The sequence below is a fragment of the Streptomyces speibonae genome (assembly GCF_984686075.1).
The window spans coordinates 395,020-452,690 of the sequence record NZ_OZ480260.1; the positions used below are offsets into that span (position 1 = coordinate 395,020).

Genomic DNA, 57,671 nt, shown 5'->3' on the forward strand with positions numbered 1-57,671 from the left:
TCGCCGACGATCCACACGTTGTTGTCGACGTCCCAGGTGCCGCCGTCGAGGCGGAACTGTCCGGAGGTGACGAGCCGTTCGATGCGGGCGGTCATCACAGCACCACCACCGAACGCAGCACGTCGCCGCGGTGCATGCGGTCGAATGCCTTCTCCACCTCGTCGAGCCCGATGGTCTCGGTGACGAACGCGGCCAGGTCCAGCCGTCCCTGCAGATGCAGGTCGATCAGCATCGGGAAGTCGCGGGAGGGCAGACAGTCGCCGTACCAGGAGGACTTCAGGGAGCCGCCGCGGCCGAAGACGTCGAGGAGCGGCAGTTCCAGCTTCATCTCCGGTGTGGGCACGCCGACCAGGACGACCGTGCCGGCCAGGTCGCGCGCGTAGAAGGCCTGTTTGTACGTCTCGGGGCGGCCGACGGCCTCGATGACGACGTCGGCGCCGAAGCCGCCGGTCAGTTCGCGGATCGCCTCGACGGGGTCGGTCCCGCTCGAGTCGACCGTGTGGGTGGCGCCCATGGAGCGCGCGGTCTCCAGCTTGCGGGTGTCGATGTCGACGGCGATGATCTTCGCCGCGCCGGCCAGCCGGGAGCCGGCGATCGCCGCGTCCCCGACACCGCCGCAGCCGATGACGGCGACCGAGTCGCCGCGGCCCACGTTGCCGGTGTTGATCGCGGCACCGATGCCGGCCATCACTCCGCAGCCGAGCAGCCCGGCGACCTGCGCCGACACGGCGGGATCGACCTTGGTGCACTGTCCGGCGGCCACCAGGGTCTTCTCGGCGAAGGCACCGATGCCCAGGGCCGGGGACAGCTCCTGTCCGGTGGCGGCCAGCGTCATCTTCTGTTGCGCGTTGTGGGTGTCGAAGCAGTACCAGGGGCGGCCGCGCAGACAGGCGCGGCACTTCCCGCACACCGCACGCCAGTTGAGGATCACGAAGTCGCCCGGCTCGACATCGGTGACGCCGTCGCCGACCGACTCGACGACGCCGGCGGCCTCGTGGCCGAGCAGGAAGGGGAAGTCGTCGCTGATGCCGCCCTGCTTGTAGTGGAGGTCGGTGTGGCACACCCCGCAGGCCTGTACCCGCACGACCGCCTCGCCGGGTCCCGGGTCGGGTACGACGACCGTCTCGATCCGCACCGGCTCGTCCTTGCCGGGTGCGATCACGCCGCGTACTTCCTGGGCCATGGTGCTGACTCCTTCGTCCGCCGGTGTCCGTCCCCCGACCCTACGCGGTGGCGGTCGGTCATGCCGCCCGTCGTACGGAGGGCGGGCGTGCCCGGCGTAGCCTGGGTCTCCTTGATCCATCACTCGGGAGCACATGTGAGCGACATAGCCGGGGAATCCGCACCGCCCGCGTGGCGGCTGCTGCTCGGATACGTACGACCGCACCGGTGGGCCCTGCTGGGCGGCGCCGTTCTCTCGCTGATGACCGGCGCCACCGGGCTGATGCTGCCGCTGGTGGCCCGGGAACTGATGGACGACCTCTCGGCCGGCCGTGCCATCACCGGCGCGGTGCTGCTGATGGCGGCCCTGATGGTCGCCAACGCCGCGCTGGGCGCGCTGGGTTCGTATGTGCTGCGGCGCACCGCGGAGTCGGTGGTGCTCGGCGCGCGGCGCACCCTGTCGTCGTATCTGCTCCGGTTGCGGATCGCCGCGGTGGACCGCACCGAGCCGGGTGATCTGATGGCCCGCATCACCTCCGACAGCACCCTGCTGCGCGAGGTGACCACCGATTCCCTGGTCGGTCTGGGCACGGGCGGCCTGACGCTCGTCGCGACCGTGGCGCTGATGGGCTACGTGGATCTGGTGCTGCTGGGGGTCACCCTGACGGTGATCGCCGTCGCCGGGACCGTGCTCGGGGTGATCGTGCCCAGGATCAACCGGGCCTCCCGGCGCGCCCAGGACGCGGTCGGGGTGATGGGCGCGTCGCTGGAGCGGGTGCTCGGGGCGCTGCGCACGGTGAAGGCGTCGGGTGCCGAGCACCGGGAGGAGCGCACGCTGCACGAGGCCGCGCACGAGTCGTGGCGGCAGAGCGTGCGGGCCGCCAAGTGGTCGGCCATGGCGGGGAACACGGCCGGTCTCGCGATTCAGCTCGCGTTCATCACGGTGCTCGCGGTGGGCGGCGCGCGGGTGGCGACGGGCGCGATCGACATCGGCACGCTGGTGGCGTTCCTGTTGTTCGTCTTCTCCCTCATGGCGCCGATCCAGGCGGTCGTCGGCGCGATCACGCAGTACCAGACGGGCAGCGCCGCCCTGGCCCGGATCCAGGAGGCGCTGCGGCTGCCCGCCGAACCGGCGGACGGCCCCGCGGAGCTGCCCGGTCCGGGCGCGCGGCCCGCCTCCCTCGCCTTCGACGACGTGCGCTTCCGGTACGCCGGGGATCTGCCGTACGTCCATCACGGGGTGACCTTCGCCGTGCCGGCGCAGGGCCTGACCGCGTTCGTCGGCCCGTCCGGCGCGGGCAAGACCACGGTCTTCTCCCTCATCGAGCGGTTCTACGAGCCCGAGTCCGGTGTGATCACGTTCGACGGCCGCGACCTGGGGGACTGGGAGCTGTCGCGGCTGCGGGCCTCGATCGGTTACGTGGAACAGGACGCGCCGGTGCTGTCCGGGTCCCTGCGGGACAACCTGCTGCTGGGCAACCCCGAGGCGGACGAGGGCACGGTGACACGGGTGCTGAAGACGACCCGGCTCGACGGTCTGGTGTCCCGGCTGCCGGACGGTCTGGACACCCTCGTCGGGCATCGCGGCACCAAGCTGTCCGGCGGGGAGCGCCAGCGGGTCGCCATCGCCCGTGCCCTGCTGCGCCGGCCCCGGCTGCTGCTGCTCGACGAGGCGACGTCGCAGCTCGACGCGGTGAACGAGGCGGCGCTGCGCGACACCGTGGCCGACGTGGCGCGTACGACGACGGTCCTGGTGGTCGCGCACCGGCTGTCCACGGTGACGATGGCCGACCGGATCGTGGTGATGGACGCGGGGCGGGTGCGCGCCGTCGGCACCCACCGCGAGCTGGTGACCGGCGACCCGCTGTACGCGGAACTGGCGGCGACGCAGTTCCTGGCGTCGGAGGGGTGACTCGGGGGTGCCGTTCGGGTCGAGCCGGCTCCGGTGAGCGGTGCCTCTCAGCCGTGCCGAGCGGGTTCGGTGCCGGGCGAGGTGCGGTGCCGGACCTCGCGACAGCGCGGGATCCCAACGACACCCCAGGCGGAGGCCGTCTCGCTTGCCGTGGCCGCGGGTCCGGAGGAGGCTCGTAGGTGAGGCCGTTGTGGCCCGCCGGAGGTCCGGGCCGCGGCCTCGGAGGAGGTGGGTCATCATGACAACCGCGGCACAGCCCGTCTTCGGCGCCGACACCCTGCGCCGGGGCATCGAGGCGGGCACCTCGGCACCCCTGGTGTCGCTCTACGCGGACGACGCGGAACTGCGCATCGTGGACCGCGACACCCAGCCCAGCCACCCCAAGGTCCTGCACGGCCGGGACGAGATCGCCGCCATGCTCGACGATGTCTACAGCCGCGACATGACGCACACGCTGGAGGCGTGCGTGGTCCAGGGCGACCACGCCGCCTACTGCGAGAGCTGCCGGTACCCGGACGGGGTGCGGGTGCTCTCGGAGTCGATGCTGACCCTGCGGAACGGAAAGATCACCGGGCAGACCATGATCCAGGCCTGGGACGAGTGACGGGAGCGGACGGGCCGCGCACCCCACCCCGGCGGTGTGCGGCCCGTCCGTGCCGTCGGGGCGCGCTCATCCGGCCGGCGGGGCCCACCCGGGAGGGCGCAGGATGCTCAGGAGCTGGCGGACCAGTTCGTCCACGACCTCGTCGAGGGTGGCCTCCACCCAGCCCGCGCTCCAGTCGTGGAGCAGTCCGTTGACGCTGCCGATGAAGCCGGTCGCGGCGAGGCGGTAGTCGCGGGGCGCCGCCTCGCCGCGTGCGGCGGCGGCCCGCGCCTCCGCGCAGATCAGCTCGACCCACTGGGCGCGGCGGGCCAGACGCTGTTCCTCCAGACGCGGGCTGACGCCGATGATCTCCACGAACGTGATGCGGATCCGGCGCGGGTCGCCGGTGACGTCGGCGGCGTAGGCGCGGAAGATCGCGTCGGCGCGCTCCGGGAGCGGGGTGCCGGCCGCCTCGGCGGCCGCGGCCAGGACCGCCGCCTCGGCCTGGTCGTTGACCTTCAGGTGGAGGGCGGCCAGGACGTCCTCCAGATTGCGGAACTCCTCGTAGAACTGACGGGTCGACAACCCGGCGGCCTCGCTGAGGGCGGCGACCGTGGTGGAGCGGTATCCGGGGCCGGCGCCGAACAGTTCGAGCGCCGCATCGAGGAACCGGCGTCGCCGCTCGGCCTTCCGCTCCTCCGCGGACTTCCCGGCGTAACGGCCGCTGGGTGCCCGCGGTCTGTCCGGCACCGGCCCTCCCCTCCTTGGGTGCACGGCCGATTTTGTCGTGTACGCAGTCTTGTGGAGAAGGGGCACTCGTCCTTACTTTTCAGTAAGTTGATTCTGAAAGCACCGGTGTTCAGATTCCGGCCCCTCCGGATTCCCGGCCCCTGCTTGGCATGCCCCACTCATAGCGCCCCCCACTCGCAGAGGAGAGAGCAGTCATGCCGCTCCCCAGAACCAGGCACCTGTGCGTCCTCGCCGCCGCCCTCGCCCTCACCGTGACCGCCCCCGCAGCCGTCGCGAGCGCGGCCGGCCCCGCCCCGGCCTCCTCGACCGCGCTGCGTGAGGTCCTGTTCGTGGGCAACAACTGGGACGGCACCGCCGATGTCATCGAGTCCGCCGGCGACTTCGCGAAGATCGGCCGGATCGACGTCATCCCAGACAAGGACCGGCGGATGGCCGAGATCAACGCCGATCCCATCCGCTGGATCTACTTCATGGCCATCCGCAACACCGTCGGCGAGGGCCACGACCAGTTCGTCGACGACATGTACTCCACCCCCGACGGCGGCTCGGTGGTGGTCTCCCGGCCGAGCTTCGCCGACGTGGTCTCCCTCGACCTCACCACCGGCGAGGTCGACTGGCGCTTCCCCGTGTCCGGTTACCGCGCCGACCACATGGCCGTCTCCCCCGACGGCAAGCGCGTCGCCGTCTCGGCGTCGACCTCCAACACCGTGCACGTCCTGGACATCGACACCGGCGAGGAACTCGGGTCGTTCCGCACCGGCGACAAGCCGCACGAGAACATCTTCACCGCGGACGGCAAGCACATCTGGAGCATGTCCATCGGCGAGGTGAACACCGCGCTCGACGCGCCCTGGCTGGACTGGACGAAGGGCGACCGCCGCATCACCGTCGTCGACGCCACCACCTTCGAGCAGGTCGAGGTCATCGACATGCGCGAGCGGCTCGACGCCATCGGCCTCGGCGACCACTCCGACGCGGTGCGCCCGGCCGCGTTCTCCCCCGACGAGTCGAAGCTGTACTTCCAAGTGTCGTTCTTCAACGGCTTCTTCGAGTACGACGTCGCCACCGACCGGATCACCCGTACCAAGACCCTGCCGGAGAACCCGGCCACCAGCACCGACCGCACCACCTGGGTCAACGACTCCCGGCATCACGGCATCACCATGAAGCCCGACGGCACCAAGCTGTGCGTCGCGGGCACCATGGACGACTACGCGACCGTCGTCGACCGCGCCACCCTGGAGGAAGGACCGCTGGTCACCGCCTCCAAGCCGTACTGGGCGACCGTCAGTGGTGACGGGCGGTCCTGTGTGGTCTCCGAGAGCGGCGCCGACCGGGTCACCGCCATCGACTTCGCCACCGGCGAGAAGACCGTGTCCGTGCCCGTCGGCGACCACCCGCAGCGGGTCCGGCTGGGACACGTGGCGGACGGCTGGTCCGGCCCGTCGGCCGGCTGAGCGCGCGGCCGCGGAGAGGGCTCTCGGGTCCTCTCCGTCCGCCGTCTCAGCACTCGATGACGTTGACGGCCAGTCCGCCGCGGGCGGTCTCCTTGTACTTGACCTTCATGTCGGCGCCGGTCTCCTTCATGGTCTTGATGACCTTGTCGAGGGAGACATGGTGACGGCCGTCGCCGCGCAACGCCATGCGGGCCGCGGTCACGGCCTTGACCGCGGCCATGCCGTTGCGCTCGATGCAGGGGATCTGGACCAGGCCGCCCACCGGGTCGCAGGTGAGGCCGAGGTTGTGCTCCATGCCGATCTCGGCCGCGTTCTCGACCTGTTCCGGGCTGCCGCCGAGCGCCTCGGCCAGACCGCCGGCGGCCATCGAGCAGGCCGAGCCGACCTCGCCCTGACAGCCGACCTCGGCGCCGGAGATCGACGCGTTCTCCTTGAAGAGCGTGCCGACGGCGCCCGCCGCGAGCAGGAAGCGGACGATCCCGTCCTCGTCGGAGCCCGGCACGAAGTCGAGGTAGTAGCGCAGCACCGCCGGGATGATGCCCGCCGCGCCGTTCGTCGGCGCGGTGACGACCCGTCCGCCCGCCGCGTTCTCCTCGTTCACGGCCATCGCGTACAGGGTCACCCACTCCATGGCGCGGCCCGACGGGTCGCCCTTGCCGCGCAGTTGGCGCGCGGACGCCGCGGCTCTGCGGCGCACCCGCAGTCCGCCGGGGAGGATGCCCTCGCGGCCCAGGCCGCGGGAGACACAGGCCGACATCACCCGCCAGATCTCCAGCAGCCCGGCGCGGATCTGCTCCTCGGTGCGCCAGGCCTTCTCGTTCTCCAGCATCAGCGCGGAGATCGACAGGCCGGTTTTCCCGGTGAGCCGCAGCAGTTCGTCGCCGGTGCGGAAGGGGTGGGCGAGCACCGTGCCGTCCGGCCGGATCCGGTCCGGGCCGAGGGCGTCCTCGTCGACCACGAAACCGCCGCCGACCGAGTAGTACGTCTTCTCCAGCAGCGGTGCGCCGTCGGCGTCGTGGGCGCAGAGGATCATGCCGTTGGCGTGGTGGGGCAGCGAGCGTCCGCGGTGCAGGACCAGGTGGGTCGAGGCGTCGAAGCCGATCTCGTGGGCCGGGCCGGTCCCGGCGCCGAGCAGGCGGAGGCGCCCGGTGCCGCGGATCCGCTCCACGTCCAGGTCGGCCCGGGCGACGTCGACGGTGTGCGGCTCGTTGCCCTCCAGACCGAGCAGCACGGCCTTGGGGGTGCCGTGCCCGTGGCCGGTTGCGCCGAGGGAGCCGAACAGCTCCGCCCGCACCGCGGCGGTCCGGGCGAGCAGACCGTCCTCCCTCAGCCGGGCCGCGAACATCGCGGCCGCGCGCATCGGTCCGACGGTGTGCGAGCTGGACGGGCCGATGCCGATGGAGAACAGATCGAAGACGCTGATGGCCACGCCATGCTCCGGGAGGTCAAAGGGGCACGCGCCCCTGCGGGAGAGAGCCGGTCACCGACCGGGGTACAGCGGGTGCTTCCCGGCGAGTGCCGTCACCCGGGCCCGGAGCGCCCCGGCGTCGCAGGACGGCTTGAGCGTCTCCGCGATGACGTCCGCGACCTCGGCGAAGTCCTCGGCCGTGAAGCCCCGGGTGGCCAGGGCGGGCGTGCCGATCCGCAGCCCCGACGTCACCATCGGCGGGCGCGGATCGTTCGGAACGGCGTTGCGGTTGACCGTGATGCCGACCTCGTGGAGACGGTCCTCGGCCTGCCGCCCGTCCAGCTCCGAGTCACGCAGGTCGACCAGGATCAGGTGCACGTCCGTGCCGCCGGACAGCACGTTCACCCCGGCCGCGCGGACGTCCGGCGCGGTGAGCCGCTCGGCGAGGATCCGCGCGCCCTCGACCGTACGGCGCTGGCGCTCCCGGAACTCCTCGCTCGCCGCGACCTTGAAGGAGACCGCCTTGGCCGCGATCACATGCTCCAGGGGGCCGCCCTGGAAGCCCGGGAAGACGGCGGAGTTCAGCTTCTTCGCGAACTCCTTGCCACGGGCGAGGATGATGCCGCCGCGCGGTCCGCCCAGCGTCTTGTGCGTGGTGGAGGTGACCACATCGGCGTACGGCACCGGGTTCGGGTGGAGGCCCGCCGCGACCAGACCGGCGAAGTGCGCCATGTCGACCCACAGATACGCACCGGTCTCGTCGGCGATCCGGCGGAACCCGGCGAAGTCCAGCCGGCGCGGGTACGCCGACCAGCCCGCGATGATCACCCTCGGGCGGTGCTCCCTGGCCAGCTTCTCCAGCTCGGCCATGTCGACCAGGCCGGTCGCCTCGTCCACGTGATAGGCGACGACGCCGAACTGCTTGCCGGAGAAGTTCAGCCGCATCCCGTGGGTCAGATGGCCGCCGTGCGCCAGGTCCAGGCCCAGGAGGGTGTCCCCGGGATCCGCCAGCGCGAACAGCGCGGCCTGGTTGGCGGAGGCGCCGGAGTGCGGCTGCACATTGGCGTACTCGGCGCCGAACAGCTCCTTCACCCGGTCGACGGCGATCCGCTCGACGACGTCGACGTGCTCGCAGCCGCCGTAGTAGCGGCGGCCCGGGTAGCCCTCGGCGTACTTGTTGGTCAGGACCGACCCCTGCGCCTCCATCACCGCGACCGGGGCGAAGTTCTCCGACGCGATCATTTCCAGGGTGGACTGCTGGCGCTTCAGCTCGGCACCGACCGCGGCGGCGATCTCCGGGTCGAGCTCGTGCAGGGGCTGGGTGAACAGGGTCATCGGCGGCCTCCTCGGGTGCGGGCGCTGTGGGCGACGGCGGTGCCGCCGGGCGGGGAGATCATGAGACGCCGGCCGCCGCGGGGACGAGGCCGCGGCGGAGCCGGTTGAAGAGCTTCGGCCGGTTGAGGGAGAGCACGGCGACGGAGGTGCCCCCGTGCCGGTAGACCGCCGTGAAGGAGCGGCTGTCGACATCGCCTTCGACGACCTCGGGCACGGCGCCGGGGACGACGTGTCCGGCGAGCTGGATGCGTACCCGGTACTGGTCGGACCAGAAGTACGGCGCGGTGGCCGGGGCGGGGACCGGCACACCGGTCAGCAGCGTGCGGGCGGCGGTCTGCGCCTGCTCGACGGCGTTGCTCCAGTGCTCGATGCGGGCGTGCCGTCCGGTGAACGGGTGGGGGCAGCGGGCGACGTCACCGACGGCGACCACGCCCGGGACACCGGTCGAGCAGCCGGCGTCGCACACCACACCGTCGTCCACCGGCACCCCGGAGCCGGCGAGCCAGCCGGTGGCGGGCCGCACGCCCACCCCGGCCACGACGACGTCGGCGGGCAGCACCCGCCCGTCCGCCAGCCGTACCCCCTCGACCCGGCTCCCGCCGACGAGCTCCGCCACACCGGCTCCGCACAGCAGGCGGACCCCGTGGTCGCCGTGCAGCGCGGAGCACACCCGCCCCATCTCGCGCCCGAGCTGGCGTTCCAGCGGTACCTCGAGCGCCTCGACGACGGTGACGTGGAGCCCGAGCCGGTGGGCGGTGGACGCCACTTCGGCGCCGATGAAGCCGGCGCCGATGACGACGACCCTGGGCAGTCCGTCCAGCAGCTCGGTGCGCAGGGCCAGGGCGTCGTCGAGGGTGCGCAGCGTGTGGACACCCGCCAGTCCGTCGGTGCCCGGGAGTGTCCTGGGCGCGGCGCCGGTCGCGACGACGACCCCTTCGGTGCGCACCTGCCGTCCGCCGGCCAGGGTGACGGTGCGGGCGGCGGGGTCGAGCCGGGTCGCGCGCTCGCCGAGCAGCCACCGCACGTCCAGGTCCTCGTACTCGTCCGCCTCGACGAGACAGAGCGCGTCGGCGTCGACGTCCCCCTTGAGGAAGTCCTTGGACAGCGGCGGCCGGTCGTAGGGGGCGTGGCGCTCCTCCCCCACGACGACGAGCTCGCCGTCGTAGCCCTCCGCGCGCAGCGCACGGGCCGTGCTCAGGCCCGCCAGCGACGCTCCGACGACCGTGATGTGCTTCATACCGGCTCCTGACGCCGCACATCGATCTTGTTCTGCAGCCAGGTGTGGAAGTCGCCGATGTGGTGTTCGCTGGGCACCAGGACGCCGCCCCTGGCATACGTACGGGAGCCCATGCCGAGCTGGGTGCGTTCGCACGCGTCGAAGTCCTGGCGGTTGACCCGGTCGAAGAGCTCCACGGACCGGCCGATGTCCCGGCCGCTGTCGACGACCTGCGGCAGATAGAGCCAGTCGCACTCCACGACGGTGCGGTCGTGGGCCACCGGATACATCCGGTGGAAGATCACGTGGTCCGGCACGAGGTTGACGAACACCTGCGGCCGGACGGTGATCGCGTAGTACCGGCGGTCCTGCTCCTCGGCCACGCCCGGGATCCGGTCCAGGCCCTCGCCGCCGTCGACGGTGAAGCCCTCGACGCCGGTGCCGAACTCCGCGCCGTGGCCGACGTAGTACTGCGCCGCGTACCCGTCCGCGAACTCCGGGAGCACCTCGGTGAGTTCGGGGTGGATGGTGGCGCAGTGGTAGCACTCCATGAAGTTCTCGACGATGAGCTTCCAGTTCGCCGCCACGTCGTACACGATCCGCCGGCCGACGGCGAGATCCTCGATCCCGTAGCGCCCGATCGACTCCACGTCACCGAGGCGGCCGGCCACGTCGCCCACGACGTCCTCCTCGAAGGAGGGCGGGTCCTCGGCCAGACACACCCACACATAGCCGAGCCACTCCCGGACATGGACGCCGACCAGTCCGAAGGCGGTGCGGTCGATGTCCGGCATCGACGTCAGGTTCGGCGCCGCGACGAGCCTGCCGTCCAGGCCGTAGGTCCAGGCGTGGTACGGGCATTGGAAGGCCCGCTTGACCTCGCCGGACTCCTCCGTGCACAGGCGGGCGCCGCGGTGCCGGCAGGTGTTCAGGAACGCCTTGACGGAGCCGTCCCGGGAGCGGGTGACCAGGACGCTCTCGCGGCCCACCTGGACGGTGCGGAACTGGCCCGGCCCGGCCAGTTCCGCGGCGCGGGTCACGCAGAACCACATGGCCTCGAGGACCCGCTCCTGTTCCAGGGCGAAGACCTCGGGATCGGTGTAGTACTCCCCGGGCAGCGTGGAGATGAGGCTGGGAGGCAGGTCCCTCATGGTCATCGGGTCTCCTTCACAAGATGCCGGACGCGCGCACGGCGGGGGTGGAACGGGTCGACGGGGTGGGGGTGGTGGCGTTCAGTGGCCCCGGGCGATCCAGTCGTCCAGGTGGGGCGCTTCGGCGCCGATCGAGGTGCTGGGGCCGTGACCGGTGTACACGGTGGTGTCCGCGGGGAGCGGCAGCAGCCGGGTGCGGAGGGAGCCGATGATGGTGCCGAAGTCGGAGTGGGAGCGGCCGGTGGCCCCGGGGCCGCCCCGGAAGAGGGTGTCGCCGGAGAACAGGGCCCGCAGCTCGGGCGCGTACAGGCAGACCGCGCCGGGCGAGTGGCCGGGGGTGTGCAGCACGTGCAGCCGGAGGCCGGCGACGGTCAGCTCCTCGCCGTCGGCGAGCTCCCGGTAGCCGGGCACCGGCGGAGTGTGCGCCTCCTTCCAGAGCACCTCGTCCGCCGGGTGGAGGAGGACGGGTGCCCCGGTGCGGGCGGCCAGGGCCGGGGCGGCGTTGACGTGATCGTTGTGGGCGTGGGTGCAGACGACGGCGGCCAGGCGCCGGTCGCCGACGGCGGCGGCGATCGCCCCGGCGTCGTGTGCCGCGTCGACGACGAGGACCTCCCGGTCGTCGCCGATCAGCCAGACGTTGTTGTCCACCGCCCAGCTGCCGCCGTCCAGGCGGAAGGTCCCGGAGGTGACCAGGTGCTGGATCCGCGCGGTCACAGCGCCACCACCGAGCGCAGGACCTCGCCGCGCCGCATCTTGGCGAACGCCTCCTCGACCTCGTCGAGGGCGATCATCTCGCTGACGAATCCGGCGAGGTCGAAGCGGCCCTGGAGGTACAGGTCGATCAGGGCGGGGAAGTCACGGGACGGCAGACAGTCGCCGTACCAGGAGGACTTGACGGCTCCGCCGCGGCTGAAGACGTCCAGCAGGGGCAGTTCGAGGGTGAACTCCGGGGCGGGGACGCCCACCAGCACGGCGGTGCCGGCCAGGTCGCGGGCGTAGAAGGCCTGCTTGAAGGTCTCGGGGCGGCCCACCGCGTCGACGACGACGTCGGCACCGAAGCCTCCGGTGAGGTCGCGGATGGCCTCGACGGCGTCGGTCCGTGAGGAGTCGACGGTGTCGGTGGCGCCGAACCGCTCGGCCCACTTCAGCTTCCGCTCGTCGACGTCCACGGCGATGATCCGGCTCGCGCCGGCCACCCGGGCGCCGGCGACGGCGGCCATGCCGACGCCGCCGCAGCCGATGACGGCGAGCGAGTCGCCGCGGCCGACGCCGCCGGTGTTGACCGCGGCGCCGAAGCCGGCCATCACCCCGCAGCCGAGCAGGCCCGCCGCGGTGGCCGGGGCGGTCGGGTCGACCTTGGTGCACTGGCCTGCGGCGACCAGCGTCTTCTCCGCGAAGGCGCCGATGCCCAGGGCCGGGGTGAGCGGGGTGCCGTCGGCGAGCGTCATCGGCCGGACGGCGTTGTGGGTGGCGAAGCAGTACCACGGCTCGCCCCTGCCGCAGGCCCGGCAGGTGCCGCACACCGCACGCCAGTTGAGGACGACGAAGTCGCCGGGCGCGACCTCGGTGACGCCCTCGCCGACCGCCTCGACCACACCCGCGGCCTCGTGACCGAGCAGGAACGGGAAGTCGTCGCCGATCCCGCCCTCCCGGTAGTGCAGGTCGGTATGGCAGACACCGCAGGCCTGCACCCGCACCAGTGCCTCACCCGGGCCGGGGTCCGGCACCAGGACGGTCTCCACGGACACCGGGGCGCCCCTTTCCAGGGCGACGACGGCGCGTACCTCGTGTGTCACGGTGCTCTCCTCGCCGAGGGACGGCCGAATGCGCACGTCGGGACATTCGGCGGGATGTTCTGGATGGCGGAGGACGTCGGCGGGTCCCCCAAGGGCCGAGCGTAAGTTGCGTAATGAGCAACAGCCTCCGCTATAAGCAACTCTTGCCAAACTGTCTCCCCACGGACCCCCACTGTCAAGAGGGTTGGGCCCTCAGCCCGGGGCCGGCCGCGCCGGCCGCGCCGCCTCGCTGCCCCAACGGGCCGTCACGCGTACCGCGTCGAGCGTCGAGGCGACGTCGTGCACGCGCACGCACCAGGCGCCCTGCGCCGCGGCGAGGGCGGACACGGCGGTGGTCGCGGCGTCCCGTTGCCGCGCCGGGCGGGGCCGCCCCGTGGCCCGGTCCGCCAGCAGGTGTCCCAGGAACGACTTGCGGGACGCGCCCACGAGGACGGGAAACTCCAGCGCCCGCACGACCTCCCCGAGGCGACCCAGCAACTCCCAGTTGTGCTCGGGGGTCTTGGCGAAGCCAAGACCGGGATCGACGACCAGGCGGCCGGGCGGCACGCCCGCGTCCAGCGCCGCCCCGGTCCGCGCACGCAGCTCTGCGAGCACATCGGTGACGACGTCGTCGTAGACGGCGTTCGCCTGCATTCCGGCGGCATGGCCGCGCCAGTGCATCAGCACGTACGGCACGCCCGAGCGGGCCATCAGGGGCAGCATCGCGGGGTCGGCGAGACCGCCCGAGACGTCATTGACCATCCGCGCTCCCGCGTCCAACGCGCGGGCGGCGACCTCGGCCCGCATGGTGTCGACGCTGACGAACCCGCCCGCCGCGACGAGTTCGCGGACCACGGGCAGCACGCGGCGCAGCTCCTCCTCGGCCGGCGGGCGCGCCGCGCCGGGCCGGGTCGACTCCCCGCCCACGTCCACGATGTCCGCCCCCTGCTCCAGGAGGGCGAGTCCGTGCGCGACGGCCGCGTCCGGGGCGAACGACAGCCCGCCGTCGGAGAACGAGTCCGGGGTGACGTTCACGACGCCCATGACCAGCGTCCTCCCGGGCCTCGGAAGGCCGGGCGGGCGGGGCGCCGGCGTGCGCCGCTCAGAGGTGTTCCGCTGCCGCATCGAGCAGCCAGTCGGCCAGATGCCCGGCGAAGGACGAGCGGACCAGCACCCAGAACCCCGCCCTGGGGTCGTCCCGGGCGACGAGGACGACCTGGGTACGGGCCAGCGTGGTCTGGGCGCAGCGGCCGGGGGCGAAGGCGCGCGGGTGAAGGTCCAGCGCGCAGCCGTGGGCCAGCAGGTCGCGTGCGCAGGGGCCGGAGACGAGGAGGGTGGTGCGCTGGGCGGAGACGTCGGTGACGGAGACGGGCTCCTCCCCCACGGCCGCCCGGATCCGGGTCTCCACGTCCCGTTCCGTGCCCGGCGGGCCCACCACGAGCCATTCGTCGGGGCCGAGCCACAGTGCGGCCCACTCCCCCGCACGGACGGCCGTGCCGGGTTCGAGGGGCAGGTCCAGGCCCAGCGCGAGCCCGGCCGCGTCCGCAGCGCCCGTCTTGGCGTCGAGACGGACGTTCACCTGGGACAGGAAGGGGAGTTCGGCCAGCCGGACCGCGCCGCCGGAGGCGCGCGTCGCGGCGGCCAGCCGGCCGGCGGCGGACGCCAGGGGGCTGCGGAGCGGGGCGGTGGGCGTGGTGTCAGCCATCGCGGCGGGCTCCTTCGGGGTCGTGGAGGACGGGGCTTGCGACGGTCACCGGGAGCAGCCGGCCGCCCACGGGCGCGTAGAGGCGCTCGCCGATGCGGTCGCGGCCGCCCTTGACCAGGGCGAGCGCGAACGTCCGGCCCAGGGCGGCGCTGCGGTAGCTGGAGGTGACGTGGCCGAGCATCGGGACGGGCGGGGCGGGCAGTCCGGGGCCGGTGACCAGGTGGGTGCCCTCGGGGAGGAGGGCGGACGGGTCGTCGGGGAGCAGGCCCACCAGGTGCTTGCGGTCGGGGCGGACGGTGTCGGCGCGGGCGAAGGAGCGCTTGCCGATGAAGTCGGGCTTCTTCCTGGACACCGCCCAGCTCATGCCGAGGTCGTGCGGGGTGACCGTGCCGTCGGTGTCCTGGCCGACGATCGGGTAGCCCTTCTCGGCGCGCAGGACGTGCATCGTCTCGGTGCCGTAGGGCGTGATGCCGTACGGGGCCCCGGCCTCGTACAGGGCCGCCCAGAGGGTGAGGGCCTCCCACGGTGACACGTTGATCTCGTAGGCGAGTTCGCCGGAGAAGCTGATCCGGCAGACCCGTGCGGCGATGCCCGCGACGGTCGTCTCCCGCCACGCCATGAAGGGGAAGTCCTCGTTCGACACGGCCAGTCGGGGCGCCAGCGCGCCGAGGACGTCACGGGAGCGCGGGCCGGCCAGGGCCACGGTGGCCCACTGCTCGGTCACCGAGGTGCAGTGGACGCGCAGGTCCGGCCACTCCGTCTGGAGCCACTCCTCCATCCAGTCCAGTACGGCGGCCGCGTTGCCCGTGGTCGTGGTGACCAGGAAGCGGTCGGCGGCGAGGCGGATGACCGTGCCGTCGTCGAAGACCATGCCGTCCGGGCGGCACATCACGCCGTAGCGGATCATGCCCACCTTCAGGGTGCTGATCATGTTGGTGTAGAGGCGGTCGAGGAACACGGCGGCGTCCGGGCCCTGTACGTCGATCTTGCCGAGGGTCGAGGCGTCCATGAAGGCGACGCCCTCGCGGGCGGCGACGCACTCGCGCCGTACGGCCGCCGCCATGTCCTCACCGTCGCGCGGGTAGTACCAGGGGCGCTTCCACTGGCCGACGTTCTCGAAGAGGGCGCCGTGCGCGACGTGCCAGTCGTGCAGGGCGGTGGTGCGGACGGGGTCGTGCAGCGCTCCCCGGTTGCGGCCGGCGAGGGCCGCGAAGGAGACCGGTGTGTACGGCGGCCGGAAGGTGGTGGTGCCGAGCGCCCCGATGTCCACGCCGAGCAGTTCGGAGACGACGCCGCTCGCCAGGAGGCCCGAGGTCTTGCCCTGGTCGTTGGCCGTACCGGCCGTGGTGTAGCGCTTGGTGTGCTCCACCGAGCGCATCCCCGCGCCGGTCGCGCGGGCCAGGTCGTCGACGGTGACGTCGCGCTGGAGGTCGACGAAGCGGGGGGCGCCGTCGCGGCCGGGGACGGTGTACACGTGCATGGGGAGTGTGCTCCGCGGCTGTGCGGGCGGCCGCGGGAGGGCCGGGGCGGGCGCGGCGAAGCCCTCGGCCTCGACCGCCCGGGTGCCGGCGGCCGCACCCTGGGCGAGCACCGCGGCCAGGTCGAACGCGCCGCTCGCGCTGCCCGCGACCTCGACGGCCTGACGGGAGGAGTCGGGCACGAAGGTGCCGAGCGCCTCGTCGTGGCGGAGCGTGCCGCCCGCCTGGCTGAACAGGTGCGCCACCGGGTTCCAGCCGCCGGACACCAGCAGGACGTCGGCGGTGAACTCCCGTCCGCCTTCGGTCCGTCCGAACGGGGCGACGGTCACCGAGGCCAGCCTCGGGGCGCCTGCCGTGCCGGTGACGGCGTGGCCGGGCAGCACCTCGATGCCTGCCGCGCGGGCACGCTCTGCCCACTCGCCCGGTTCGGCGCGGGTGTCGGCGATCGCCGTGACGTCCACGCCGGCGGCGGCGAGGTCCAGTGCGGCGGCGTAGGCGCTGTCGTTGGTGGTGAACACCACGGCGCGGCGGCCGGGCAGGACGCCGTGGCGGTGGAGGTGGGTCCGGGCCGAGGCGGCCAGCATCACGCCCGGGCGGTCGTTGTCCGCGAAGGCGAGGGAGCGCTCGTGGGCGCCGGTGGCGAGGACGACGCGGCGGGCCCGGATGCGGTGGACGCGTTCGCGGGAGACGTTGCCCGGGGCGTCGGAGCCGAGGTGGTGGGTGCGGCGTTCGACGGCGAGGAGGTGGTTGTCGTCGTAGTGGCCGAAGACGGTGGTGCGGCGCAGGACGCGCACGTCGGGGGCCGCGGCGAGCGCGGCGGTGGTCTCGTCGGCCCAGTCGAGGAGTTCGCCGGTGCCGAGCAGGCTGCCGCCGAGTTCCGGGCGCTCGTCGGCGAGGATGACGCGGGCGCCGGATGCCGCGGCCGCCGCGGCGGCTGCCAGGCCGGCCGGGCCGGCGCCGACGATCAGCAGGTCGCAGTGGGCGTGTACGGCGTCGTAGCGGGCGGGGTCCGGGGCGGTGGCGAGGCGGCCCCGGCCGGGGAGACCGGTGGCGACGAGGCCGTCGTGGAGTTCGACGGTGGTCGCGGGGAGCATGGGCTCGGGGAAGGGTTCCACTATCTGGACGACGGCGTTGGGTTCTTCCGTGCCAGCGGAGAAGATGCCTCTCGGGCGGCCGAGTTTGATGCTGGTGCCTGTGTGGATGACGCCGTTGGCGAGGAGGGCGGAGGCGAGGGTGTCGCCTCGGTAGCCCTGGTAGGTGGTGCCGTCGAAGGTGAAGGTGAGGGGGGTGTCGCGGTCGATGCGGCCGTGGGTGGGGTGGCGGAAGGGCTGGGTTGTCCCGCCCCCGCCGCCCCTGCCCGTCCCCGTCCCCCGGGGGCTGCCGCCCCCGGGCCCCCGCCGATCGGCCTGAACGGCCTCGTCCTCGAACGCCGGACGGGCTGGGAGTCGCCGGGCTGCGTGGCCCTGCGGGGGTGGGTGGGGGCTGGAAACGCCATCGGCCCCGTCCGCAGACGCCGGACCGGCCGGGAGCGGCCCGGCTGTGTGGCCCTGCGCGGGTGGGTGGGGGCACGCCGGACGGGGTGGTTTCGGCTGGGGGGTGTCGGGGCGGGGCTCGCCCGGTTTGTACACCGTCAGGATCTCGTTCGTCGATGTGTCACGTATCGCGTTGAACCAGCGGCGGCAGCCGGCCGCGTGGCTCCAGCGCTCGGCGAACGGGCCCTTGGGGTTGTCGCGGAAGAAGAGGTAGCGAGCCCACTCCTCATCGGTCAGGTCCGCGGGGTGGTCCGGGTACGGCACATGGGCCTGGCCGCCGTAGTGGAACTCGGCCTCGTCGCGCGGCCCGCACCACGGGCAGGGGATGAGCAGCATGTCGTTCGGCTCCCTTGGGTCCCTAGTGGGCCACCGCGGCCGCGCCGTGCTCGTCGACGAGCGCGCCGGTGGTGAAACGGTCGAGCGAGAAAGGGGCGTTGAGGGGGTGCGGGGCGTCATGGGCGATGGTGTGGGCGTAGACCCAGCCGACGCCCGGGGTCGCCTTGAAGCCGCCGGTTCCCCAGCCGCAGTTGACGTAGAGGTTGCCGACCGGGGTCAGCCCGACGATCGGCGAGGCGTCGGGGCTGACGTCGACGATGCCGCCCCAGGTGCGCAGGACGTGGGCGCGGGCGAAGACCGGGAAGAGCTCCAGGGCCGCCGCCATCTGGTCCTCGATGATGTGGAACGCGCCGCGCTGGGTGTAGGAGGTGTACGCGTCGATGCCCGCGCCCATCACCAGCTCGCCCTTGTGGGCCTGGCTGACGTACACATGGACCGCGTTGGACATCACGACCGTGGGGTGCACGGGTTCCAGCAGCTCCGACACCAGCGCCTGCAACGGATGGCTCTGCAACGGCAGTCGGATACCGGCCATGGCGGCCAGGACGGAGGTGTGGCCCGCGGCGCAGAGGGCCACCTTGCCCGCCCGGACCGGGCCGAGGGAGGTCCGGACCCCGACCACGCGTCCGCCGACGATGTCGAGGCCGGTGACCTCGCAGTTCTGGATGATGTCGATGCCCGCCGCGTCCGCTGAGCGGGCCAGGCCCCAGGCCACGTGGTCGTGCTTCGCGATGCCGGCGCGGGGCTGGTAGGTGCCGCCGAGGACCGGGTAGCGCACGTCCGGGGAGGTGTCGACGATCGGGCAGACCTCCCTGACCCGCTCCGCGTCGAGCCACTCGGCGTCCACGCCGTTCAGACGGTTCGCCTCCACGCGGCGCACGCTGTCCCGGACGTCCTGCGGGCTGTGCGCCAGGTTGAGCACGCCGCGCTGGGAGAAGAGGATCGGGTAGTCCAGTTCCTCCTCCAGCCCCTCCCAGAGTCTGAGCGCGTGCTCGTAGATGCCGGCGCTCTCGTCCCACAGGTAGTTGGAGCGGATGATCGTGGTGTTGCGGGCCATGTTGCCGCCCGCGAGCCACCCCTTCTCCAGCACGGCGACGTCGGTGATGCCGTGGTTCTTCGCGAGGTAGTGGGCGGTGGCCAGGCCGTGGCCACCGCCGCCGACGATCACCACGTCGTAGGACCGCTTGGGCGCGGGGTTGCGCCAGAGGAAGCCGGGGTGCTCGGGGAGGTCGGCGCCGGGGGTGCGGGGGCTCATCGGGCGGCTCCCTCGGTGCACGGGTGGGTGTTCATACGGCGTTCGCGTTCCTCTCGGCGGCCTCGACGACGTTGGCGAGCAGCATCGCCCTGGTCATGGGGCCCACGCCGCCGGGCATCGGGGCGAGCCATCCGGCGACCCGGGCCGCGTCGGGGTGGATGTCGCCGGCCAGGCCCTGGTCGGTGCGGGTGATACCGACGTCGAGGACGGCCGCGCCGGGCCGCAGCATGTCCTTGGTGACCAGTCCGGGCGAGCCGGCGGCGGCGATGACGATGTCGGCCTCGCGGACATGCCAGGCGAGGCCCTTGGTGCCGGTGTGGCACAGGGTGACGGTGGCGTTCTCGGAGCGGCGGGTGAGGAGCAGGCCGATCGGGCGGCCCACGGTGATGCCGCGGCCGATCACGCACACGCGCGCTCCGGCGACCGGCACCCGGTACCGGCGGAGCAACTCGACGATGCCGCGCGGGGTGCAGGGCAGCGGCGCCTCGATGCCCAGCGCCAGCCGGCCGAGGTTGACGGGGTGCAGTCCGTCGGCGTCCTTGGCCGGGTCCATGCGTTCCAGTACGGCGTGTGCGTCGAGGTGGCGCGGGAGCGGGAGCTGGACGATGTAGCCGGTGCAGGCCGGATCGGCGTTGAGTTCGTCGACGACGTCCTCGACCTGGCGCTGGGTGGCGTCGGCGGGCAGCTCGCGGCGCAGGGAGGCGATGCCGGCCTGCGCGCAGTCGCGGTGCTTCCCGGCGACGTAGGCGTGGCTGCCGGGGTCGTCGCCGACCAGGACGGTGCCCAGTCCCGGCGGGCGGCCGGTGACGGCTGTCAGTTTGGCGACGCGCTCGGCGAGTTCGCGGCGGATGCCGGCCGCGGTCGCCTTCCCGTCGAGCAGGTGTGCGGTCATGGCTCTCCCCCGGTCAGCCGCGCAGGCGGGACATGGTCGGGTCGAACAGGGGCTCCTCGGCGACGACCGCCTCGATCAGCCGGTCGAAGTAGCCGATCCGGACGGGCGTGCCGGGGCTGGTGAGTTCGGCGGGCAGCCAGGCGTACGCGATGCCCTTGCCGATGGTGTAGCCGTACGCGGCGCTGGTGACGTACCCGACCGCGCGCCCGGCGTCGTACACGGGCTCCTTGCCGAGCACGACCGCCTGCGGGTCGTCGACGGTGAGACAGGTCAGCCTGCGGCGGACGTTCCCCTTGCGGCGCTCCAGTGCCGCCTTGCCGATGAAGTCGTCCTTGTCGGGCCTGACGGCGAAGCCGACGCCGGCCTCGTACGGGTCGTGCTCGTAGGTCATGTCGGTGCCGAAGGAGCGGTAACCCTTCTCCAGGCGGAGGCTGTTGAAGGAGCCGCGGCCGGCGATGACGCCGCCGAGGGGTTTGGCCGCCGCCCACAGGGTGTCCCAGAGCTTCAGGCCGAGGTCGGCGGTCGTGTACAGCTCCCACCCGAGTTCGCCGACGTAGGACAGGCGCATCGCCGTCACCGGGACGCTGCCGATGTGGGCACGCTTGGCGCGGAAGTACTTCAGGCCGTCGTTGGAGAAGTCCTCGTCGGTGAGCGGCTGGAGGACCTTGCGGGCCAGCGGGCCCCACAGGCCGATGCAGCAGGTGCCGGGGGTGATGTCGCGGGCCTGGACACTGCCGTCGGCGGGCAGGTGGCGGCGCAGCCAGTCGAGGTCGAGGTTGCCGTTGGCGCCGACCTGGAAGAGGTCGCGTCCCAGGCGGGCGACGGTGATGTCGCTGCGGATGCCGCCGTCGTGGTCCAGCAGGAGCGTGTACGTGACCGAGCCGACGGACTTGGCGACCCTGCCGGTGACCAGCCGCTCCAGGAAGGCGGCGGCGCCGGGGCCGCCGACCTCGAGGCGCTTGAGGGCCGTCATGTCGTACAGGGCGACCGTCTCGCGGGTGGCCTGGGCCTCGGCACCGACGATGGGCGACCAGTACCGCGCGGCCCAGTCGTTGGGGGTCGGGATGGAACGGCCTTCCAGCAGGCTCGCGTTGGCCTCGTACCAGTGCGGGCGTTCCCAGCCGTTCGCCTCCAGGAAGAAGGCGCCGTGCTCCTGCTGGCGGACGTGGAACGGGCTGGTGCGCAGGGGGCGGGGGTCGCCGGAGGGCTGGAGGGGGTGGAGGATGTCGTAGACCTCGACGAAGTTCTGGCAGTCGCGGGCCAGGACGTACTCCGGGGCGAGCTGGTGCGGCTCGAAGCGGTTGACGTCGCACTCGTGCAGGTCGAACGACGAGCAGTGGCCGTCGACCAGCCACTCGGCCATCGCCCGGCCCACCCCGGCGGAGTGCGTGACCCACACCGCCTCGGCGACCCAGAAGCCCTTGACGTCCGGGGACTCGCCGAGCAGCGGGAAGTTGTCGGTGGTGAAGGAGAACAGGCCGTTGATGCCCTCCTCGATCTTGGCCTCCCGCGTCGCCGGGAGCAGGGACCGGGTCTCGGCCCAGGCGGGCTCGAAGTCCTCCTCGGTGAACTTCAGGACCGAGGGCATCACGTCGGCCTCGTCGAAGGTGAGGATGTCGTCGGCGGAGACCGGCATCGGGCGGTGGCCGTAGTAACCGATGCCGAGGCCGTCGTAGCGCTCGCGGTAGTACAGGTCGGCGTCCTGGTGGCGCAGGATCGGGCGGACCGCCTCCTCGGTCCGGCCGGCGAGGGCGGGGACGGGACCGGTCCAGGCGAGCTGGTGGGCGAGCGGGGTCAGCGGCAGGTTCATGCCGGCCATGCGGGCGATCCTCGGGCCCCAGACGCCGGCGCAGCACACGACGATGTCGGCTTCCAGGTCGCCCCGGTCGGTGCGCACTCCCGTCACCTCGCCGTCGGCCCGGAGCACGTCCAGCACCTCGTGACGGGCGAGGAAGCGGACCCCGCGTCCGGTGGCCCGGCGGATCTGCGCCTCCACGGCGAGGACGGCCTTGGCGAGGCCGTCGGTGGGCACCAGGAGGCCGCCGAGGACCCGGTCGCGGTCGACCAGCGGGTGTAGTTCGACGCACTCGTCCGGGGTCAGCAGGCGCGCCTCGATGCCCCAGGCGGTGATCCAGCCGTGGCGGCGGTGGAGTTCGGCGAGGCGCTCCGGGGTGGTGGCCACTTCGAGGCCGCCGACCTGGAGGAAGCAGGGCTCGCCGTCGACGTCGAGCGAGCAGAACTTCTCGACGGTGTAGCGGGCCAGTTCCGTCATGGTCTTGGAGGAGTTGGTCTGGAAGACCAGGCCCGGGGCGTGTGACGAGGAGCCCCCGGTGGCGGGCAGCGGGCCCTGGTCGACCACGGTCACGTCGGTCCAGCCTCGCGCGGAGAGCTCGTCGGCGAGTGCCGCGCCCACGACTCCCGCTCCGATGATGACCGCTCGGGGTCCCGCCATCGCCGCACCTCCGCCTCGAACCGCGCTAGTTGCTACTGACGCAACAATCTGCATGCTGCGCAACTCAGCGTGCCGGTCGCCATAAGGGGGTGTCAAGAGGGCCGCTACGCCGGAAAAGAGCCCGGAAAACGGCCCGGAAAACCGGCCCGAACGCGGGCATGCCCGGCGGGCGGTGCGCGTGGGTGCGCACCGCCCGCCGGGCAGATGTGAAGGGTTCTTCGAGGGGGTTGCTTCGAGCGGGTCACCCGATCCAGGCGTCCACCTTGGCGCGGTTGGCCCCGACCCACTTCTCGGCCGCCGCTTCGGGGGTCATCCTGTCCACCGCGATGTACTTGGCGACGATGTTCTGGTCCTCGTTGGTCCAGTGGAAGTTCTTCACCAGGTCATAGGCCGGACTGCCGGACTCGGCGAACTTCGCGCTGACGATCTTGTCGAGCACGTAGACCGGGTAGTCGCAGGCGATCTTCTGGGGGTCGGCGTCGCAGCCCTCCTCGTACGCGGGCAGCTTCACCTTCTTCAGCGGCACCTCGGACATGAACCACTGCGGCTCGTAGAAGTAGCCGATCATCCATTCCCTGTCCTTCTCCGCCTTGCGGAAGGCCTGGATGAGCGCGGTCTCGCTGCCCGCGTACACCACCTTGTAGTCCAGCTCCAGGTTGTTCACCAGCGCCTCGTCGTTGGTGACGAACGACGGGTCGCCGTCGAGGAGCTGGCCCTTGCCGCCGGATTCCGAGGTACGGAACCGGTCCGCGTACGTGTCGAGGTTCTTCCAGTCGAGGATGTCCGGGTGTTCCTCGGCCAGCCACGGTGGCACGTACCAGCCGATGAGTCCCTCGTTGCCGGTGGGGCCGGCGTCCACGGCGGTCCTCTGGTCGGTGATGTACTTCTTCTTCAGGTCGTCGTGGGCCCAATTCTCCACGACGGCGTCCACCTCACCGGTGCCGAAGCCCTGCCAGGCGATCTCCTCCTTGAGGTTCTTCCGCTTGACGTCACAGCCCAGGTCCTTCTCCGCGACGTACGCGATGACGGCGGCGTTGGCCTCGTAGCCGACCCACGGGTTGACCGCGAGGTTGAAGGTGCCGCACTCCCCGGAGCCGGCCGCCGAACCGCCCGTGCCGTCCTCGCCGACCTTCGCGCCGCCGCAGGCCGTGAGCGTGAGGCCGAGGGCCGCGAGGACGGCCGCGCCCGCTCTCCAGTGTGGTGCCATGGTGTGGTGCTCCTTATGCCCCGGTGCGGCGAGCCGCCGCCTGAGTGATCCGGTCGAACGTGACGCCCAGCAGGACGATGGCGAGCCCCGCCGCCAGTCCCTTGCCGTACAGCTCGCCCTGGGAGAATCCGGCCACGACGTCGTAGCCGAGGCCGCCCGCGCCGACCAGGCCCCCCACGACCACCATCGACAGCACGTAGATGAGGCCCTGGTTGGTGGCGAGCGTCAGAGCACCGCGTGACATCGGCAGCTGGACCTTGGTGATGATCTGCCAGGTGTTGCAGCCGGCGGAGGCGGCCGCCTCGACGGTGGCCCCGGGCACCGCCCGGATCCCGTCCGCGATGATTTTGATCGCGACCGGTGCCGCGTAGACGACGGCGGCGACGATCGCCGTGAAGCGTGTCGCGCCGAACAGCGCCAGGAACGGCACCAGATAGACGAACGGCGGCATGACCTGCGCCGCGTCCAGGGTGGGCCGCAGCACGCGGTCCACCGGCATGCTGCGGCCCATCCACACGCCGAGGACGACGCCGAAGGCCATCACCAGGACCGTCGCGACGAGGGTGGACGCCGTGGTGGCCATGGCGTCCGACCACACGCCGGTGCCGAACAGCAGGCCCACGCACACGGCCGTGGTGAGCCCGGCGCGCAGGCCGCCGAGCACCACGCCGAACGCGATCAGCACCGCGCCGACGAGCCACCACGGCGAGTTGGTGAGCAGCGACTGGAACGGGTTGAGCAGGCCGTTGGTGATGCCGTCGCGGAAGGCGTTGGTGATGCCCGACAGGTTGTCCTGGGCCCAGATCGTCACGGTGTCGGCCGTGCGGGCGATGTGGCCGCCGGCGGTGCCGTCACCGGGGAACTCGGCCGCCCAGAGGTAGGTGTGCGACAGGTACACCGGAACCGCCGTGACCACGGCGCCCGCGCCCAGCAGTTGCCGGCGCCGGACGGGGAAACGGTTGTCCGAACGCCGGGCGTTCTTCTCGCGGTCGCCGGCCGCGGTGGTGACCCGGTCCAGCACGATCGCCATGACGACGATGGCGAGGCCCGCGTTGAAGGCGGTGCCGACGTCGAGCGACTGAAGGGCCTGGACGACGGTCTTGCCGAGACCTGGCGCGTCGATCAGGGCCGCGATGGTGACCATGGCCAGGGCCGCCATGATGGACTGGTTGACGCCCATCACCACGGTCCGCCTGGACATCGGCAGCAGGACCTTGCGCAGCGACTGGCCCCGGGTGGCCCCCATCGAGTGGGCCGCCTCCACGGTCGTCCCGGGCACCGAACGGATGGCGTGCGCGGTGATGCGGATCGCCGGCGGCGCCGCGTAGATCACCGTGGCGATCACGGCGGAGGCCGGTCCGATGAGGAAGACCAGGGTCAGCGGGGCCAGGTAGACGAAGGTCGGCATCGTCTGCATGAAGTCCAGCAGGGGCGTCACGATCCGGTTGAACCGGTCGGACAGCCCCGCCCACACCCCCAGCGGGATCGCGAACAGCAGCGCCACGAGCATCGCGCAGAGGATCAGGGCCAGGGTGTCCATGCTCTCCTGCCACAGACCCTGCAACCCGAAGAAGGTGAATCCGGCCACGGTCAGCAGGGCGACCCGCCAGTTGCCCACGGCCCAGGACACATAGCCGGCGATGCCGACGACGCCGAGCCAGCCGATCTGCGGGACGGGGCGGCCGGCGGAGGGCTGGGAGATCAGATGCTGGACGAAGGTCACCAGGTTGTCGATGACCAGCCGGATCTCGTTGAAGACGTAGAGGAAGAGCGGGTTGGAGTTGCGGCTCGCGCCGACCGAGTCGTTGACGTCGTTGAACCACCCGTGCAGTTCGGTGAGGTCGGCCGCCGCCAGGGACAGGGTCTGTCTGCCTTTCAACAGGGCGAACAGCACCAGCCACAGGGCGAGGACCGCGGCCACGACCTGGGTGCGGCCGACCTCGCGCGTGCCTTTGGCGGGAGCGGGCCGCTCCACGGCCGGGAGGTGCTCCGGTTTCTCCGTGGTGACGGTCATCACGCACCCCTTTCCCGCCCGGCGACCACCGCGAGGACCTCCTCGTCGCCGACGACGCCGAGCAGCTTGCCGTCCTCGACGACCTTGACCGGCTTGTCGGCGGCCAGGACGGCCCGGGTGGCCTCGCGCACGACGACGTCCGGGCCCAGTTCGGGGCCGTCCAGGTCGTCGCCGTCGGCCTTGGGGCGCATGATCCAGCGCAGGGTGAGGACGTCGCCGCGCGGCACGTCCTTCACGAAGTCGCGGACGTAGTCGTCGGCCGGCGCGCCCACCAGTGCGTCGCCGGTGCCGCACTGGACCATCCTGCCGTCGCGCATGATCAGGATGCGGTCGCCCAGCTTGAGGGCCTCGGAGAGGTCGTGGGTGATGAACACCATGGTCTTGCCGACCTCGTGGTGCAGCCGGATGACCTCGCTCTGCATGTCCCGGCGGATCAGCGGGTCGAGCGCCGAGAACGGCTCGTCGAAGAAGAGCACGTCCGGGTCGCCGGCCAGCGCGCGGGCCAGGCCGACGCGTTGCTGCATACCGCCGGACAGCTGGTCGGGGTAGGAGTTCTCGTAGCCGGACAGGCCGACCAGCTCCACCACCTCCAGCGCCCGCCTGGTGCGTTCGGCCTTGCCCATGCCGCGGATCTCCAGGCCGAAGCCCACGTTCTCGACGACGCGCCGGTGGGGCAGCAGTCCGAAGTGCTGGAAGACCATGGAGAACTTGTTCCGGCGCAGCTCGCGCAGCCGCTTGTCGTCGGCCTGGCGGATGTCCTGCCCCTCGAAGACGATTTCGCCGGAGGTGGGTTCGATCAGCCGGGTCAGGCAGCGCACCAGCGTGGACTTGCCGGAGCCGGACAGGCCCATGACGACGAACACCTCGCCCGGGGACACGTCGAAGTCCACCTCCCGGACGGCGGCGGTGCATCCGGTGCGGTCCATGAGCTCGCGGCGGCTCAGTGCGCACAACTCCGCGGATTGAGGGACCTGTTCCGCCTTCGGCCCGAACACCTTCCACAGATTGCGCACGGATATGACCGGCATGCCGTCCGCGTCCTGGGGCGTGTCGCGCCGCGGCGCCGCCTCGGTCTGTACTGGGGTCACGATCGATCTCTTTTCGGCGTTCAGCCGCGGAACCAGTGCTGCGGCCGGGGATGGATGTTCTGCCAGACGTGCTTGGGCTCTCGGTACTCGTCCAGGCCGGCCCGCCCCAGCTCCCGGCCCACGCCCGAGTGCCCGAAGCCACCCCATTCCGCCTGCGGCACATAGGGGTGGTAGTCGTTGATCCACACGGTCCCGTGCCGCAGCCTGCGGGCGACCCGCTGGGCCTTGCCCGCGTCCTGCGTCCAGACGGCGCCCGCGAGTCCGTACTCGGTGTCGTTGGCGATGCGGACGGCGTCGTCCTCGTCGGTGAAGCGCTCCACGGTGAGTACCGGCCCGAACGACTCCTCGTGCACCACGCTCATGTCCTGCGTGCACGCGTCGAGAACGGTGGGCGGGAAGTAGTGGCCGCCGGCCAGTGCCGGGTCGGTGGACCGGGTGCCGCCGCAGCGCAGTACGGCACCCTCGGCGATCCCCGCGGCGACGTACGCCTCGACCTTGTCCCGGTGCCCGGCGGAGATCAGGGGGCCGGTCCCGGCCCCGGGGTCGAAGGGGCCGCCCAGGCGGATCCGCCCGGCCCGGCGGACGATCTCGTCGACGAAGCGGTCGTGCAGGCGGTCCTCGACGATCAGCCGGGCGCCGGCCGAGCAGACCTGCCCGGAGTGCAGGAAGACGGCGGTGAGGGCGAAGTCGACGGCCGTTTCGAAGTCGGCGTCGGCGAAGACGACATTGGGGTTCTTGCCGCCGAGTTCCAGCGCCACCTTCTTCACGGTGGCGGCGGCGGTGGCCATGATCCGCTTCCCGGTCTCCAGGCCGCCGGTGAAGGAGACCATGTCGACCGCGGGGTGCTCGGCCAGCGGTGCGCCCACCTCGGGTCCGGTGCCCAGGACGAGGTTGGCGGCGCCGGCCGGCAGCCCGGCCTCCGCCAGCGCCCGCATCAGCAGGATCGAGGTGGACGGGGTCAGCTCACTGGGCTTCAGGACGATGGTGTTGCCCGCGAGGAGCGCCGGGGCGACTTTCCAACTGGCTTGAAGGAGGGGGTAGTTCCAGGGGGTGATCAGGCCGCACACGCCGACCGGCGCGTACTCGACGCGGCTGACGGCGTCGTCGCGTCCGGTGTCGACCACGTGCCCGGCGTCCGTTCCGGCGATCCCGCCGTAGCAGCGGAAGCAGGAGACGACGTCGGCGATGTCGTACTCGCTCTCCACCAGCCGCTTGCCGGTGTCGAGCGATTCGGCGCGGGCGAATTCCTCGGCGTCCCGCTCGATGAGGTCGGCGGCGCGCAGCAGCAGGGCGCCGCGTTCGCGTTCGGGTGTGCGGGGCCAGGGGCCCGCGTCGAAGGCGCGCCGGGCGGCGGCGATCGCCGCTTCGGTGTCCGCGCGGGTCCCCTCCGAGACGGTCGCGGAGAGCGTGCCGTCGGCGGGGCACCGGATCTCCCGGCGGCGCGGAACGGCCGGCTCCCGCCATTCTCCGCCCACATACAGGTCTGCCACGCGCCCAGCCTTCCGACGTAACTATTGTTGCGTATAGCGCATTCATTTGCTTGTGGTGGAACACCTTGGCGAACGCGCAGAACCGCGTCAAGGGGTCGGCGGCGCTGTTTTCGCAAGGGGCCGACCGGCCCTTCTCCCTTGACCGAGGGTCCCGTCGACCGGAACCATGTTGCGCATCACTCACTACGTTGCGCAATACGAACCAACGGAGGTCGCGCATGTCCCCTCGACCGCACCCCGGCCGTGAGTACGTCCTCACGATCTCGTGTCCCGACAGCGCGGGCCTGGTCCATGCCGTGAGCGGCTTCCTGGTCCGCAACTCGGGCAACATCCTGGAGAGCCAGCAGTTCGACGACCGGCTCCAGGGCCGCTTCTTCATGCGGGTCCACTTCGACGTCGCCGATCCGGACGTGCGTCTGGAGCAGCTGCGGGACCGGTTCGGCCCCCTCGCCGAGGCGTACCGGATCACCTGGCGGCTGTGGGACGCCTCCACCCCGACCCGGACGCTCATCATGGTGTCGAAGTTCGGGCACTGCCTGAACGACCTGCTCTTCCGCAGGCGCACCGGCTCCCTCGCCATCGAGATCCCCGCGATCGTCTCCAACCACCGCGAGTTCGAGGGTCTGGCCGAGACCTACGGCATCCCGTTCCACCACATCCCGGTGACCGCCGGCACCAAGGCCGCGGCCGAGGCGCGCCTGCTGGAGCTGGTGCGGGAGCTGGAGGTCGACCTGGTGGTGCTGGCCCGCTACATGCAGATCCTCTCGGACGACCTGTGCAAGCAGCTCGAGGGCCGTGCCATCAACATCCACCACTCCTTCCTGCCGAGCTTCAAGGGCGCGCGCCCCTACGACCAGGCCCACGCCCGTGGGGTGAAGCTCGTGGGCGCGACCGCGCACTATGTGACGCCCGACCTGGACGAGGGGCAGATCATCGAGCAGGACGTGGTCCGCGTGGACCACTCGCTCGACCCGGGTGAACTGGTCACGGTCGGCCGGGACGTGGAGGCGCAGGTGCTCGCGCACGCCGTGAAGTGGCACAGCGAGGGCCGCGTCCTGATGGACGGCAACCGTACAGTGGTCTTCCGCTGAGGCGGTACGGCATCGGTGGGCGGGCCGCGGTTTTCGGGCCCGCCCACCGCCACGAGCGGCGCGGCCCTACTTCTGGCTCCCGGCATCACGCAGGCGGTAGTACGCGGCCTTCGACGCGGGCAGCGGCTCCTTGCCGAGGATCAGGTCAGCGGCCTTCTCGGCGACCATCATCACCGGTGCGTAGATGTTGCCGTTGGTGATGTACGGCATCACCGACGCGTCGACCACCCGCAGGCCCTCCACGCCGTGCACGCGCATGCTGTCCGGGTCGACGACGGACTTCTCGTCGGTCCCCATCCTGCAGGTGCAGGAGGGGTGCAGGGCGGTCTCGCCGTCCTTGGCGACCCAGTCGAGGATCTCCTCGTCCGTGGCCACGGACGGGCCGGGCGAGACCTCGCCGTCGTTGTAGGGGGCGAGCGCGGGCTGGTTGAGGATCCTGCGCGCGACCCGGATCGCCTCGACCCACTCGCGGCGGTCCTGCGCGGTGGAGAGGTAGTTGAACCGCAGCGCGGGGTGTTCGCGCGGGTCCCTGCTCCTGATCTTCACCGAGCCGACCGCGTCGGAGTACATGGGTCCGACATGGACCTGGTAGCCGTGGCCGCCGGCGGGCACGGAGCCGTCGTAGCGGACCGCGACGGGCAGGAAGTGGAACATCAGGTTGGGGTAGTCCACCTCGTCGTTGCTGCGGGCGAAGCCGCCGGCCTCGAAGTGGTTGGTCGCCGCCGGGCCCCTGCGCAGCAGCCATTGCAGACCGATGAAGGGGGCCCGCCACTTCGCCAGGTACGGCTGCATGGAGACGGGCTGCTTGCAGGCGTACTGGATGTACACCTCCAGGTGGTCCTGGAGGTTCTCGCCGACGCCGGGCAGGTCCTGGACGACGTCGATGCCGAGGGCGCGCAGTTCCCCGGCGTTGCCCACGCCGGAAAGCTGCAGCAGCTGCGGGGAGTTGATCGCGCCGCCGCACAGGATGACCTCCTTGGCGCGCACCTGCCGCAGGGCGCCCCTGCCGCGCCGGTACTCGACGCCGACGGCCTTCTTGCCCTCGAACAGGACGCGGGTGACCAGGGCGCGGGTCGTGACGGTGAGGTTGGGGCGCTTCATCGCGGGCTTGAGGTAGGCCCGGGAGGCCGACAGCCGGCGGCCGCGGTGGACGTTGCGGTCGAACTTGGCGAAGCCCTCCTGCCGGTAGCCGTTGACGTCGTCGGTGGGGGCGTAGCCCGCCTCCTCGGTGGCCTTCAGGAAGGCCTTGAACAGGGGGTTGGTGGCCGGGCCGCGCTCCAGGACGAGGGGGCCGTCGTGGCCGCGGAACTCGTCGTCCGGGCCGGCCGCCAGGCAGTTCTCCATGCGCCGGAAGTAGGGCAGACAGTGCGCGTAGTCCCAGCGCTCCATGCCGGGGTCGGCGGCCCAGCGTTCGTAGTCCATGGGGTTGCCGCGCTGGAAGATCATGCCGTTGATGCTGCTGGAGCCGCCCAGCACCTTGCCGCGCGCGTGGTAGACGCGCCGGCCGCCCATGTGCGGCTCGGGCTCGGACTCGTACTTCCAGTCGTAGAAGCGGCTGCCGATCGGGTACGTCAGGGCCGCGGGCATGTGGATGAAGACATCCCACGGATAGTCGGAGCGGCCGGCCTCCAGGACCAGGACCTTGTTCGCCGGGTCCGCGGAGAGTCTGTTCGCCAGTGCGCTGCCGGCCGAACCGCCGCCGACGATGACGAAGTCGTAGTGCGGGAAAGCCATGGTCCCTCGTCTCGCTCGCGCCGTAGATACGCGGCACATGCTAGTACGAGTATCGCTATACGCACTAGGTTGCATGCTACGCAACCTGTGAAGATCACTACCAGGACGTAGACCTTGCAGTAGCGTTGTTCAGTGTGGGTATAGTTGCGCCATGAGCAACCATGCGGGTGAAACGTCTCAATCGTCGGCCGGCGGCGTGCAGTCGGTCGACCGGGCCATCACCGTCCTCGAGATCCTGGCCCAGCGCGGCGAGGCGGGGGTCAGCGAGGTGGCGGCCGAGATCGACGTTCACAAGTCCACCGCGTTCCGCCTGCTCGGCGCGCTGGAGGCGCGCGGTCTGGTGGAGCAGGCGGGCGAGCGCGGCAAGTACCGGCTCGGTTTCGGCATCGTACGCCTCGCCGGCGCGGTGACGGGCCGCATAGACATTACACAGCAGGGACGCCCGGTCTGCGAGACCCTGGCCGAGGAACTCGGCGAGACCGTCAACATCGCCGTGATGCAGGAGCACTACGCGGTCAACCTCTACCAGGTGCGCGGCCCCGGAGCGGTCACCGCGCAGAACTGGGTCGGCCAGCTGACCCCCCTGCACGCGACGTCCAGCGGCAAGATCCTGCTGGCGCACCTGCCCGCCAAGGACCGCGCCGCGCCGCTGTCCGCGGCCGGCCTGAAGAAATTCACCCCGCGCACCATCACCACCAAGGCGAAGCTCGACAAGAACCTCGCCGAGGCGCGGGAGCGCGGCTACGCCTGGGCCCTGGAGGAGCTGGAGATCGGCCTGCACGCCATGGCGGCGCCGATCCGCAACCGGGACGGCCAGGTCATCGCGGCGCTGAGCGCCTCCGGCCCCTCCTACCGGCTCTCCGAGGAGCGCCTGCACGAGCTGTCCCCGGTGCTGCTCAAGGGCGCCGAGGAGATCAGCCACCGGATGGGCTACCTGGGCTGACCCACCGGGTCCGGACACCCGTTCACCGCGGCACGGAGTCGCCGGTGAACGGGCAATACGTCGTGGCCGGCCGGGCGTTGGCCACGGCCGTCTCCCTCACTGAGGAGCGCCGGCGAACCGGGACGTGACACAGGGCGGCAGGTTGGGGGCGTCCGTGGAGAGCCGGACGTGGATCACGCCGTCCTCGATGACGACTTCATGCGTCCGCACGGGGCGCCGGGCCGGCGGGGCGTCGACCGCGCCGGTCTTCAGGTTGAACTTCGACGCATGGAGCGGGCACTCCACCCAGCAGTCCTCCACCCAGCCGTCGGCGAGCGAGGCGTCCTGGTGGGTGCAGGTGTCGTCGATGGCGAACACCTCGCCGTCGTCGGTGTGGAACACCGAGACGGGCGGGTCGATGTCGAGCCGGAAGGACTCGCCTCGCGGAAGATCCACGAGTCGGCACGCGGGAATCATCATCACACCTCGGTGCGTATAGCGAAACGGATTGCGATGAGCGCAACGTCAGTGTGGAGGCCGCTCTGAAGCCTTGTCAAGGCGTTCCGGAGCCGCGTTCGGACACGTCCGGCGCGCCTTTCGCGGGCAGCCCGAAGCGCCCGTTCCACCTGCGGAAACAGGGGAGAACGGGCGCGTGCCGTCCGACGGTTGGTGCCGTCGTGCCGGCCGGCGAACGAGTCCTACGGGTGGGCCGCCCGGTTGAGGGAGGCGTACGCCAGTTGCTCCAGGAGCAGGGACGCCTCGCGCGGGGAGTCCGCCGCCGTGTCGATGACCCGTTTGGTGACGGCGACCGCCAGCGGGGGCAGCGCGGCCAGTTCCCCGGCGAGCCGCAGGGCGGCCTCCAGGTGCGCTCCCTCGCCGGTGACCTCGGTGAGCAGGCCCCAGCCGAGCGCCTCCTCGGCCGTCAGCCGGCGGCCGCGCAGGATCAGTTCGCGGGCGCGGGCCGGGCCGACGGCGCGGGTCGTCCGGTACGTACCGCCGGAGCTGGGGAGGATGCCGATCCCGACCTCCGGAAGGCCGAACGCCGCGGTGGGGTCCGCGACGCGGAAGTCGGCGGCGAGGGCGAGTTCCAGTCCGCCGCCCAGGCAGTAGCCGGCGATCGCGGCGACGGTGGGCTGCGCCAGCGCGGCCACCTTCTCGTAGACCGCGCCGGAGTCGCGGTAGTACGCGGCGATGGCCTCCGGCGTCATCTCGCGCAGTTCGCCGGTGTCGGCCCCGGCGGAGAAGACCGTGGCGCCGCCGGTGAGGACCACGGCCCGCGCGGTGGTCACCGTCTCGTCGTCCAGGGCGCGCAGCAGTTCGCGTTCGAGGCGGGTGGAGAGCGCGTTGAGCTTGGCCTCGCGGCGCAGGGTCAGTACGGCGGTGCTCCCGGTGCGCCGGAGCCCGACGGTGCCGGCGCCCGTCATGCCGCCGCGGCCTTGTCCCGGGGGAAGTCGAGCAGGCCGAGGCCGCGCTTGCCGATCTCGTTGGCGATGACGAGGCGCTGGATCTCGGAGGTGCCCTCCCAGATGCGGTCGACCCGCAGCTCGCGGTAGAGCCGCTCGACCGGGTAGTCGCGCATGTAGCCGCGGCCGCCGAAGATCTGCACGGCGCGGTCGATGACGCGGCCCGCCGCCTCGGAGGCGGACAGCTTGGCCATCGCCGCCTTGGCGTGCAGGGTCTTGCGGTCGCCGCCCCGGTCGAACTCCCAGGCGACCTGGTGGACGAAGGCGCGGTTGACCGCGATGTCGACGGCCGAGTCGGCGAGCATGGCCTGGATGAGCTGGTGCTCGATCAGCGGCCGCCCGCCCTGGACGCGCTCGCGGGTCCACTCGGTGGCGAGGGCGAGGGCCCGCTCGGCGGCGCCGACGGTACGGGCGCCGATCATCAGCCGCTCCTCGGTGAACCAGCTCCGGGTGAGGTCGTAGCCGCCGCCGACCTCGCCCAGGACGGCGTCACGGCCGACCTCGACGCCCTCGAAGACGTACTCGGGGTGCTCGTAGACGAAGGTGTGCATGTAGCGCGGGACGCGCTTGAGGCGCACCCCGGGCAGGTCCTTGTCGACGAGGAAGAGGGTCGGGGCCCGCTCGTCGCCCACGAGGGCGAGAACGAGGAAGAAGTCGGCGGCGTCCCCGACGGTGACGAACCACTTCTCGCCGTCCAGCCGGTAGCCGGTGCCGTCGGGGGTGGCGGTGGTGGTGATGCCCTGCGGATCGGAGCCGGCGTCGGCCTCGGTGATGGCGACGGCGTCACGGCGTCGTCCGAGGATGCCGGGGACCAGGTAGCGCTCGCGCTGCGCGGGGGTACAGGCGGCCAGCGCGTTGGCGGGCCGCCACACCGTGTCCCACAGCGCGTTGGTGAGCCGGCCGAGCTCCTCCTGGACGACGACCTGCTCCAGCACGCTCAGTCCTGCGCCGCCCCATTCGGCGGGCATGTTGATCGCCTGGAGGCCGCTGGCCAGCACCGCTTCGCGGATGGACCGGTGGGCTTGCGGGGACAGCCCGTTGCCGGTCTCGCACGCGTCCTCGTGGATCATGATCTTCTCGGTGAGTGCGGCCGCCCGTTCCTTGAGCTCGGCCAGGTGCGGGGTGTAGGCGAATTCCATGCGGATGTGTCTCCCTGTCTGAGGACGGACGAAGGCGTGGCGGTGGGCTCGGTCAGGGGCCGAGGACGACGCGGGCGTCCAGGGCCGTACAGCCGCCGGAGGTGACGAGCAGGGGGTTGACCTCCAGCTCGGCGATCTCCGGGTGGGCCGCCGCGACGGCGGTGACGGTTTCGATGGCGCGGGCCGCGGCCGCGAGGTCGGCCGCGGGGCGGCCGCGGACGCCGTGCAGCAGCGGCGCGGCGGTGAGGCGGTCCAGCAGGGCGCGGGCCTCGGCGGCGGTGACGGGTGCCAGGCCGAGACGGACGTCGTGCAGCACCTCGGTGAAGATGCCGCCGAGTCCCACGAGCGCCACGGGACCGAAGCGCGGGTCGCGCCGTACCCCGACGATGAGTTCGACGCCGTCGCGCAGGTCGGCCATGGCCTCGACGCAGTAGCCGGGCGGTGCGAGGCGGCGGGTCATGTCGGCGTGCGCGGCGCGGACAGACGCCTCGTCGGTGAGGCCGAGGGCGACGCCTCCGGCGTCGGACTTGTGCAGCAGGCCCATGGCCTTGAGGACGACGGGCCCGCCGATCGCCGCCGCGGCCGCGGCGGCCTCGTCCTCGGTGCGCACGCGGCGGGCGGCGGGGAACTCCAGTCCGCCGTGGCGCAGCAGTTCGCGTGCGGTCCAGTAGTCGCCGTCGGTGAGGGGGGCCGCCGGGGCGGGCACGGCCGGGATGTGCGGGGCCGTCCGCTCGGCCCGGTCCGCGATGCGGCCGAGGACCTGGGCGGCGTGTTCCACGGAACCGAAGACCGAGACGCCCCGGCGGCGCAGTTCGGCGGCGGCGGGCGTGTCGGCGCACATGGTGTGGAACGCGACGGGCTTGCCGTGGTGGCGGATCCGCTCGGCCATCACGCGGGCGGTGGCGACCTCGGCCCCCGCGAGGGTCTCACCGTAGCCGCCGTAGCCCCCGAAGTAGCCGGTGACCAGCACGGAGTCGACGGATTCGGCGCCGAGCGCGAGGTCGAGGACGCGGCCGAAGGAGGTGATGTCCTGCTCCCCCGCCCCGGCCAGGTCGACCGGGTTGGCGGTGCCCGCGGACGGCGGCAGTTCCGCCTTCAGCCCGGCCACGAGACGGTCGTCGAACTCGGGGACCCGCAGGCCGTGGGCCTCGGCGACATCGCTGGCGAGGGAGGCGTGGCCGCCGCCGTCGGCGATGACGGCCAGACGGCGGCCGCCTCCGCGCCGGTTGCGGTGCAGCGCGCCCAGCAGATGGGCGAGTTCGGCGACGGTGGCGACCCGGTCGATGCCGGCGGCGCGGCAGGCGGCGTCGATCACGGCGGAGTCGCTGGTGAGCGCCCCGGTGTGGGAGCGGGCTCCGCGCATGGAGGCCGGGCCCGCGCCGACGGTCAGCAGCACGACCGGTTTCCCCGCCCGTACGGCGTCGGCGGCGGCGTGGGCGAAGGCGCGGCCGTCGCCGAAGTCCTCGCAGTACAGGGCGATCAGCTCGGTGCCGTCGTGCTCGGTGCAGCTGCGGATGAGGTCGGCGGCCGTGAGGTCGGCCTGGTTGCCGAGGGACGCGAAGCGGGAGAAGCCGAGCTGGTCGCATGCCAGGAAGCGGCCGAGTTCCAGGGCCATGTTGCCGCTCTGGGAGACGAGGCCGATCCCGCCGACGGGCATGTCGTTGGAGGCCAGCCACAGTTCGGTGGTGCTGTCGAGGACCCCCAGGCAGTTGGGGCCGAGCAGGACGGCGCCGGCCTGCCGGATGCGGCGGGCCAAGGCGGCCTCGCGCGCCTTGCCCTCCTCGCCGAGCTCGGCGAAGCCGGCGGTGATGCCGACGACGGCGCGGGCCCCGGCGGCCAGGGCGTCCTCGACGGCGTCGGCGAAGCCGGCGGCGGGCACGGCGATGACGGCCAGGTCGACACCGCCGGGGGCGTCGACGGCCCGCCGGTGCACGGCACGGCCGAGGACGGGCTCGCCGCGCCGGTTGACCAGGTGGACGGCGCGGCGGTGCTCGCCGCGCAGCGCCTGGACACTGAGCCAGTTGCCGTACTTGGCGGGGTCGCTGCTGGCGCCGATGACGGCGACGGAGGAGGGGTCGAAGAGCGCGGACAGGTCCCGCGCGGCGGGGGCGGTCGCGTGGGCCAGGATCGTCACGGGGCCTCCTCCGTCCCGTGCGGGGCGTTCCCGGTGTCCGGCACGGGCGCCGGGTTTCCGGTGCCCCAGGCGTCGGCGCCGCCGTCGACGGTGACCGTGGTTCCGGTGATGTACGAGCCGCCGGACGAGGCGAGGAAGCACACCAGGTCGGAGACCTCTTCGGGGCGGCCGAGCCGGCCGAGCGGCACGGCCTGCTCCCAGCGGCGCCGGTCGGCCTCGCCGTACGCGGCTTCGAGCCCTTCCGTCGCGATGGTCCCCGGGGCCACGCACAGGGTGCGGATGCCGTAGCGGCTCCACTCCAGCGACAGTCCGGCGGCGAGATTCTCCAGCGCGGCGCGGGCGGCGGTGGCGTGCACCATGCCGGGGATGCCCCGGCGCGGGGAGAACGCCATGAAGAAGACGGTCCCGGAGCGGTTCGGGATCATGGAGCGGACGGCGACCTCGCGCGTCATCGCCCAGCCGGCGTCCACGGCCAGGTCGTGCACCGCACGCCAGCCCTTGGGGCCGATCTCCTCGGCGGGGGCGATGAACTGGCCGCCCGCGTTGTTGACCAGCACGTCGATGCGGCCGAAGGCGTCGAGGGCCGTGCCGACGACCCGCTCGACCTCGCCCTCGGCACGGATGTCGGCCGGCACGGGCAGGCAGGTGCCGCCGGCGGCCTCGATCTCGGCGGCGGTGTTCTCCAGGGGTTCGGGCCTGCGGCCGCACACCACGACACGGCCCCCGCAGGAGGCGAAGTCGATGGCGACGGCCCGGCCGATGCCGGTGCCTCCGCCCGTGACGAGCACGACCTTGCCGTCGTGTACGTCCGGGCGCAGCGGTGTCGGTTCCACGGCGCTCTCTTTCGTGCCCGCAGCGGGGCCACAGCAGTGTCACGACCCGATCGCAATGGACTGACTGAACCATTGGTCGGTAAATCGCGCTCACTGTGAGCCCGTCCTCCATGGGGTGTCAATGGGTTGCACCAGCTGGACTTTTACTGTTCCGGGCCGGGGCTCTGCGTACCCCGCCGCGACCGGCGGTATTGCGATTTGGGCAATGCAGGCGCTACGGTTCGGCAGCATGGACGAGACTGCGCAGCGCGTGCGCCGGGTCATCGACGCGGGCGGGGTGACCCACCGCGACTTCGCGGCGCGGATCGATCTCGAACCGACGAAGCTGTCCAAGTCCCTCAAGGGTCACCGCCGCTTCACGCCCGACGAACTGGCGGCCGTCGCCACGGCCGGCGGGGTGAGCGTCGACTGGCTGGTGAACGGGGTCGGTTCCGGCCCCGGCGGGCCCGGAGCGGGCGGGCCCGGATCCGCGCCGGGCTCCCCCGACCGGATGGCCGACGAGCGGCGTACGGAGTTCCTCGAGGCCGCCTGGCGGCTGATCTCGAAGCACGGCTACCACGCCGTGCGGATCGCCGACATCGCCCGCGCCTGCGGCACCAGCAGCGGCGCCGTGCACTACTACTTCCCGACCAAGCAGGACGTCCTGAACGCCGCCCTGCTGCACTGTGTCGAGAGCGCGATCGAGCGGCAGGGCGCCGAGCTGATAAGCGTGGACAGCGCGCACGAGCGGCTGCTGCGGCTGATCGACATGCAGCTCCCGGCCGGGAGCCGGATCCGGGACGAATGGCTGGTCTGGCTGCAGATGTGGGCGGAGACCGCGCTGCGTCCCGAACTGCGCTCCATCCACAACGGGTTCTACGCCCGCTGGCGCGAGGCCGTGGTCCGCATCGTGCGCCGGGGCCAGCGGCAGGGGCAGTTCCGGGCCGACGCCGACGCCGAGCAGCTCGCGCTGGGCCTCACCGCGCTCACGGACGGCCTGGCCATCCAGGTGCTGACGGGGGCGCCCGGGGTGACGCCGGCCCGGATGCGGGGCGTCCTGCTGGACTTCATCGAACGCGAGCTCCTCGCGTCCGGGAGCGGCACCGGGAGCGGGGTGGGGCCTGCCGGAATCTGACCCGAAAGGGCCGACGGAAAGCTGCTTCAGCCGCGCCCGTACCGGTTCGCCGCAGTCGTTTCACCGACGTTCGTGGGGCGCGACCGGCATTCCGAGGGGGCGGCGGCCGCAGGATGTGCCGAATTTCCGGATGGAGATCCCGTGGAAAGACGCCAGTTGGAATATTTCATAGCTGTGGTCGAACACGGCGGATTCACCACCGCGGCCGTTGCCCTGCATACCTCCCAGCCCGCGCTGTCGCACGCCATCCGGACGCTGGAACGCGAACTCGGCGGGCCGCTGTTCCACCGCCTCCCGCAGGGCGTCGTCCTCACCGCGGCGGGCGAGGCGCTGGTCCGGCCGGCCCAGCAGGTGCTGCGCGATCTGTCCACGGCCAGGTCACTGGTCCAGGAGGTCCTCGGACTCAGCGGCGGACGGCTCGACATCGTGTCGCAGACGACCCTGTCGGTCGACCCCCTGGCGGACATGCTGGGGCGCTTCCACCGCGCCCATCCGAAGGTCTCCGTGCACGTGGTCGACCCGGAGCGGGGCGCCGCCGTGGCGCACATGGTCGCGGCCGGGAGCTGCGAACTCGGCCTGGTGGACGCCTCGGTGACCACGCGGGACCTGCTGGGACTCGACCTGCCGGAGCAGGAGATGCACATCGTGCTGCCCGCGGACCACCCGCATCCCACCGGAGACACCATCACCTCGCGCCAACTGGCCGCACTGGACCTGATCGCGACCCCGCCGGGGACCGAAACCCGCTCGGTGCTGGACGACTTGTGCACCACGCTGGGCGTCGCTCCGCGGATCGTGGTGGAGACGGCGCATCGCGCGATGATCGTGCCGCTGATCCTCTCCGGTGTCGGCGCCGCCCTGCTGCCCACCTCCATGGCCCGGGACGCCGCCCAGCGGGGCGCCCGGATGCTGTCCCACCGGCCGCGGCTGCTGCGCCACGGCCGGCTCATCTGGCGGTCGGGGCCGCTCTCGCCCGCCGCCCAGGCGTTCGTGGACCTGGTGGCCGCTCCCCCGCAGAACCGAGAGTGCCAGCAGCTATAGAGTTTTTCTATCGCCCTCATACAAAAGCGGTTCGCGAAAGTCCGAGACGCCTTGTTGACCCGCCTCGCGGCTGCTGACATTTTGACTGCATCGCAGGCACGGACATTCCGGTGCCGCTCCGACTGACTGCTTTTCGGGCAGCTGTTTTCGGCCGCGATGAACAGGTGGCATTTTCCCTGCCGGGCATCGAATCGGAGAAACGCATGACTGAGTTCGACGCAGGTCGGCACATCCTCCCGCGGCCGGACACCCGCCGGCCCCTGACGACCGCGATGGATGTCCACGACCAGGAGACCGCCTTCACTCCCGTCGGCCCGGTCCCGCCGCCCGAGGGCGCGCCGAACGTGGTGATCGTGCTCATGGACGACCTCGGGTTCGGCACCTCCAGCGCGTTCGGCGGACCGTGCGAGATGCCGACGGCGGAGCGCCTCGCGGACGACGGGCTGCGCTACACCCGCTTCCACGTCACCGCCCTGTGCTCACCGACCCGGCAGGCGCTGCTGACCGGCCGCAACCACCACTCCGTCGGCATGGGCGGCACCACCGAGATGACCACGGCGGCCCCCGGCTACAACGGCTTCCGGCCGCGCAGCGCGGCGACCATGGCGCAGATCCTTCAGGGCAACGGCTACAGCACGGCCGCGTTCGGCAAGTGGCACCAGACGCCGCCGCGGGAGATCAGCGCGGTCGGGCCGTTCGACCGCTGGCCGACCGGGGAGGGGTTCGACACCTTCTACGGGTTCATGGGTGCCGAGATGAACCACTGGTACCCCCTGCTGTACCAGGGCACCACCCCCGTCGAGCCGGACCGCCGCCCCGAGGACGGCTACCACCTGTCGGAGGACCTCGTCGACCACGCCATCGACTGGGTGCGCACCCAGCGTACGCTCACTCCGGACCGGCCGTTCTTCACCTACCTCGCCCTCGGCGCCTCCCACGCCCCGCTGCACGTCGGCCCCGAGTGGCAGGAGAAGTACCGCGGACGCTTCGACCACGGCTGGGACCGGCAGCGCGAGCTGACCCTGGAGCGGCAGAAGGAACTCGGCGTCGTACCGCCGGAGACGGAGCTCGCGCCCTGGGCCGAAGGCGTGCCGCACTGGGACGAACTCACCGGCAACCAGCGCCGGCTGGCGACCCGGTTCATGGAGACCTTCGCCGGATTCACCGAGCACGCCGACGTCCAGGTCGGCCGGTTCCTGGACGCGCTGGAGGACCTCGGCGAGCTGGACAACACGCTCGTCGTCTACATCCTCGGTGACAACGGCGCCTCGGGCGAGGGCGGCATCGAGGGCACGATCGTGGAGCACCGGCTCGGACACGGGATCGTCGACGACCCGGACGAGATGATCGACTACGTCGACGAGATCGGCGGCCCGCTCAGCTATCCGATCGCGCCCGCCGGCTGGGCGCTGGCGCAGAACACCCCCTACCAGTGGACCAAGCAGGTGGCCTCGCACCTCGGCGGCACCCGGGACGGCATGATCCTGCACTGGCCCCGCGGGGTCCCCGAACGCGGCGGGCTGCGCCACCAGTTCTCCCATGTCATCGACGTCCTGCCGACGATCCTGGACTGCGCGGGGATCCCGGAGCCGTTCAGCGTCGACGGCGTGCCGCAGCAGCCCATCGAGGGCGCGAGCATGTACCGGAGCCTCACCGACCCCGAGGCACCCGAACACCGCCGCACCCAGTACTTCGAGATGTGCGGCAACCGGGGCATCTACCACGACGGCTGGATGGCGGTCACCCGGCACGGCGTCCCCTGGGAGATGGTGCCGGACAAGGACAAGAGGTTCGCCGACGACGTCTGGGAGCTGTACGACCTCACCACGGACTGGAGCCAGGCCCACGACCTGGCCGCCGAACATCCAAAGAGACTGCGCCCGTTGCAGGACCTGTTCCTGATCGAGGCGGCGAAGTACCAGGTCTTCCCGCTCGACGACCGCGTCACCGAGCGCGAGAACCCGGCCGTGGCCGGCCGCATCGATCTGCTCGGCGACCGCACCTCCGTCACCTACCGCGCGGGAATGCGGCGCTTCACCGAGGAGACCACGCCCAACATCAAGAACCGCTCGCACAGCGTCACGGCCGACGTCGAGCTGCCCGAGGCGGCCCCGGCCGAAGGCGTGATCATCGCCCAGGGCGGCCGGTTCGGCGGCTGGTCGCTGTACTTCACCGAGGGCAGGCCGGCCTACGCCTACAACTACTTCGGCATGAACCTCTACACCGTGCGCGCCACCGAGCCCCTGCCGCCCGGACGGCACGAGATCCGGCTCGACTTCGCCTACGACGGCGGAGGACTCGGCAAGGGCGGCACGGCGGTGCTGCTCGTCGACGGGGAGAAGCGCGCGACCGGACGGGTCGCGCGGACCATCCCGTACTACTTCTCCTTCGACGAGACACTCGATGTCGGGGTGGACCTCAGCACGCCGGTGACGGACGACTATCCCGTGCTCGACAACGAGTTCACCGGGACCCTTCACACCGTGCGCATCGACCTGGAGGCCGACAGCGCCCAGCCGTCCGGGTTCGACGGCGGACTGCACCGGCGCGTCATGGGGGCCCAGTGAACTGCTGCGCCCCGTCGGGCGGCCGGAACGCGGGGCGGCCACCGGGCCCCGGCCGGCCCGCCCCGCGCCCGGCGTCCACCGAGGGCATGGTGGCCGTTCCGGCAGGCGAGTTCCTCATGGGCAGCGAGGACGCCCTGGCCTGTCCGGCCGACCGGGAGGGCCCGGTGCGCACGGTGCGCGTGGACGCCTTCTGGATGGACGCCTGCACGGTGTCCAACGCACAGTTCGCGCGCTTCGTGGCCGAGACCGGGTACCGCACGTCCGCCGAGCGGACCGGCTGGTCGTTCGTCTTCGCCGGGCTGCTCCCGGACGACTTCCCGCCGACCCGGGGGGTGGCGGCCGCGCCCTGGTGGCGGCAGGTCGAGGGCGCCGACTGGCGCCGCCCCGACGGTCCGCACTCCACCTGGGAGGACCGCCCCGACCATCCGGTCGTCCATGTCGACTTCGGCGACGCCCGCGCCTACTGCGCCTGGGCCGGCAAACGCCTGCCCACCGAGGCGGAATGGGAGCGCGCGGCCCGGGGCGGACTCCACGGCAAGGTGTTCCCCTGGGGTGACGAGCTCGAGCCGGGCGGCCGTCCCCGGATGAACGTGTGGCAGGGCCCCTTCCCGCACCGGCATCCCACGGCCGACGGCTGGTACGGCACCTGTCCCGTCGACGCCTACGAGCCCAACGGCTTCGGCCTGTACAACGCCACCGGCAACGTCTGGGAGTGGTGCGAGGACCGCTTCTCGCCCTCCCGGTCCGGACCGGAGCGCGTCACCAAGGGCGGCTCCTATCTCTGCCACGCCTCCTACTGCCGTCGCTACCGGGTCGCCGCGCGGCAGGGCCTCCTCCCCGACTCGGCGACCGGCAACGTGGGGTTCCGCTGCGCCCTGGACATGGCGTGAGCCGCCCGGCTCCCCCACCCGGATTTCCCCCGCCCGCCCCCCACTCGATTCCTCCACCCGGACAACGGCGCGACACTCCCCGCGCGCAAGGAGCATGATCATGGCAAGACAGGCAAGACAGTGGCGTTCCGGCGCGGTGGGCATGGCCGTACTCGGCCTCACCCTGACCTCCTGCGGCGGCGCGAAGGTCGGTGAGACCGCCGACGCCGGTTCGAGCGGCAGCTCCGGCACGTGCGGCACCTTCAACCTCGCCGTCAACCCGTGGGTGGGGTACGAGGCGAACGCGGCGGTCGTCGCTCAGGTCGCGGAGACGGAACTCGGCTGCAAGGTGGTGAAGAAGGACCTCAAGGCCGAGATCGGCTGGCAGGGGTTCGCGACCGGCGAGGTCGACGCGATCCTGGAGAACTGGGGCCACGAGGAGCTGAAGAAGAAGTACATCGTCCAGCAGAAGACCGCCGTCGACCTCGGCTCGACCGGGAACCAGGGGATCATCGGCTGGTACATCCCGCCGTGGATCGCCGAGAAGCACCCGGACATCACGGACTGGAAGAACCTCAACAAGTACGCCTCGAACTTCGAGACCTCCGAGTCGGACGGCAAGGGCCAGCTCCTGGACGGCGACCCGTCCTACCAGACCAACGACGAGGCGCTGGTCAAGAACCTGGATCTGGACTTCAAGGTGGTGTACGCGGGCAGCGAGACCGCGCTGATCCAGGCCTTCCGCAACGCCGAGAAGAACAAGGAATGGGTGATCGGCTACTTCTACGAACCGCAGTGGTTCCTGTCGGAGGTGCCGCTGGTCCACATCGAGCTGCCCCAGCACACCGAGGGCTGCGACGCCGATCCGGCGAAGGTCGCCTGCGACTACCCCGTCTTCGACCTCGACAAGATCGTCAGCACCGGGTTCGCGGAGTCGGGCAGCCCGGCCTACGAGCTGGTGAAGAACTTCAAATGGACCAACGAGGACCAGAACACCGTCGCCAAGTACATCGCGCTCGACAAGATGAAACCCGAGGCGGCGGCGAAGAAGTGGATCGCGGCCAATCCCGAGAAGGTCAAGGCCTGGCTCGAGTAGTTCGCCGAGGCCCGTCCGGGCCGACGGTTTCATCATGAATATGAATGACTCACGGCCTCCACGACAACACGCGGAAGTGATCCGGCGTGCACCCGCTACGCTCCCCGTGCGGGTGTAGCATCGGGCCCGTACCGCTGTCGTGGAGGTGAGTCATGAAATCACCCGGGAATGGCAGCCGCCGCAGAGCGGAGCGTAATTTTCGGTGTGCTGTGGCAGCATTGTTCACCGGTGTCCTGATCGTCTCCTGCACTTCCGGACCGGACGACGGCGGGGAAACGGAACTCACCATCGGCCTCTTCGGTGACTTCGGGTATCGCGAGCTTTACGCGCAGTACGAGAAGGAGCATCCCGGAGTCCGCATCGTGGAGCGGGTCACCGCCTTCGACGACCACCACACCAGCCTGGCCACGCATCTGGCCACGGGGCGCGGCGCCAACGACATCGAGGCCGTCGAGACCGGGTACATCGGCCGGTTCAAGTCCGAGCCCGGGAAGTTCGTCAACTTCCTCGACTACGGCGTGGGCGCGCAGCGAAACTGGTGGCTGCCCTGGAAATGGGACCAGTCGCTGTCCACGGACGGCAAGAGCCAGATCGGTCTCGGCACGGACGTCGGGGGGCTGGCCATGTGCTATCGCACCGACATGTTCGAGAAGGCGGGACTCCCGACCGAACGCGATGAGGTCTCCGCGCTGTGGCCCGACTGGAACGCCTACTTCGCGACCGGTGACCGGTACACCGCCGGCGCTCCCGCCGGAACGCGGTTCTTCGACGGCGGAGCCACCGTCTTCAATGCGATGATCGGCCAGGCGCGCACCGGTTATTACGATGACGACGGAAACCTGGTGGTGAAGACCAACCCCGTGGTCCGGCAGTCCTGGGACGCCGTCACGCAGGCCATCGGGAAAGGCCAGTCGGCACGGCTCACTCCGCTGACCAACGACTGGAACAATGGCTTTGCGGAAAGCCGTTTCGCCACCATTCCCTGTCCTTCCTGGATGACCGCCTTCATCCAGGACCAGGCGAAGTCGTCGGCCGGAAAGTGGGATGTGGCCACCGTGCCGGGCGGCAGCGGCAACTGGGGTGGTTCGTTCCTGACCGTTCCCGAGCAGGGGGACCACATCGACGAAGCCGTGGAACTCGCCCGCTGGCTCACCGCACCCGAGCAGCAGAAGGCCGTGTTCAAGGAGAACGGCAATCTCCCGTCACAGCCCGCCCTCTACAAGGACCCCGCCATCACCGGACTGGTGAAGCCGTTCTTCAACGACGCCCCGGTCGGCCGGATCTTCACCGAATCCGCCCTGAAGCTGCAGCCGCAGCCGCAGGGACCGAAGAGCGGCGAGGTCATGGTGGCGTTCACCAACGGCTTCAACCGTGTGGAGGCGGGCACCGAGAGCCCGGACGCTGCCTGGAACAGCGTCAACGCAGACATCGAGCATGGCGAGCGCTGACAAGGCACGGCCGCCCGGCGGAAGTGACGCACGCCGGCCGCGCCCGCCCCGCGCCGGCTCCCTCGTCCCGTACCTGTACATCGCGCCGTTCTTCCTGGTGTTCGCCCTGTTCGGCCTGTTCCCGATGGTGGCGACGGCGTACGTCTCGCTGACCGACTGGAGTCTCCTGGACGCCGGGCCCGGCCGCTGGATCGGCGCGGACAACTACGAGCGTCTGCTGCACGACCCCTACATGTGGAACGCCGCGCGCAACACCGTCAGCCTGTTCGTCCTCGCCACCGTTCCCCAGCTCGTCCTCGCACTGGTCATCGCGCAGCTCCTCGACTGGGCGCTGCGTGCCCGCACCCTGATCAGCCTGGGCCTGCTGCTCCCCTACTTCACCTCGGTGGCCGCGGTCGCGATCGTCTTCAGCGTGCTGTTCAGCCGGGACTTCGGTCTGGTGAACCATCTCCTGGACCTGGTGGGGGCCGGCCCCGTCGACTGGCCCGCCGGCCGCCTCACCTCGCACTTCACGGTCGCCGCCATGGTCAACTGGCGGTGGACCGGCTTCAACGCGCTCATCTACTTCTCGGCCATCCGGCTGATCCCACGGGAGCTGTACGAGACGGCGGCGATCGACGGAGCCGGACGGTGGCGGCAGTTCTGGCATGTCACCCTGCCCATGCTGCGCCTCGCGCTCGTCTTCACCGCCGTCCTGTCGACGATCGGCAACATCCAGCTCTTCACCGAGCCGCTGCTGTTCAGCGCCACACAGGGCAACACGACCGGCGGTTCCGGCCGGCAGTTCCAGACGCTCGCGCTGTATCTGTACGAGGAGGGGTTCCGCTCCTTCGACTTCGGCTACGCCTCGGCGATCGCGTGGCTGCTCGTCCTGGTCACCGCCGTGGCCGCGCTCCTCAGCCTCGCGCTCGTGCTCCGTATCCGGTCGGAGGACTGATGCGCCGCGCCGGTCCCTGGGTGTACGCCGCGCTGCTCGCCGTGGTGCTCGGCTCGGTCCTCCCGCTCGCCTGGTCGGTCCTCGCCTCGTCCCAGGACAACGCGGCGATCGGGCGGACCCCTCCCGTGCTGGTGCCCGGCGGGAACCTGGCCGACAACCTGCGCAGGGTCTTCGACGAGGCGGCGTTCGGCACGGCGATCGTCAACTCCGTCGTGGTCTCCGGCTCCATCACCCTGTGCGTGGTGGTGTCCTCCACCCTGGCGGGGTTCGCGTTCGCCAAGCTGCGGTTCCGGGGGCGCCGGCCGCTGATGCTGCTGGTCGTCTCCACCATGCTCATCCCGCCCCAGCTCGGCATCGTCCCGCTGTACCTCCTGATGGGCGAACTGGGCTGGACCGGGCGGCTGGAGGCGGTGATCGTGCCGTCGGTGGTGAGCGCGTTCGGTGTGTTCTTCATGTGGCAGTACCTGGGGCGGGCCGTGGCCGACGAACTGCTGGACGCCGCCCGGGTCGACGGCTGTTCGGCGGGCGCGATCATGCGTCATGTCGTCGTCCCCGCGGCCCGGCCGGGTGCCGCCGTGCTGGCTCTGTTCACCTTCGTCCAGGCGTGGAACGACTTCATGTGGCCGCTGGTCGTCCTCGACCCGGAGAACCCCACGGTGCCGGTGGCCCTGTCCACCCTGGCCAGCGGCTACTACGAGGAATACTCGCTGGTGCTCACGGGAACCGTGGTCGGAACCGTCCCCACCCTGCTGCTCTTCGCCCTGCTCGGCCGGCGCATCGTCGGGGAGATCATGCCCCGGGCGGCCGGCCACTGAGCGCGGCCGCCGGACGGCTCACGGCTGGTCGGCCTCGTGGCTCAGCGCGACCGTGGCGATCTCGACGCGCGAGTGGACGCCGAGCTTGCCGAGGATGTGGGAGACATGCGTCTGCACGGTCCGCCGGGACAGGAACAGGTCGCTCGCGATCTCGGGATTGGACATCCCCTTGGCGACCATACGGGCCACCTTCAGCTCGGTCGGCGACAGGGCCTCCCACCCGAACGAGGGCCGCTTGCGGGTACCGCGCACCCCGCGGCGGACGCCGTACGGCCGCACCCGGGTGTCGGCCCGGCGGATGTCCCAGCCCGCGCCGAGCGCCGCGTAGATCCCGACCGCCTCGTTCAGCCGGTCCCGCGCCTGTGCCGTCCGGCGTGCGCGGGCCAGGAGCACGGCGGCGTCCTCGAGGCTCTGGGCGCGCTCGAAGGGCCGGGACACCGACTCGTAGTGCCCGGCGACCGCGAGCAGCCGCTCGGGATCGCCCGCGAGGAGCCCGCGGCAGCGCTCGGCCGCCGCCCCCGCCCGCGCGGGACCGGACAGGGCGGCCTCCGCCTCCGCCTCCGTCGTACAGGCGGCGCAGGCCTTCCGCGCGAGTGCGTCGTCGTCGAGGTCCAGGGCGATGCGGACCAGGTCGGGCAGCCACTGATGGATCAGGGTCATCTGCCCGGGCCGTATGTCGAGGAGTTCGGCGAGCCGGTCCCTGGCGGAGGCGGGGTCGTCGTCCCGCTCGGCGCTGAGGGCGTCGGCCGCCAGCAGGAAGTCGCCGTTCTCCCAGTCGGAGACCGTGACGGAGGGCAGGGCCAGGCCCGCCTCCAGATGCCTGCGCGCCGTGTCACGGTCGTCCCGGTGCCCGGCCAGCAGGGCGGCGACACCGTGGTAGAGCAGGATCGGGCCGTGCTCGCGCAGCCCGTAGTGGGTCACCTCCGGTCCCTCGACGACCACGGAGTCCAGTGCGGTCCGGGCGTCGTCCCAGCGTCCGGCCCAGAAGCAGTGCACGGCGGTGCCGATGTGCAGCGACGCCTGGGAGGGGTCTCCTCCTTGTTCGGCCTCGGTGACCGCCGCGCGGAGGCCGGCCTCGGCGTCGGAGAGCCGGTCGAGGTTCTGGAGGGTGAAGATCTTGTTGTCCAGCGCCCAGGACCGCAGGTCCCGGTACTCCGGATCGTCGCCGATGACCTCCAGCGCGCGGTCCACGCTGGACAGGGCGCCGCGGAAGTCCCGCCGTACCGCCTCGGCCAGCCACACCACGCACAGGGCGTAGCCGATGCCGAACCTGTCCTCGGCGTCCTCCGCCACGGCGAGCGCCTCACGGGCCGTGGACTCCGCGGCGGCCACCTCGCCCGCGTCGGCCCGCAGGAACATGGCGAGCAGGGCCTGCAGCCGCGCCCGCCACATCGGTGCCGGGCCGGCGTCGAGCGCCTCCTCGGTCACGGTCACCGCCTGCCGGCTGCGGCCGACGCTGAACAGCACGCGCGCCAGGATCCACCGTATCTCCGCGGTGATCTCCGGATCGTGCGCCAGTTCCAGCAGTTGCCACGCGCACGTCTCCGCCTCGGTGTTGCGTCCCAGCCGGAACAGGGTCTTGGCCAGCGCGGCGGTGAGGACCTCCCACCGCTCCTGCTCGGTTCCCGCACAGTGGTCGGCGCCCCGCCGCAGCAGGTGCGCCGCGGTCTCCGGCACCCGGTGGGCGAGTGCCGCGGCGTGCTCGACGGTCCAGTCCAGCGTCCAGCCGTCCACGGTGTCGCTGCTGAGGATCTGCTCGGCCACCCGCTCGACGGGGGCGCCGGCCCTGTCCAGCACCTCGGCGGCCTGGCGGTGCAGGGCCACCCGCAGCGCGGAGGGGATGGTGTCCCGCAGTGCCTGGTGGATGAGCGGGTGCCGGAAACGCAGGAGGCGGTTGTGTTCCCCCACGACACCGGCGGCGATGGCGTACCGGAGCGGGGAGAGCAGGATGGACGGCGGTTCTCCGAGCAGGCCCGCCAGGTCGGTCACCGAGAACTCCTGCCCGAGCAGGGTCGCCGAGCTCAGGGTCTCCAGCACCTCGGGCGGCAGGAAGTCCAGACGGCGCGTGATCACGGACGACAGGGACGGCGGGGGGACGGCCGTGCCCGGTGCCGCCGCGGACCCGGTCGCCGCCGGGTCGGACAGCTGCGCGGCCGGCCCGTCCCCGGGCGCCGCCCGGTGCCGGCGCCGGAGCACGTCGAGCATCTCGCACAGGTACAGCGGGTTGCCCGCGGCGTTGTCCGCCAACCGCCGCAGCTCGGAGTCGGGCGGCCCGCCGGCCAGGTCGGTGACCAGCGCGGACACCTCGGCATCCGTCAGCGGGCCCAGGGAGAGGAGTACGGCGTCCCGCGCGAGGACGCTGCGCCTGAGCCGGTCGACGGGCTCGCGCTGCGGCACCGGCCGGCTGACGGCCACCAGCAGGAGCGACTGCTGCTCCACCACTTGGGCCAGCCGGTGCCAGGCGAGCAGGCTGGCTTCGTCCGCCCACTGGATGTCGTCCATCACCATGATCAGCGGCTTGGCCGTGGACAGCTCGTCGACCAGGGCCAGCAGCTCTTCCATGGCCGGCCACAGGGGCTCGGTGATGCCCGGGGCGCCGGGGGCGCCGTGCAGCAGTTCGGAGATCCGCGCCCGGCGCCCGCTCGCCTCGTGCGTGTCCACCTGGAGGCAGTCGAGCACGGCGTGCAGCGGTGCGTGCCGGCTCATCTCGTCGGCCGTCGCCCACATGGTCCGGCAGCCGAGCTCGGGCCCCTCGGCCAGGCCCTCGGTCACCAGGGCCGTCTTGCCGATGCCCGGTTCCCCCTCGACCCAGAGCAGGCCCCCGCGTCCCGCGGCCACGCTGCGCACCAGCTCGCGCAGCTGCGCGGTCTCCGCCTCCCGCCCGACGAACACCCGGGGCGGCGCCAACGGTGCCATGTCGGACAGCCTAGCCCAAAGTACCCCGTCCCGAAGGGGGCGCTCGCCTGCCGCCGACCGGGTCATGTGCGGTGCCCCCGCGCAGGTCAGCTGCCGGGGACGGCGCCGTGCGCCATCACGTCGCGGTACCAGCGGGCGCTGCTCTTGAGCAGGCGCCGCTGGGTGGTGTAGTCGACGTAGGTGATGCCGAAGCGGCGGGAGTAGCCGAACGTCCACTCGAAGTTGTCGAGCAGGGACCAGACGAAGTATCCGCGTACGTCCACGCCCGCGGTGATCGCCGCGTGCACCGCGGCCAGGTGGTCGCGCAGATAGCGCACCCGCGCGGTGTCCCGCACCCGGCCCGCCCCGTCCACGCGGTCCTCGAAGGCCGCGCCGTTCTCGCTCACCAGGAGGGGGATGTGCGGGTACCGGGTGTGCAGCCGGCGCAGCAGCCGGGTGAGCCCGGACGGGTCGATCGGCCAGCCCATGGCGGTCACCGGCCGCTGCCCGTCGACCCGGAAACGGACCGTCTCCGCCCCCGGCCAGGGGCTCGGTCCGGGCGCCGCACCGCCCTCGGCCACCGTCATCGGGTTGTAGTAGTTGACGCCGAGCAGATCGATGGGCGCCGCGATGGTGTGCTCGTCCCCGGGACGCACGAACGACCAGTCCGTCAGACGGCCGGTGTCGGCCTTGACGTCGTCGGGATAGGCGCCGAGCAGCAAGGGGTCGGCGAACATCCGGTTGAGCAGGCCGTCGATCCGGCGGGCGGCGTCCCGGTCTGCGGCGGTGTCGGTGGCGGCGTCGACCGGGGAGAGGTTGAGCGAGACCGAGACCCGGGCCCGGCGGCCGGCCGCGGCGCGCAGGGCCTGGGTGGCGAGGCCGTGGGCGAGCAGGAGGTGGTGGGCCGTGCGCAGGGACAGCGCGGGGTCGGTCAGTCCGGGTGCGTGGACCCCCGCCGCGTGGCCGAGGAAGGCGGCGCACCACGGCTCGTTCACGGTCGCCCACAACGGGACCCGGTCGCCCAGCCGGTCGGCGACGGCGCTCGCGTAGTCGGCGAAGCGGGCCGCGGTGTCCCTGGCGCCCCAGCCGCCGCGCTCCTGAAGGGCCTGCGGCAGGTCCCAGTGGTACAGCGTGAGCGCCGGGGTGATGCCCCGCTCCAGGAGGGCGTCGACGAGTCGTGCGTAGAAGTCGAGGCCGGCGGGGTTGACCGGTCCCCGGCCGTCGGGCTGGACCCGCGGCCAGGAGACCGAGAAGCGGTAGGCCCCGAGGCCCAGCCGGCCCATCAGGTCCACGTCCTCGGCGAAGCGGTGGTAGTGGTCGGCCGCGGTCGCGCCGCTGTGGCCGTGCAGGACGGTCCCGGGCCGGGCACAGAACGTGTCCCAGATCGACGGTCCGCGGCCGTCCTCGGCGGTGGCACCCTCCACCTGGTAGGCGGCGGTTCCCGCCCCCCACAGGAAGCCGGCGGGGAAGCGGAGCACCTCGGGGTGCGGTGCGCTGCCGGGGTGCACGGTCGGCGCGCTCATCACGCCGCCAGTCCGGTCCGGCGCGGAGCGCTGTGCGGAAGCGGTGCGGGCGGGCAGGCCGCTGCGAGGATCCCGGGGAAGTGGGCCCAGACGGTCTTGCTGCCGTCCGGGTGGCGTTCCATGGCGATGCCGCCGCCCAGCTCGGCGGCCAGCAGTTCGGCCAGGGCCAGGCCGCGGCCGCTCTCGGCGTCCGGGCCGGCCCGGCGGGCGACGGGGACCCCGGGGCTGTTGTCGCCGATGCCGAGCTGGACCAGGCCGTCCGCCCTGGCCTCCACGATGACGGTGATCTGAGGGCCGGCGTCGCCGGAGTGCCGGATGGCGTTGGTGGTCAGCTCGGCGAGCACCAGCTCGACGGTGGCCGCGGCGTCGCTGGTGCCCTCGAGCCCCCAGTGGCCCAGGATGCCCATCACGGTGTGGCGGGCGAAGGGGACGGTGACCTCCGCCGCGGGAAGGATGAGGTGCCTGCTGCATGGCATCGTAGTCGTACCCACTTTCCTGTGCGGAAACGGCTGCCCTGCCGGGGCTCTGGCGTGGGCCATGGGGATGCTCCGTTTCCTGCGACGTCGGGCCTGGTGCCGGTGCCGCGCACCAGGTGTGACGGATATCCGTGGACATCTCCCACCATGCTCCCCGGGCGGGGCCGAAACATCCGCTACCTGCCGATGGTTCGTGTGCATCCGCCACGCCCGGGGGCGGTTCGCGCGCGCCCGGCGCGTGAAACATCCGCCAGGGGGGCCGCCGGGCCGCCGCTCAGCCGACCCTCCGCGTCACGTTCAGCAGGTACTCCCTCCGGTTCAGCGGGTTGTGATCGGTGCGCGGCCGCCGGGGCACCGTGCCGTGCACGACGGGCTCGTAGTGGGCGAAGGCGCTCTCCAGCTCGCCCTCGCCCCTGGTCAGTCCGGGCAGCCGCTGCTCCAGCGCGTGCACCCGGGCCGCCGGTACCGTGCCGTCCAGGAGACAGAGCCCGCCTCGGGTCTCGGTGGTCCGCGGTACGGCGCCGAGCCCGGCCAGCACCGGCAGCAGCGCGCCGAGGGTGTCCTCCGGGGCCTCGAGGCGGAAGCGGTGCACCGGCTCGCACACCGCGGTGCCCGCCCGTCGCAGGGCCTCGGCCAGCACGAGCGGGGTGAGCCCCCGGAAGTCGGCGGCGGTGCTGGACATGCTCCGGTCGAAGGGCTGGTGGCCGTGGCTCGCCCGCGGCCAGTAGCCGCAGTGGGTCATGGTGACCGTGCAGTCGGTGACCCGCCATCCGCACAGTCCCTGCTCCAGGGTGTCGCGCACGGTGTCCTCCACCGCCTTGAAGAAGGCGTACGGCATGGCGCCCAGCTCCACCTCCCGCCGGAAGTCCACGCCCGAGCCGGGCGAGGCCGGGTCGACCCGCAGGCCCAGCGTCGCGATGAACGGGTTGCCGTCCTTGCGGATGAACTCGACGGCGTTCCCGGAACCGGCCGGCCGCTCGACGCACAGCGGTGTCGTCGCGCGGAACGTGACGTCGATGCCGTACTCCTCGGCCAGGGTGGCCTGGACGATCTCCTTCTGCACCTCGCCGTAGAGCGACACGGAGGTCTCGCGCCGCCGCTCGTCGTGGCGCAGGGCGATCAGCGGGTCCTGCTCGGCGAGCCGGCCCAGCGCGAGGTGCAGTGTGCCCGGGTCGACACCGGGTCCGGGGACCACCACCGTCTCCAGGGTAGGCGGCGCGAAGAACTGTCCGTGCTCCTTGCGGGGCTCCCCGAGCGGGTCGCCGACGCGGACGTCCGCCAGCCCCCACAGCCGGGCGATCCCGCCCGCCGGCACCGCGTCCGCGCGTGTGTCCGTGCCGTGGCCGAAGACGCTGATGCCGGTGACCCGGCCCTCCGCCGCCCCGTCGGGGCCGAACGGGATCCGGTCGCGGGTGCGCAGCGTTCCGGAGTACACGCGGGCGTAGGCGATCTTCTCCCCCGCCGCTCCGCGCTCCACCTTGAACACCGCGCCGGACACCGGGCCGCCGGGGTCGCCGCCGGCCGGCGGCAGCAGTTCCTTGAGCCCGGCGAGCAGTTCTTCGACGCCGGCGCCCGTGGCGGCGGAGCCGAAGAGGACGGGGTGGACGAGCGCCGCCCGGGTCTGGTCGACGAGGGCCGCGCGCAGCCGGGCGGGGGTGAGGGTGCCGGCCACGTAGGCGGCGATCAGCTCGTCGTCGTGGTCGGCGAGGACGTCGGCGGCGGCCGGGGGGAGGCCGGGCACGAAGCGGGCCTCGCGGGTTCCGAGCCGGCTGGTGGTGCCCAGGGGCACGATCGCGGGGGTGAGGCGTGCCGCGATGTCGCGGAGCAGCTCCGTCTCCCGCGCGCCGCGCCGGTCGATCTTGTTGACGAAGAGCAGGGTCGGGATGTCCAGCCGCCGCAGGGTCCGCATCAGCACCCGTGTCTGCGCCTGCACCCCCTCGACGGCGGAGACGACCAGCACGGCGCCGTCCAGCACGCCGAGCACCCGTTCCACCTCGGCGATGAAGTCCGGGTGGCCGGGCGTGTCCAGGAGGTTGACCGTCACGTCGTCCAGCGGGAACGAGACGACGGCGGACTTGATGGTGATGCCGCGCCGGCGTTCCAGCGCGAGGGTGTCGGTGGTGGTGTTGCCGGCGTCGACGCTGCCGACCTCGTCGATCACTCCGGCCGAGTGCAGCAGCCGCTCGGTCAGGCTGGTCTTACCGGCGTCGACATGGGCGAGGATTCCCAGATTGAGCACGTGCACGAAGCGTCATGTCCTTCGGAGAGCGGGGTGTTCCTTCCTGGGGGGACATGAACGGTTCGCGCATTGCTGCTCCCGGGGTTCTCGGCTGTGGTGTCCACGGCAGTGCAGCAGACCGGTGCGAGCGGCCGCAACGGATTAAGGGCCGCGCGGGCGGGTAGTCGCCGGGTATCACCTCCGATCGTAGGAAGGAGGTCCGTGGAAGCGAACCACTCGCAGCGCCCGGGCCTTCCGTCGAGACGAAGCGGCCCGGCCTCTCAGCGCCGGGGCAGCCGGTGGAGGTGCACCCCGGCGATCCGCCCCGCGGTGACGGTGGCGGTCATGTAGGTGCAGTGGGGCTGCCGGCGGCGGTCCGTCGGAGAACCCGGGTTGAGCAGACGGAGTCCCGTGGGCGCGGTGGTGTCCCACGGGATGTGGCTGTGTCCGAAGACCAGCACGTCGAGGTCGGGGAAGCGCCCGGCGCAGCGGGCCTCCCGGCCCTGCGCGGGTCCGGTCTCGTGGATCACCCCGAACCGCAGCCCGCCGAGATCCGCGTACGCGACCTCGGGCAGCCGGGCGCGCAGTGCGGGCCCGTCGTTGTTGCCGTACACCGCGATCAGCCTGCGGCTGCGGCTCTCCAGCAGGTCCAGGGTCTCGGTATCGACCCAGTCCCCCGCGTGGAGCACCACGTCCGCACGGGGGAGGTCGTCCAGCAGCGGCTCGGGCAGCCGCTTGGCGCGCTTGGGCAGGTGGGTGTCGGAGGTCAGGAGCAGGCGCACGGTGTCCCGCTAGTCCTCGCCCCTGACGATGTTCGCCTCGGTCTCCGGCGCCGGGGCGGCGAAGACGCCGCCGCGGTCGACGGCGGGCAGGCAGGTCCGCAGCGGTTCCTTGCCGCGCAGTCGCCGGGCTCGCGCCCAGCCGGTCTCCGGCCGGCGGGGCCGGGGCTTGTCACTGGTCTCCGAGGTCACGACACATCATCTTCCTTCCGCGTCCGCTCACCCCTCCGGGTATCCGCAGCCCGGCCGTGCAAACCCGCGGTCCTCGCGCATGCCCGTCCCGGCCGCCAACGCCCGGCCCGGTGCGGGGAGTTCGGGTACGGGCCGCGGGGCCTCAGGTGTGGGGCCGGGCGACGCCGATGTCACCGAGGGCCGACTCGGGGTCGCGCTCCATCGGGGTGTCGCCCACGAGACGACCCCGACGGGCCGTCCGGCCTCGACGACGGGGACGCGGCGCACGGCGTGGTCCAGGCCGTCGTCCGGGCCCACGGTCACCAGGTCGTCGCTGCACGCCCCGGCCACGGTGGTCTGCTCGGTGTCGACGCCTCAGACGGACCGCACGACCAGGTCCCGGTCCGTGACCGGCCGCGCAGCCGGTCGCCGTCGGTCACCAGGACCGCCCCAGGCCGCGGTCGCGCATGATGCGGGCGACCTGGGCGACGGAGGTCTGCGGCCCGACGGTCACCGGCGTCCCGGTCATGACGTCGCGGACGTGCTGTGTCATGGCGTGTCCCTCTCGTCCCTGTCCTCGGGGTCCTCGGGTGATCTGCCGGGTACCGGGTGGAGCCGGGCGGTCACCCCGCGCCTGCCCGCCGCGCGCCGCCGGCGTCAGTTCAGGACGAACTCCGCCCACACCTGCTTGCCCCCGCTGACGGGGAGCGTGCCCCAGGCGTCCGACACGGCCTCGACAAGCAGGATGCCCCGGCCGCCGGTGGCCTCCCAGCCGATGCTCGTGGGCTTCACCGGGGTGCGGGGCGAGGCGTCGGCCACCGCCAGGCGCAGCCGTCCGTTGAACAGGGTGAGGTCGAGCCGGACCTGGCCGTCGGTGTGCACCAGCGCGTTGGTCACCAGTTCGGAGACGGCGAGCAGGGGGGCGTCGAGGTCCTCGGTCACGCCCCAGGAGCGCAGGGTGCGCCGGGTGAAGCGGCGGGCGTGGCCCACCGCCTGGGGGACCCGCCACACCGTCCAGCTCTCCCGCAGCGGACGGGAGGCCATGCCGTCGTAGCGCATCAGCAGCAGGGCGACGTCGTCGCTGCGCGGGGCCTTGCCGAGCAGTTCGTCCGCGACCGCTCCGAGGTGGGCGGGGTCGGAGGCGGACAGCTGCCGGGCGAAGGCGTCCATGCCCTCGTCGATGTCGGCCTCGTGCGACTCGACCAGGCCGTCGGTGGTGAGCGCGACCATCGTGCCGGGCTGGAGCCGGAGCGGGTTCATGGGGAAGTCGCTCTGCCGCACCACCCCGAGCGGCGGGCCGCCCTCGGCCTCCGCGATGTCCGTACGGCCGTCCGGGTGACGCAGCACCGGCGGCAGGTGGCCGGCGCGGACGCACCAGGCGAAGCCCTCCTCCATGTCGATGTCGACATAGCAGCACGTGGCGAAGAGGTCGGTCTCCATGTCCATGAGCAGCCGGTTGGCGTGGGAGACCACCACGTCGGGCGGGTGTCCCTCGACGGCGTAGGCGCGCAGCGCGGTGCGCATCTGGCCCATGAGGGTGGCGGCACCCGCGCTGTGACCCTGGACGTCGCCGATGACGAGCGCCACGTGGTTGTCGGGCAGCGGGATCACGTCGTACCAGTCGCCGCCGAGCTCCAGTCCGGCGGTGCTGGGCAGGTAGCGGGCGACGGCGACCGCGCCGGGCAGCCGGGGCAGCCGGCGGGGCAGCAGCTGGCGTTGGAGCATGCCGACCAGTTCGTGCTCGGCGTCGAAGGCGCGGGCCCGCATCAGGGCCTGTCCGGCGAGGCCCGCGGCGGCGGTGAGCAGGGCGCGTTCGTCGGCGCCGAAGTCGTGCGGGGTGTCCCAGCCGATGAGGCACGCTCCGGCCATGCGGTTGCCGGCGGGCAGCGGGAGCACGGCCAGGCCGCCCGGGCCCACCTCGGCGAGGGCGGTCTCCAGGGGCGACCCGGCGGGCCAGATGCTCGCCCGGCCCTCGCGCAGCGCGGCGGCGAGGGTCGGCATGGTGCGCACGGGGGCGTCGGGCCACTCGGTGCGCCATTCCGCGCGCCACAGCTCCGGCCAGGCCTCGGGTTCGGGCGGGTCGAGGACGGTGACCACGAGCCGGTCGCTCTCCAGTTCGGCGAGGGCAATCCGGTCGGCCCGCAGGGGGCGGCGCAGCGCGGCGACCACGGCCTTGCCGACGTCGCGGACGGTGACGGCGGTGGCCAGC

Annotated in this window: 45 protein-coding genes and 1 pseudogene (2 of these 46 only partly in view); 13 read left to right on the forward strand and 33 right to left on the reverse strand. The window is 72.1% G+C overall.

Annotated elements, in window-relative coordinates:
* Positions 1-95, reverse strand: the 5' end (the start) of a protein-coding gene (locus tag AC5L3C_RS01690) for an MBL fold metallo-hydrolase (RefSeq protein ID WP_493646457.1). 535 nt of this gene lie to the left of the window's left edge; only the first 95 of its 630 coding nucleotides appear in the window; it begins with the start codon at positions 93-95; its stop codon lies beyond the left edge, outside the window.
* Complete coding sequence (locus AC5L3C_RS01695; RefSeq protein WP_493646458.1) at positions 95-1,183, reverse strand: S-(hydroxymethyl)mycothiol dehydrogenase; 1,089 nt, start codon at positions 1,181-1,183, stop codon at positions 95-97. The genes AC5L3C_RS01690 and AC5L3C_RS01695 overlap by 1 nt, the downstream gene beginning before the upstream one ends.
* Positions 1,184-1,318: 135 nt before the next feature.
* Between AC5L3C_RS01695 and AC5L3C_RS01700 the strand changes: the two genes are divergently transcribed.
* Together AC5L3C_RS01700 and AC5L3C_RS01705 are read left to right on the forward strand one after the other, a co-directional pair.
* Entirely contained in the window at positions 1,319-3,073 is a 1,755-nt protein-coding gene (locus AC5L3C_RS01700) for an ABC transporter ATP-binding protein (protein WP_493646459.1), read from the forward strand.
* A 238-nt stretch (positions 3,074-3,311) separates the two neighbouring features.
* On the forward strand, positions 3,312-3,677 hold the full coding sequence (locus AC5L3C_RS01705) for a nuclear transport factor 2 family protein (RefSeq protein ID WP_493646460.1): 366 nt from the start codon (positions 3,312-3,314) through the stop codon (positions 3,675-3,677).
* A 66-nt stretch (positions 3,678-3,743) separates the two neighbouring features.
* Here the strand turns inward: AC5L3C_RS01705 and AC5L3C_RS01710 are convergent, their stop codons facing one another.
* Positions 3,744-4,406, reverse strand: a complete 663-nt coding sequence (locus AC5L3C_RS01710) for a TetR/AcrR family transcriptional regulator (RefSeq protein ID WP_493646461.1) — start codon at positions 4,404-4,406, stop codon at positions 3,744-3,746.
* A gap of 194 nt (positions 4,407-4,600) precedes the next feature.
* Here AC5L3C_RS01710 and AC5L3C_RS01715 point away from each other — a divergent pair, with 194 nt between their 5' ends.
* The gene (locus tag AC5L3C_RS01715; RefSeq protein WP_493646462.1) at positions 4,601-5,863 is read left to right on the forward strand and encodes a YncE family protein; all 1,263 of its coding nucleotides are present in this window, start codon (positions 4,601-4,603) and stop codon (positions 5,861-5,863) included.
* 46 nt (positions 5,864-5,909) lie between these two features.
* On the opposite strand, the gene AC5L3C_RS01720 is transcribed toward AC5L3C_RS01715, so the two are convergent.
* From AC5L3C_RS01720 to AC5L3C_RS01795, 16 genes are all read right to left on the reverse strand, one after another.
* Positions 5,910-7,292, reverse strand: a complete 1,383-nt coding sequence (locus AC5L3C_RS01720; protein ID WP_493646463.1) for an L-serine ammonia-lyase — start codon at positions 7,290-7,292, stop codon at positions 5,910-5,912.
* A 51-nt stretch (positions 7,293-7,343) separates the two neighbouring features.
* The gene (gene glyA / locus AC5L3C_RS01725) at positions 7,344-8,606 is read right to left on the reverse strand and encodes a serine hydroxymethyltransferase (protein WP_493646464.1); all 1,263 of its coding nucleotides are present in this window, start codon (positions 8,604-8,606) and stop codon (positions 7,344-7,346) included.
* 58 nt (positions 8,607-8,664) lie between these two features.
* Positions 8,665-9,843, reverse strand: a complete 1,179-nt coding sequence (locus AC5L3C_RS01730; RefSeq protein WP_493646465.1) for an NAD(P)/FAD-dependent oxidoreductase — start codon at positions 9,841-9,843, stop codon at positions 8,665-8,667.
* Positions 9,840-10,979 carry an aromatic ring-hydroxylating oxygenase subunit alpha gene (locus tag AC5L3C_RS01735; protein ID WP_493646466.1) on the reverse strand — a complete coding sequence of 380 codons (1,140 nt, stop codon included), beginning with the start codon at positions 10,977-10,979 and terminating at the stop codon, positions 9,840-9,842. The genes AC5L3C_RS01730 and AC5L3C_RS01735 overlap by 4 nt, the downstream gene beginning before the upstream one ends.
* A gap of 75 nt (positions 10,980-11,054) precedes the next feature.
* Entirely contained in the window at positions 11,055-11,687 is a 633-nt protein-coding gene (locus AC5L3C_RS01740; RefSeq protein WP_493646467.1) for an MBL fold metallo-hydrolase, read from the reverse strand.
* Positions 11,684-12,769 carry an S-(hydroxymethyl)mycothiol dehydrogenase gene (locus AC5L3C_RS01745; protein WP_493646468.1) on the reverse strand — a complete coding sequence of 362 codons (1,086 nt, stop codon included), beginning with the start codon at positions 12,767-12,769 and terminating at the stop codon, positions 11,684-11,686. The genes AC5L3C_RS01740 and AC5L3C_RS01745 overlap by 4 nt, the downstream gene beginning before the upstream one ends.
* Positions 12,770-12,961: 192 nt before the next feature.
* The gene (gene folP / locus AC5L3C_RS01750) at positions 12,962-13,792 is read right to left on the reverse strand and encodes a dihydropteroate synthase (RefSeq protein WP_125501797.1); all 831 of its coding nucleotides are present in this window, start codon (positions 13,790-13,792) and stop codon (positions 12,962-12,964) included.
* A gap of 58 nt (positions 13,793-13,850) precedes the next feature.
* The gene (locus AC5L3C_RS01755; RefSeq protein ID WP_125501799.1) at positions 13,851-14,453 is read right to left on the reverse strand and encodes a sarcosine oxidase subunit gamma; all 603 of its coding nucleotides are present in this window, start codon (positions 14,451-14,453) and stop codon (positions 13,851-13,853) included.
* Positions 14,446-17,799: a sarcosine oxidase subunit delta family protein gene (locus AC5L3C_RS01760; protein WP_493646469.1), complete on the reverse strand. Its 3,354-nt coding sequence runs from the start codon at positions 17,797-17,799 to the stop codon at positions 14,446-14,448. The genes AC5L3C_RS01755 and AC5L3C_RS01760 overlap by 8 nt, the downstream gene beginning before the upstream one ends.
* A 22-nt stretch (positions 17,800-17,821) precedes the next feature.
* Positions 17,822-19,054, reverse strand: coding sequence for a sarcosine oxidase subunit beta family protein (locus tag AC5L3C_RS01765; protein ID WP_493646470.1), 1,233 nt, complete (start codon positions 19,052-19,054; stop codon positions 17,822-17,824).
* A gap of 31 nt (positions 19,055-19,085) precedes the next feature.
* Positions 19,086-19,946, reverse strand: a complete 861-nt coding sequence (locus AC5L3C_RS01770; RefSeq protein ID WP_493646471.1) for a bifunctional methylenetetrahydrofolate dehydrogenase/methenyltetrahydrofolate cyclohydrolase — start codon at positions 19,944-19,946, stop codon at positions 19,086-19,088.
* 13 nt (positions 19,947-19,959) lie between these two features.
* Complete coding sequence (locus AC5L3C_RS01775; protein WP_493646472.1) at positions 19,960-22,398, reverse strand: GcvT family protein; 2,439 nt, start codon at positions 22,396-22,398, stop codon at positions 19,960-19,962.
* 241 nt (positions 22,399-22,639) lie between these two features.
* Positions 22,640-23,605, reverse strand: a complete 966-nt coding sequence (locus AC5L3C_RS01780) for an ABC transporter substrate-binding protein (protein WP_493646473.1) — start codon at positions 23,603-23,605, stop codon at positions 22,640-22,642.
* Between the two features lie 13 nt (positions 23,606-23,618).
* On the reverse strand, positions 23,619-25,619 hold the full coding sequence (locus tag AC5L3C_RS01785; RefSeq protein WP_493646474.1) for an ABC transporter permease: 2,001 nt from the start codon (positions 25,617-25,619) through the stop codon (positions 23,619-23,621).
* Entirely contained in the window at positions 25,619-26,707 is a 1,089-nt protein-coding gene (locus AC5L3C_RS01790; RefSeq protein ID WP_493646475.1) for a quaternary amine ABC transporter ATP-binding protein, read from the reverse strand. The genes AC5L3C_RS01785 and AC5L3C_RS01790 overlap by 1 nt, the downstream gene beginning before the upstream one ends.
* Before the next feature lie 20 nt (positions 26,708-26,727).
* A complete protein-coding gene (locus tag AC5L3C_RS01795) occupies positions 26,728-28,197 on the reverse strand; it encodes an aldehyde dehydrogenase family protein (protein ID WP_493646476.1) in 1,470 nt (489 codons plus the stop codon).
* Between the two features lie 218 nt (positions 28,198-28,415).
* On the opposite strand from AC5L3C_RS01795, the gene purU reads away from it, so the two are divergent.
* Positions 28,416-29,288 carry a formyltetrahydrofolate deformylase gene (gene purU, locus AC5L3C_RS01800; RefSeq protein WP_493646477.1) on the forward strand — a complete coding sequence of 291 codons (873 nt, stop codon included), beginning with the start codon at positions 28,416-28,418 and terminating at the stop codon, positions 29,286-29,288.
* Between the two features lie 66 nt (positions 29,289-29,354).
* Here the strand turns inward: purU and betA are convergent, their stop codons facing one another.
* Positions 29,355-31,022: a choline dehydrogenase gene (betA, locus tag AC5L3C_RS01805; protein WP_493646478.1), complete on the reverse strand. Its 1,668-nt coding sequence runs from the start codon at positions 31,020-31,022 to the stop codon at positions 29,355-29,357.
* A 196-nt stretch (positions 31,023-31,218) separates the two neighbouring features.
* Between betA and AC5L3C_RS01810 the strand changes: the two genes are divergently transcribed.
* Positions 31,219-31,965 carry an IclR family transcriptional regulator gene (locus AC5L3C_RS01810; protein WP_493653713.1) on the forward strand — a complete coding sequence of 249 codons (747 nt, stop codon included), beginning with the start codon at positions 31,219-31,221 and terminating at the stop codon, positions 31,963-31,965.
* A 96-nt stretch (positions 31,966-32,061) separates the two neighbouring features.
* Here AC5L3C_RS01810 and AC5L3C_RS01815 read toward each other — a convergent pair whose 3' ends face one another.
* The 5 genes from AC5L3C_RS01815 to AC5L3C_RS01835 all read right to left on the reverse strand — a co-directional run bounded on the left by AC5L3C_RS01815 (position 32,062) and on the right by AC5L3C_RS01835 (position 37,513).
* Positions 32,062-32,424, reverse strand: coding sequence for a bifunctional 3-phenylpropionate/cinnamic acid dioxygenase ferredoxin subunit (locus AC5L3C_RS01815; protein WP_493646479.1), 363 nt, complete (start codon positions 32,422-32,424; stop codon positions 32,062-32,064).
* A gap of 218 nt (positions 32,425-32,642) precedes the next feature.
* Positions 32,643-33,368, reverse strand: coding sequence for an enoyl-CoA hydratase/isomerase family protein (locus tag AC5L3C_RS01820; RefSeq protein ID WP_493646480.1), 726 nt, complete (start codon positions 33,366-33,368; stop codon positions 32,643-32,645).
* Positions 33,365-34,546 (reverse strand): acyl-CoA dehydrogenase family protein, encoded by a 1,182-nt coding sequence (locus AC5L3C_RS01825; RefSeq protein WP_493646481.1) that lies wholly within the window; start codon positions 34,544-34,546, stop codon positions 33,365-33,367. The genes AC5L3C_RS01820 and AC5L3C_RS01825 overlap by 4 nt, the downstream gene beginning before the upstream one ends.
* Before the next feature lie 52 nt (positions 34,547-34,598).
* Positions 34,599-36,680: an acetate--CoA ligase family protein gene (locus AC5L3C_RS01830; RefSeq protein WP_493646482.1), complete on the reverse strand. Its 2,082-nt coding sequence runs from the start codon at positions 36,678-36,680 to the stop codon at positions 34,599-34,601.
* On the reverse strand, positions 36,677-37,513 hold the full coding sequence (locus AC5L3C_RS01835) for an SDR family oxidoreductase (RefSeq protein ID WP_493646483.1): 837 nt from the start codon (positions 37,511-37,513) through the stop codon (positions 36,677-36,679). Before AC5L3C_RS01835 ends, AC5L3C_RS01830 begins: the two co-directional genes overlap by 4 nt.
* Before the next feature lie 229 nt (positions 37,514-37,742).
* Here AC5L3C_RS01835 and AC5L3C_RS01840 point away from each other — a divergent pair, with 229 nt between their 5' ends.
* From AC5L3C_RS01840 to AC5L3C_RS01875, 8 genes are all read left to right on the forward strand, one after another.
* Positions 37,743-38,627, forward strand: coding sequence for a TetR/AcrR family transcriptional regulator (locus AC5L3C_RS01840; RefSeq protein ID WP_493646484.1), 885 nt, complete (start codon positions 37,743-37,745; stop codon positions 38,625-38,627).
* A gap of 156 nt (positions 38,628-38,783) precedes the next feature.
* Entirely contained in the window at positions 38,784-39,668 is an 885-nt protein-coding gene (locus AC5L3C_RS01845) for a LysR family transcriptional regulator (RefSeq protein ID WP_493646485.1), read from the forward strand.
* Between the two features lie 203 nt (positions 39,669-39,871).
* Complete coding sequence (locus AC5L3C_RS01850; protein ID WP_493646486.1) at positions 39,872-42,235, forward strand: arylsulfatase; 2,364 nt, start codon at positions 39,872-39,874, stop codon at positions 42,233-42,235.
* An 86-nt stretch (positions 42,236-42,321) separates the two neighbouring features.
* A complete protein-coding gene (locus AC5L3C_RS01855; protein WP_493646487.1) occupies positions 42,322-43,125 on the forward strand; it encodes a formylglycine-generating enzyme family protein in 804 nt (267 codons plus the stop codon).
* A 100-nt stretch (positions 43,126-43,225) separates the two neighbouring features.
* The gene (locus AC5L3C_RS01860) at positions 43,226-44,200 is read left to right on the forward strand and encodes an ABC transporter substrate-binding protein (RefSeq protein WP_493646488.1); all 975 of its coding nucleotides are present in this window, start codon (positions 43,226-43,228) and stop codon (positions 44,198-44,200) included.
* A gap of 209 nt (positions 44,201-44,409) precedes the next feature.
* Positions 44,410-45,648 carry an ABC transporter substrate-binding protein gene (locus AC5L3C_RS01865; RefSeq protein ID WP_493646489.1) on the forward strand — a complete coding sequence of 413 codons (1,239 nt, stop codon included), beginning with the start codon at positions 44,410-44,412 and terminating at the stop codon, positions 45,646-45,648.
* Positions 45,635-46,585 (forward strand): carbohydrate ABC transporter permease, encoded by a 951-nt coding sequence (locus tag AC5L3C_RS01870; protein ID WP_493646490.1) that lies wholly within the window; start codon positions 45,635-45,637, stop codon positions 46,583-46,585. Before AC5L3C_RS01865 ends, AC5L3C_RS01870 begins: the two co-directional genes overlap by 14 nt.
* Entirely contained in the window at positions 46,585-47,400 is an 816-nt protein-coding gene (locus AC5L3C_RS01875; protein ID WP_493646491.1) for a carbohydrate ABC transporter permease, read from the forward strand. Before AC5L3C_RS01870 ends, AC5L3C_RS01875 begins: the two co-directional genes overlap by 1 nt.
* Positions 47,401-47,418: 18 nt before the next feature.
* Here the strand turns inward: AC5L3C_RS01875 and AC5L3C_RS01880 are convergent, their stop codons facing one another.
* The 8 genes and pseudogenes from AC5L3C_RS01880 to AC5L3C_RS01915 all read right to left on the reverse strand — a co-directional run.
* Positions 47,419-50,316 carry a helix-turn-helix transcriptional regulator gene (locus tag AC5L3C_RS01880; RefSeq protein WP_493646492.1) on the reverse strand — a complete coding sequence of 966 codons (2,898 nt, stop codon included), beginning with the start codon at positions 50,314-50,316 and terminating at the stop codon, positions 47,419-47,421.
* 86 nt (positions 50,317-50,402) lie between these two features.
* Complete coding sequence (locus AC5L3C_RS01885) at positions 50,403-51,818, reverse strand: GH1 family beta-glucosidase (protein WP_493646493.1); 1,416 nt, start codon at positions 51,816-51,818, stop codon at positions 50,403-50,405.
* Positions 51,818-52,294 (reverse strand): ATP-binding protein, encoded by a 477-nt coding sequence (locus tag AC5L3C_RS01890; RefSeq protein ID WP_493646494.1) that lies wholly within the window; start codon positions 52,292-52,294, stop codon positions 51,818-51,820. Before AC5L3C_RS01890 ends, AC5L3C_RS01885 begins: the two co-directional genes overlap by 1 nt.
* 274 nt (positions 52,295-52,568) lie before the next feature.
* Entirely contained in the window at positions 52,569-54,539 is a 1,971-nt protein-coding gene (locus tag AC5L3C_RS01895; RefSeq protein WP_493646495.1) for a GTP-binding protein, read from the reverse strand.
* A 254-nt stretch (positions 54,540-54,793) separates the two neighbouring features.
* On the reverse strand, positions 54,794-55,294 hold the full coding sequence (locus AC5L3C_RS01900) for a metallophosphoesterase family protein (protein ID WP_493646496.1): 501 nt from the start codon (positions 55,292-55,294) through the stop codon (positions 54,794-54,796).
* A gap of 9 nt (positions 55,295-55,303) precedes the next feature.
* The gene (locus tag AC5L3C_RS01905) at positions 55,304-55,483 is read right to left on the reverse strand and encodes a hypothetical protein (RefSeq protein ID WP_493646497.1); all 180 of its coding nucleotides are present in this window, start codon (positions 55,481-55,483) and stop codon (positions 55,304-55,306) included.
* Between the two features lie 142 nt (positions 55,484-55,625).
* Positions 55,626-56,015 (reverse strand): annotated as a pseudogene (locus AC5L3C_RS01910) (CBS domain-containing protein).
* Between the two features lie 104 nt (positions 56,016-56,119).
* Positions 56,120-57,671, reverse strand: the 3' portion of a protein-coding gene (locus AC5L3C_RS01915; protein ID WP_493646498.1) for a SpoIIE family protein phosphatase. Its footprint extends 893 nt past the window's final position; 1,552 of the gene's 2,445 nt are visible here — the last part of the coding sequence; the start codon falls outside the window, past its right edge — the gene reads right to left on this strand; its stop codon occupies positions 56,120-56,122.

Bases quoted from the DNA above. Each gene is read 5' to 3' on its own strand.
- AC5L3C_RS01695 (WP_493646458.1), bottom strand. From the start codon at position 1,183: ATGGCCCAGGAAGTACGCGGCGTGATCGCACCCGGCAAGGACGAGCCG.
- AC5L3C_RS01815 (WP_493646479.1), bottom strand. From the start codon at position 32,424: ATGATGATTCCCGCGTGCCGACTCGTGGATCTTCCGCGAGGCGAGTCC.
- betA (WP_493646478.1), bottom strand. From the start codon at position 31,022: ATGGCTTTCCCGCACTACGACTTCGTCATCGTCGGCGGCGGTTCGGCC.
- AC5L3C_RS01735 (WP_493646466.1), bottom strand. From the start codon at position 10,979: ATGACCATGAGGGACCTGCCTCCCAGCCTCATCTCCACGCTGCCCGGG.
- glyA (WP_493646464.1), bottom strand. From the start codon at position 8,606: ATGACCCTGTTCACCCAGCCCCTGCACGAGCTCGACCCGGAGATCGCC.
- folP (WP_125501797.1), bottom strand. From the start codon at position 13,792: ATGGGCGTCGTGAACGTCACCCCGGACTCGTTCTCCGACGGCGGGCTG.
- AC5L3C_RS01840 (WP_493646484.1), top strand. From the start codon at position 37,743: ATGGACGAGACTGCGCAGCGCGTGCGCCGGGTCATCGACGCGGGCGGG.
- AC5L3C_RS01880 (WP_493646492.1), bottom strand. From the start codon at position 50,316: ATGGCACCGTTGGCGCCGCCCCGGGTGTTCGTCGGGCGGGAGGCGGAG.
- AC5L3C_RS01775 (WP_493646472.1), bottom strand. From the start codon at position 22,398: ATGGCGGGACCCCGAGCGGTCATCATCGGAGCGGGAGTCGTGGGCGCG.
- AC5L3C_RS01870 (WP_493646490.1), top strand. From the start codon at position 45,635: ATGGCGAGCGCTGACAAGGCACGGCCGCCCGGCGGAAGTGACGCACGC.
- AC5L3C_RS01885 (WP_493646493.1), bottom strand. From the start codon at position 51,818: ATGAGCGCGCCGACCGTGCACCCCGGCAGCGCACCGCACCCCGAGGTG.
- AC5L3C_RS01890 (WP_493646494.1), bottom strand. From the start codon at position 52,294: ATGCCATGCAGCAGGCACCTCATCCTTCCCGCGGCGGAGGTCACCGTC.
- AC5L3C_RS01755 (WP_125501799.1), bottom strand. From the start codon at position 14,453: ATGGCTGACACCACGCCCACCGCCCCGCTCCGCAGCCCCCTGGCGTCC.
- purU (WP_493646477.1), top strand. From the start codon at position 28,416: ATGTCCCCTCGACCGCACCCCGGCCGTGAGTACGTCCTCACGATCTCG.
- AC5L3C_RS01875 (WP_493646491.1), top strand. From the start codon at position 46,585: ATGCGCCGCGCCGGTCCCTGGGTGTACGCCGCGCTGCTCGCCGTGGTG.
- AC5L3C_RS01715 (WP_493646462.1), top strand. From the start codon at position 4,601: ATGCCGCTCCCCAGAACCAGGCACCTGTGCGTCCTCGCCGCCGCCCTC.
- AC5L3C_RS01785 (WP_493646474.1), bottom strand. From the start codon at position 25,619: ATGACCGTCACCACGGAGAAACCGGAGCACCTCCCGGCCGTGGAGCGG.
- AC5L3C_RS01860 (WP_493646488.1), top strand. From the start codon at position 43,226: ATGGCAAGACAGGCAAGACAGTGGCGTTCCGGCGCGGTGGGCATGGCC.
- AC5L3C_RS01765 (WP_493646470.1), bottom strand. From the start codon at position 19,054: ATGAGCCCCCGCACCCCCGGCGCCGACCTCCCCGAGCACCCCGGCTTC.
- AC5L3C_RS01825 (WP_493646481.1), bottom strand. From the start codon at position 34,546: ATGGAATTCGCCTACACCCCGCACCTGGCCGAGCTCAAGGAACGGGCG.
- AC5L3C_RS01730 (WP_493646465.1), bottom strand. From the start codon at position 9,843: ATGAAGCACATCACGGTCGTCGGAGCGTCGCTGGCGGGCCTGAGCACG.
- AC5L3C_RS01770 (WP_493646471.1), bottom strand. From the start codon at position 19,946: ATGACCGCACACCTGCTCGACGGGAAGGCGACCGCGGCCGGCATCCGC.
- AC5L3C_RS01705 (WP_493646460.1), top strand. From the start codon at position 3,312: ATGACAACCGCGGCACAGCCCGTCTTCGGCGCCGACACCCTGCGCCGG.
- AC5L3C_RS01780 (WP_493646473.1), bottom strand. From the start codon at position 23,605: ATGGCACCACACTGGAGAGCGGGCGCGGCCGTCCTCGCGGCCCTCGGC.
- AC5L3C_RS01820 (WP_493646480.1), bottom strand. From the start codon at position 33,368: ATGACGGGCGCCGGCACCGTCGGGCTCCGGCGCACCGGGAGCACCGCC.
- AC5L3C_RS01855 (WP_493646487.1), top strand. From the start codon at position 42,322: ATGGTGGCCGTTCCGGCAGGCGAGTTCCTCATGGGCAGCGAGGACGCC.
- AC5L3C_RS01760 (WP_493646469.1), bottom strand. From the start codon at position 17,799: ATGCTGCTCATCCCCTGCCCGTGGTGCGGGCCGCGCGACGAGGCCGAG.
- AC5L3C_RS01850 (WP_493646486.1), top strand. From the start codon at position 39,872: ATGACTGAGTTCGACGCAGGTCGGCACATCCTCCCGCGGCCGGACACC.